Source organism: Amycolatopsis sp. NPDC004169, assembly GCF_040610315.1.
GTDB lineage: Bacteria > Actinomycetota > Actinomycetes > Mycobacteriales > Pseudonocardiaceae > Amycolatopsis.
In genome coordinates this window covers 164038-210189 of record NZ_JBEXMD010000015.1, presented here as the reverse complement: position 1 = coordinate 210189, position 46152 = coordinate 164038, and the positions used below count along the sequence as shown (strand labels likewise).

At 70.1% G+C, this 46152-nt stretch carries 35 protein-coding genes (1 of these 35 only partly in view); 16 read left to right on the top strand and 19 right to left on the bottom strand.

Annotated elements, in window-relative coordinates:
- Nucleotides 1-180: 180 nt before the first annotated feature.
- The 4 genes from ABZX11_RS22355 to fxsT (ABZX11_RS22340) all read left to right on the top strand — a co-directional run bounded on the left by ABZX11_RS22355 (nucleotide 181) and on the right by fxsT (ABZX11_RS22340) (nucleotide 8194).
- Nucleotides 181-1083: a hypothetical protein gene (locus ABZX11_RS22355; protein WP_354915790.1), complete on the top strand. Its 903-nt coding sequence runs from the start codon at nucleotides 181-183 to the stop codon at nucleotides 1081-1083.
- A 113-nt stretch (nucleotides 1084-1196) separates the two neighbouring features.
- Entirely contained in the window at nucleotides 1197-2687 is a 1491-nt protein-coding gene (locus ABZX11_RS22350; protein WP_354915787.1) for a hypothetical protein, read from the top strand.
- Entirely contained in the window at nucleotides 2671-3762 is a 1092-nt protein-coding gene (locus ABZX11_RS22345; protein ID WP_354915784.1) for an AAA family ATPase, read from the top strand. The genes ABZX11_RS22350 and ABZX11_RS22345 overlap by 17 nt, the downstream gene beginning before the upstream one ends.
- Before the next feature lies 1 nt (nucleotide 3763).
- Nucleotides 3764-8194, top strand: a complete 4431-nt coding sequence (gene fxsT / locus ABZX11_RS22340; protein ID WP_354915781.1) for an FxSxx-COOH system tetratricopeptide repeat protein — start codon at nucleotides 3764-3766, stop codon at nucleotides 8192-8194.
- 17 nt (nucleotides 8195-8211) lie between these two features.
- Here the strand turns inward: fxsT (ABZX11_RS22340) and ABZX11_RS22335 are convergent, their stop codons facing one another.
- Nucleotides 8212-10035: an HEXXH motif domain-containing protein gene (locus ABZX11_RS22335; protein ID WP_354915778.1), complete on the bottom strand. Its 1824-nt coding sequence runs from the start codon at nucleotides 10033-10035 to the stop codon at nucleotides 8212-8214.
- A gap of 2 nt (nucleotides 10036-10037) precedes the next feature.
- On the bottom strand, nucleotides 10038-10229 hold the full coding sequence (locus ABZX11_RS22330) for a hypothetical protein (RefSeq protein ID WP_354915775.1): 192 nt from the start codon (nucleotides 10227-10229) through the stop codon (nucleotides 10038-10040).
- A 294-nt stretch (nucleotides 10230-10523) separates the two neighbouring features.
- Here ABZX11_RS22330 and ABZX11_RS22325 point away from each other — a divergent pair, with 294 nt between their 5' ends.
- The 3 genes from ABZX11_RS22325 to fxsT (ABZX11_RS22315) are packed head-to-tail and all read left to right on the top strand — an operon-like array spanning nucleotide 10524 to nucleotide 17368.
- Nucleotides 10524-12053: a hypothetical protein gene (locus ABZX11_RS22325; RefSeq protein WP_354915772.1), complete on the top strand. Its 1530-nt coding sequence runs from the start codon at nucleotides 10524-10526 to the stop codon at nucleotides 12051-12053.
- Nucleotides 12031-13089, top strand: coding sequence for an AAA family ATPase (locus ABZX11_RS22320; protein ID WP_354915769.1), 1059 nt, complete (start codon nucleotides 12031-12033; stop codon nucleotides 13087-13089). The genes ABZX11_RS22325 and ABZX11_RS22320 overlap by 23 nt, the downstream gene beginning before the upstream one ends.
- 1 nt (nucleotide 13090) lies before the next feature.
- A complete protein-coding gene (fxsT, locus tag ABZX11_RS22315) occupies nucleotides 13091-17368 on the top strand; it encodes an FxSxx-COOH system tetratricopeptide repeat protein (RefSeq protein WP_354915766.1) in 4278 nt (1425 codons plus the stop codon).
- Here the strand turns inward: fxsT (ABZX11_RS22315) and ABZX11_RS22310 are convergent.
- Together ABZX11_RS22310 and ABZX11_RS22305 are read right to left on the bottom strand one after the other, a co-directional pair.
- Entirely contained in the window at nucleotides 17299-19167 is a 1869-nt protein-coding gene (locus ABZX11_RS22310; RefSeq protein ID WP_354915763.1) for an HEXXH motif domain-containing protein, read from the bottom strand. The two genes, fxsT (ABZX11_RS22315) and ABZX11_RS22310, sit on opposite strands and share 70 nt — an antisense overlap.
- 338 nt (nucleotides 19168-19505) lie before the next feature.
- Nucleotides 19506-20684, bottom strand: coding sequence for a TetR/AcrR family transcriptional regulator (locus tag ABZX11_RS22305; protein WP_354915760.1), 1179 nt, complete (start codon nucleotides 20682-20684; stop codon nucleotides 19506-19508).
- A gap of 149 nt (nucleotides 20685-20833) precedes the next feature.
- Between ABZX11_RS22305 and ABZX11_RS22300 the strand changes: the two genes are divergently transcribed.
- Together ABZX11_RS22300 and ABZX11_RS22295 are read left to right on the top strand one after the other, a co-directional pair.
- Nucleotides 20834-22045: an acetyl-CoA C-acetyltransferase gene (locus ABZX11_RS22300; protein WP_176175107.1), complete on the top strand. Its 1212-nt coding sequence runs from the start codon at nucleotides 20834-20836 to the stop codon at nucleotides 22043-22045.
- Nucleotides 22046-22053: 8 nt separating this feature from the next.
- Nucleotides 22054-24225 carry a 3-hydroxyacyl-CoA dehydrogenase NAD-binding domain-containing protein gene (locus ABZX11_RS22295; RefSeq protein WP_176175108.1) on the top strand — a complete coding sequence of 724 codons (2172 nt, stop codon included), beginning with the start codon at nucleotides 22054-22056 and terminating at the stop codon, nucleotides 24223-24225.
- A gap of 66 nt (nucleotides 24226-24291) precedes the next feature.
- Here ABZX11_RS22295 and ABZX11_RS22290 read toward each other — a convergent pair whose 3' ends face one another.
- The 3 genes from ABZX11_RS22290 to ABZX11_RS22280 all read right to left on the bottom strand — a co-directional run bounded on the left by ABZX11_RS22290 (nucleotide 24292) and on the right by ABZX11_RS22280 (nucleotide 28192).
- Nucleotides 24292-26337 (bottom strand): MMPL family transporter, encoded by a 2046-nt coding sequence (locus tag ABZX11_RS22290; RefSeq protein WP_354915756.1) that lies wholly within the window; start codon nucleotides 26335-26337, stop codon nucleotides 24292-24294.
- A 114-nt stretch (nucleotides 26338-26451) separates the two neighbouring features.
- Entirely contained in the window at nucleotides 26452-27117 is a 666-nt protein-coding gene (locus tag ABZX11_RS22285) for a response regulator transcription factor (protein WP_176175110.1), read from the bottom strand.
- A 7-nt stretch (nucleotides 27118-27124) separates the two neighbouring features.
- Nucleotides 27125-28192, bottom strand: a complete 1068-nt coding sequence (locus tag ABZX11_RS22280) for a sensor histidine kinase (protein ID WP_354915753.1) — start codon at nucleotides 28190-28192, stop codon at nucleotides 27125-27127.
- A 130-nt stretch (nucleotides 28193-28322) separates the two neighbouring features.
- On the opposite strand from ABZX11_RS22280, the gene ABZX11_RS22275 reads away from it, so the two are divergent.
- Complete coding sequence (locus ABZX11_RS22275) at nucleotides 28323-29726, top strand: MFS transporter (RefSeq protein ID WP_354915750.1); 1404 nt, start codon at nucleotides 28323-28325, stop codon at nucleotides 29724-29726.
- Here ABZX11_RS22275 and ABZX11_RS22270 read toward each other — a convergent pair.
- The 7 genes from ABZX11_RS22270 to ABZX11_RS22240 form a co-directional block, all read right to left on the bottom strand.
- Nucleotides 29723-30529, bottom strand: coding sequence for an SAM-dependent methyltransferase (locus ABZX11_RS22270; protein WP_176175113.1), 807 nt, complete (start codon nucleotides 30527-30529; stop codon nucleotides 29723-29725). The genes ABZX11_RS22275 and ABZX11_RS22270 overlap by 4 nt on opposite strands.
- A gap of 44 nt (nucleotides 30530-30573) precedes the next feature.
- Nucleotides 30574-31377 (bottom strand): SAM-dependent methyltransferase, encoded by an 804-nt coding sequence (locus ABZX11_RS22265; protein WP_354915746.1) that lies wholly within the window; start codon nucleotides 31375-31377, stop codon nucleotides 30574-30576.
- Nucleotides 31377-32180 carry an SAM-dependent methyltransferase gene (locus ABZX11_RS22260; protein ID WP_176175115.1) on the bottom strand — a complete coding sequence of 268 codons (804 nt, stop codon included), beginning with the start codon at nucleotides 32178-32180 and terminating at the stop codon, nucleotides 31377-31379. The genes ABZX11_RS22265 and ABZX11_RS22260 overlap by 1 nt, the downstream gene beginning before the upstream one ends.
- 43 nt (nucleotides 32181-32223) lie before the next feature.
- Nucleotides 32224-33786, bottom strand: a complete 1563-nt coding sequence (locus tag ABZX11_RS22255) for an acetolactate synthase large subunit (RefSeq protein ID WP_176175116.1) — start codon at nucleotides 33784-33786, stop codon at nucleotides 32224-32226.
- 73 nt (nucleotides 33787-33859) lie between these two features.
- Nucleotides 33860-35245, bottom strand: coding sequence for an FAD-binding oxidoreductase (locus ABZX11_RS22250; protein ID WP_176175117.1), 1386 nt, complete (start codon nucleotides 35243-35245; stop codon nucleotides 33860-33862).
- Nucleotides 35246-35353: 108 nt separating this feature from the next.
- Nucleotides 35354-35830: a roadblock/LC7 domain-containing protein gene (locus ABZX11_RS22245; protein ID WP_354915806.1), complete on the bottom strand. Its 477-nt coding sequence runs from the start codon at nucleotides 35828-35830 to the stop codon at nucleotides 35354-35356.
- 5 nt (nucleotides 35831-35835) lie between these two features.
- On the bottom strand, nucleotides 35836-36207 hold the full coding sequence (locus tag ABZX11_RS22240; RefSeq protein ID WP_176175119.1) for a hypothetical protein: 372 nt from the start codon (nucleotides 36205-36207) through the stop codon (nucleotides 35836-35838).
- 212 nt (nucleotides 36208-36419) lie between these two features.
- Here ABZX11_RS22240 and ABZX11_RS22235 point away from each other — a divergent pair, with 212 nt between their 5' ends.
- Complete coding sequence (locus ABZX11_RS22235) at nucleotides 36420-37241, top strand: aldo/keto reductase (protein ID WP_354915741.1); 822 nt, start codon at nucleotides 36420-36422, stop codon at nucleotides 37239-37241.
- Between the two features lie 537 nt (nucleotides 37242-37778).
- Here the strand turns inward: ABZX11_RS22235 and ABZX11_RS22230 are convergent.
- Together ABZX11_RS22230 and ABZX11_RS22225 are read right to left on the bottom strand one after the other, a co-directional pair.
- Complete coding sequence (locus ABZX11_RS22230; RefSeq protein WP_176175121.1) at nucleotides 37779-38276, bottom strand: DUF3830 family protein; 498 nt, start codon at nucleotides 38274-38276, stop codon at nucleotides 37779-37781.
- A 2-nt stretch (nucleotides 38277-38278) separates the two neighbouring features.
- Nucleotides 38279-39535: an aminotransferase class III-fold pyridoxal phosphate-dependent enzyme gene (locus tag ABZX11_RS22225; RefSeq protein WP_354915738.1), complete on the bottom strand. Its 1257-nt coding sequence runs from the start codon at nucleotides 39533-39535 to the stop codon at nucleotides 38279-38281.
- Between the two features lie 91 nt (nucleotides 39536-39626).
- On the opposite strand from ABZX11_RS22225, the gene ABZX11_RS22220 reads away from it, so the two are divergent.
- The 5 genes from ABZX11_RS22220 (at nucleotide 39627) to ABZX11_RS22200 (ending at nucleotide 44188) form a co-directional block, all read left to right on the top strand.
- The gene (locus ABZX11_RS22220) at nucleotides 39627-41090 is read left to right on the top strand and encodes an NAD-dependent succinate-semialdehyde dehydrogenase (RefSeq protein WP_354915735.1); all 1464 of its coding nucleotides are present in this window, start codon (nucleotides 39627-39629) and stop codon (nucleotides 41088-41090) included.
- Nucleotides 41087-42145: a tartrate dehydrogenase gene (locus tag ABZX11_RS22215; RefSeq protein ID WP_176175124.1), complete on the top strand. Its 1059-nt coding sequence runs from the start codon at nucleotides 41087-41089 to the stop codon at nucleotides 42143-42145. The genes ABZX11_RS22220 and ABZX11_RS22215 overlap by 4 nt, the downstream gene beginning before the upstream one ends.
- 62 nt (nucleotides 42146-42207) lie before the next feature.
- A complete protein-coding gene (locus tag ABZX11_RS22210; protein ID WP_176175125.1) occupies nucleotides 42208-42672 on the top strand; it encodes a DUF4262 domain-containing protein in 465 nt (154 codons plus the stop codon).
- Between the two features lie 344 nt (nucleotides 42673-43016).
- Nucleotides 43017-43307, top strand: a complete 291-nt coding sequence (locus ABZX11_RS22205; RefSeq protein WP_354915731.1) for a transposase — start codon at nucleotides 43017-43019, stop codon at nucleotides 43305-43307.
- Nucleotides 43304-44188 (top strand): IS3 family transposase, encoded by an 885-nt coding sequence (locus ABZX11_RS22200; RefSeq protein ID WP_354915728.1) that lies wholly within the window; start codon nucleotides 43304-43306, stop codon nucleotides 44186-44188. Before ABZX11_RS22205 ends, ABZX11_RS22200 begins: the two co-directional genes overlap by 4 nt.
- Before the next feature lie 70 nt (nucleotides 44189-44258).
- On the opposite strand, the gene ABZX11_RS22195 is transcribed toward ABZX11_RS22200, so the two are convergent.
- The 3 genes from ABZX11_RS22195 to ABZX11_RS22185 all read right to left on the bottom strand — a co-directional run.
- Nucleotides 44259-44978 (bottom strand): GntR family transcriptional regulator, encoded by a 720-nt coding sequence (locus ABZX11_RS22195; protein WP_176175126.1) that lies wholly within the window; start codon nucleotides 44976-44978, stop codon nucleotides 44259-44261.
- Nucleotide 44979: 1 nt separating this feature from the next.
- A complete protein-coding gene (locus ABZX11_RS22190) occupies nucleotides 44980-45726 on the bottom strand; it encodes a maleate cis-trans isomerase (protein ID WP_176175127.1) in 747 nt (248 codons plus the stop codon).
- A 61-nt stretch (nucleotides 45727-45787) separates the two neighbouring features.
- Nucleotides 45788-46152, bottom strand: partial view of an Asp/Glu/hydantoin racemase gene (locus tag ABZX11_RS22185; protein WP_354915725.1) — the 3' end only. Its footprint extends 376 nt past the window's final position; only the last 365 of its 741 coding nucleotides appear in the window; the start codon falls outside the window, past its right edge — the gene reads right to left on this strand; it ends in the stop codon at nucleotides 45788-45790.

Genomic DNA, 46152 nt, shown 5'->3' with positions numbered 1-46152 from the left:
TCGATGGTGGAGACGCGGTGGTCCTCATCCGCGCTCACCAGGTGCAGGCGTGTCGTGGGCACGCCGAATTATGGACGAAAACATGTCAACAGGCGCCGGATTTGTCGTAACGCCCTGCGCGAACATGGCCCAGCGTGCATGGGTCTGGGACAATGGTCCCGGGACGTGGGGAGGTGGGCCGTGCATTCCTATCCGGCCGCGCACCACAGGACGATCATGGCCGTCGACATCGCCGGCTACAACGACCCCCGGCGGACGACGGCGCACCGGCTGGTCATCCACGACGGGTTCTGGAGGATCATGCGCACGGCGTTCGCGGACGCCGGCATCCCGTGGGACGCGCTCTTCAGGGAGAACACCGGCGACGGCATGATGATCCACCTGCCGACGGAGGTGGCGAAGGCGGACCTGGTGGCCGAGCTGCCCGAACGGATGCTGGCCGAGCTGCGCCGCTACAACGAGGTCCACGCCGCCGAGGCGAACGTGCGGCTGCGGATGGCGCTGCACGCGGGCGAGGTCTACCAGGGGAGCAACGGAACGATCAGCGACGCGAACAGCCACGCGTTCCGCCTCCTGGATGCGGCAGAGGTCAAGGTCGCGTTGCGGGAGTCGGAAGCGGTGCTGGCCCTGGTCGTGTCGAACACGTTCTACCAGGACGTGGTCCGCGCCGACCCGGCGGCGGACGCACGCGCGTACCGCCGCATCCCGATCGAGAACAAGGAAACGAAGACGGAAGCCTGGCTCCGGCTGCTGGGCGCGGTCACCAACGGGTTCCCGGTGCAGGTGCCGGCGGCCCCGGACTTCCCGGCGCTCGTGGAGGCGTTGCTTGCGGTGCCCTGCGTGCGCAAGACGGAAAGCCGACAACTGCTGCTGGAATTGTTCCCCCGTCGGGAAATCGCCGACCTGGTGCCCCATCACGCCGAAGACCGTCTGCAGGTGATCGCACTCGCGCGCACGTGCCTGCGCTTCGACGGCGGCCTGGCGGCGCTGCTCACCGCGGTCCGGACCGTCGAACCGGAATCACCACAGGTGGTGGCGCTGGCGGCGGTCATCGGCCAGTGGCCAGGGCATCCGACGTGGTGAAGCGGCCGGTGCGCTTTGGGTGTTGGTGCGCGTGTCAGGTTTTTGCCCTTTTGTGATTACGCCGAACAGGTAAACTCACGATCTTCGGTGCGCTTCTCGGGGCGGAGGTGAGGGTGAAGCAGGGGCATCCCGGCCTGGGTATCGCAGTCCGCAAGGCTGTCGTGGACGTGCTCGTGGTGGCCGGCTTCGCCGATGACAAATCCATTCGCACCCTGATGGTGAGCGAACTGCGAGAGGCACTCGACCAGCCGTTCACCTTTTCGGACCAGTTGACCGGTCGCGATCAATTGATCGAGATCGTTTCCGCGTGCTGCCGGCTCGCGGAAGGGCTGAACGCGCTGGCGGACGTGATCGAATTCCTCCGTCCTGGCAGCAAGGAGTGCGCCGAGGTGCGCGCCCTCGTGGCGTCGGTCCGGATGCACGAAGTCGTCCCGGCGGCGGAACAGGAGAAACTGCGGGAGCGGTTGGCGGGTTTCTCGCCGCCGGGACTCGGGATGGCGGTGCGCCGCGCCGCCCGCTACGTCTCCCCGCCGCCCCGCTACGAAGACGCGTCCGCGGCGTTTTCCGGGCTCGCCGACTACAACGCGGGACCGGGCGAACTGCCGCCGCTGTTGCTCTTCGTCGAACTGATCGCCGCGGAATGCGACGACGACCTCGCGGCGGAACTGCGCGCTTGGTCCGACGGCCAGGTGCGGCGGCTCCGCCTCGGGGAAGCCCTCGCGCAGCTGCGCGAGGAACTGGCGGCGGTCCGGCCGGGGCCGGGCCGGCTCCACCTCCTGATCGTCGCGCGCCCGGACCCGATCGAAGAGGACCTCTACGAGCTTTCCTGCTGGCGGCAGGACGATCCGGACGACTGGGCACCCGCCAGGGGTGAGATCGCGCTGGTTCGCGAAAGCGAGCTGGAGTGCCACGTCGACGTGATGATCGCCGAAGCCGAACAGGCTTGGTCGCAGGTGTCCACCGACGTGGTGATCGAGTTCGTCCTGCCGCGTGCGTTGTTGAACCTACCGGTGCACTCCTGGGCTACCGAGCGTGCTTCCGGCGCACCGAAACCGCTTTACCTCGGGTATCAGACGGTCGTCCGGTCACTGGAACGGATGAGTTCTCCGCGGTGGCACCGCGTCTGGCGGCAACGGTGGGACTCTTGGATCAGTGACCCCTCGTTCGAACGGGTGTATTTCTGCCAGGTCGGTGACCGCCGTGATCCACTCCGGCTCGAGGCCGTATTGAGCAACGATCAATGGGCGATGACCGTGCTGACCGAATCACCGCCGGTCAGCGCGATTTCCGGGCAGGACGAGCTTTTGCCGGCGTTGCGGACGGGCATCCCAGTCATCGTCTGGCATCCGACAGCCCCTTCGGAAGTGGTTCGCGAAGTGGTAGCCTGGCTAGTCGAAAGCAGTGGCGGATTGGGAAATTTGCCCGCGCTGGTAAGGGAGTCTCGGCTGGACGCGCTTCGGAATCCGCCGTCGTCGGACGATGGCGGAGCACTCACGGAACTGGTTGTGCTATGGGACGATCCGAATCGATTGCTTCCCATCGGCGAAACCGGGATCGTGGGGCGCCCCGAAGGAGGTGCCGACCAACGTGACCGAGCTTCCTGATCACCACCTCGGCGGGCCGTCGCACCCGGACAGTCCGCCCGATTGGTGGATATACCGAGGGACCGGACGGCCCCTGCACGACGTCCGGCTGGCCGACCGGTTGCCGGATCCGCCGCCGTGGCGCACTTTCCGCGGGGCCACGCTGCCGGAGCGGGACGTCTTCCCGCCCGATGACGGCGAGATCGAGCGCAAGCTGGGGACGGAGCTGAGCTACTCCGCCCACGACGTCGACCCGCACGAAGTGGAGATGGTCAACGCGGCGCTCTACCTGCGGCGGCCGCTGCTGGTGACGGGGCGTCCGGGCAGCGGCAAGTCGTCACTGGCCTACCGGATCTCACGGGAACTGGGGCTGGGGCGCGTGCTCCGCTGGGCCATCACTTCGCAGACCACGCTCAAGTCGGGCCTGTACGACTACGACGCGATCGGCCGCGTGCAGGCCGCCGCGGCGTGGAAGGAACTCGCCGGGGCCGGTCCGGGAGTGCAGGGTGAGGTGCCGATCGGCGAGTTCGTCCGGCTGGGCGAGCTGGGCACGGCGTTCCTGCCGCGGAGGCAGCCACGCGTGCTCCTCGTCGACGAACTGGACAAGTCGGAATCCGACCTGCCGCACGATCTGCTGGGGCTGTTCGAGGACGGCGAGTTCGTGGTCCCCGAGCTGGCCCGGGACGCGCGCCGCGCGACGTCGGCGGAGGTGTTCACCGCAGATCCCGGCTACACGGCCGAGATCCAGCACGGCCGCGTCCGGTGCTCGGCCTTCCCGATCGTGGTGATCACCAGCAACGGCGAGCGGGAGTTCCCGCCCGCTTTCCTGCGGAGGTGCCTGCGGCTGGAGACCCGTGAGCCGGACGCGGGCCAGCTCGCGGCGATGGTCGCGGCGCACGCCCTGGACCCGGAGGGCAGCCGGGCGGGGTTGATCGAAGACTTCATCGCTCGCAGCGCGGCCGTCGGGGGACTGCCGGCGGACAAGCTGCTCGACGCGGTCTTCCTCGCCACCTCGGGTGCGTACCGGCCGGAGGACGGAGCGTGGCCGCGGCTCGTCGACTCGCTGTGGCGGCAGCTCAGCCAGCAGGTGCCGTGAAATGCCGCAGCGGCCGGACCCCACTGCGGGCGACCACGACCTGACGTGGACCGAACTCGGCGACGGCCTCTGGCTGATGGCGGCCATCGACGCGCTCCCTGCCCCCGCTGCACCACCCCCGGAAAGGCCGGCCGCCGAGCCTCCGGACAACGCGCGGAAACGCCGTCGGCCACCTCCGCGGGAAGACGGTGAACGCCCGCTCGCGCCTGCCGCCGGGGAGAGTGAACCGGATCGCCCACCGGCCTCGGCCGAACGGCCCCCGCTCCCCGCGCAGCACGCCGAGGCCGACGGCCCGTTCGCTCCACGGATCGGCGAACCGTCGCCCGACACGGAGCTGACCGGCGCGACGACCGCCCCTGCGTTGCCCGGCGCGGCCGACCTCGTCCGCGCACTCCGCCCGTTCAAGCGGAAGGTCTTCTCGAAGAGGGCGGACGACGTCGAACTCGACGAAGACCGCACCGCCGAAGAAGCCGCCCAGACGGGGGTGTGGCTGCCGGTCACCAAGCGGCGGCGCGGTCGCTGGCTGGACCTGACGCTCGTCGTCGACTCGTCCCCGTCGATGGCGTTGTGGACGCCCACGGTGAACGCGTTCGCCCGGCTGCTGGAACGGCTGGGGGCCTTCCGGTCCGTCCGGATCCGGCTGCTGGAAACCGGCAAGACGGGTGCGGCCGAAGGGGGCGAGGTCCTCGGCCCGACCCTGCGCGGCGGCACGGCCGACACCCCGGCACGCGGGGCGGGCGAGGTCATCTGCTCGTCGGACCGGAGCCTCCTGCTGCTGCTGACCGATGGAGTCAGCGACGCCTGGCACCGTGACCTGGTGTCGCCGATGCTGGCGCGGTGGGGTCGGTCGATGCCGGTCGCGATCGTGCACCTGCTGCCGCAGCGCCTCTGGCCCCGCGGCGGGATCGGGACTCACCAGGTGGTGCTCACCTCACCCGGTCCGTTGCGGCCCAACGGCGCTTACGACGTGCGGTCGGCCGACGTCCTCCTCGATCTGGCCGAGGCCGCCGAGCTCACCGCCGGTGCGGTTCCGGTGCCGGTGCTCGAACTGCAGGACCGGTGGCTCGGTTGGTGGGCGTCGATGGTCACCGGTGTGGGTGGCGTCGCGCGCAAAGCCGCCGTCGTGCTTACCCGCGACCAGCCGCGGCCCGGCGACGCCGGTGCGGGACAGCCGCCCGAGCAGTCCGCCCGGGAAAAAGTGAGGCACTTTCACAGTTTTGCGTCTCCGTCGGCGTTCCGGCTTGCGACGCTGCTGGCGGCGGTACCCGTGGACGTCGGCATCGCCCGCATCCTGCAGGCGGAGCTGGTACCCGGTTCAGGGCCCGGTCACCTCGCCGAGGTTTTCACCAGCGGGCTACTGGAACGGCTCCGGGACGGAACGCCGTGGGACCGGGCGCACTGGGAGTTCTCCGACCACGTCCGTCAGCTGCTCCTCAGAGGCGCCCGGCGTTCGGACACCGCGCACGCGGTGATCAGCGCGTCGCGGCGGTTCGGCGACCGGAATCCGGTGCTGGCGCGGTTGCAAGCGGCGCTGGCGGCTCCGGACGCGACGCCCGATCCGGTGGCGCCACAGGCGACGCCGGCGGAGATAGCCCTCGAACGTGACCTTATGCGTGCGCTATCGGGTCCGTATTTGTCCCGGGCGGACCGGTTGGAGAGTAGAATCGCCGGCATCGGCCAACCCGGTGATCGACCGACGACCATCCCACCCACTAGCATCCCGGCGGTGAGTGACACGATGTCGCAGGAACTCAAGCCGACGGGTTCCTCGAGCGAACCTGCAACCGTCGTCCATCCCGACACCAGGAATGTCGATATTCCGGCCTCGGTGAGCGAAGTGTCGCCGGTCGTGCGGACGAAGATCGTCCGGGAGATCGTCGATGTGACCAGTCGAAGCGAGCGCCGTTCCGGTGACGAGGCACCACCCGTCTGGGGTGCTGTTCCGCCCAAGAACCCCAATTTCACCGGAAGGCGTGAACTCCTCGATCAATTGAGCGAACGGCTTGGTGCCGGAACCACAGCCGTCCTGCCTGCGGCATTGCACGGAATGGGTGGTATCGGCAAGACGCAGATGGCGGTGGAATATATCTACCGGCATCTGAAGGACTACGACATAGTCTGGTGGATTCAGGCCACCCAAGACACCCAGATCCGCAAATCCCTCACCGAACTCGCCCAGCACCTGCGGCTGCCCGGCGCCGACGAAGCCATCACGGCGGTCCCGGCGGTCCGGGAGGCGCTGCGGCTGGGCCGTCCCTACCGGCGCTGGCTGCTGGTGTTCGACTCCGCCGAGGACCCGGCCATGGTGCGGCGGTTCTTCCCGGTGGACGGTCCCGGCCAGATCCTGGTGACCTCGCGCAACCCCAGCTGGGCCGGCATCGCGCGTCCCCTGGAAGTGGCCGTCTTCCAACGTGACGAGAGCAAGAAGCTGCTCGCCCTGCGCCGTTCCGAACTCGTCGACGCCGACGCGGACCTCATCGCCGACAAGCTCGGCGACCTGCCGCTGGCCATCGAGCAGGCCGCCGCCTGGCTGGCCGAGACCGGCATGCCCGCGCGGGACTACCTGGACCTGTTCGACGAGAAGGTCACCGAAATCCTCAGCACCTCGGCGCCGAACGACTACGAGGTGTCCGTCGCCGCGGCGTGGAACGTCTCGTTCGACGAACTCAGCACCCGCAACCCGGCGGCGCACCAGCTGCTGCAGGTCTGCGCCTTCTTCGCGCCCGAACCGATCTCGCGCAGCCTGTTCACCGGCGTGCGCGAGGTTTCCATCGCCCCGGAGCTCGACGCGGCCCTGCGCGACCCGATGCGGCTCGGCCGCGCGATCCGCGACGTCAACCGGTACAGCCTCGCGAAGATCGACCACCGGAGCAACACGCTGCTGCTGCACCGTTTGGTGCAGCTCGTCCTGCGTGAGCGGATGAGCGAACAGCACCGGCTGGAGATGCGCCACGGTGCACACCTGCTGCTGGCGAAGCTCGACCCGAACGACCCGGCGTCGCCGCAGACCTGGCCGCGCTACCAGGAAATCCTGCCGCACATCTACGACGCCGAACTGACCGACTGCGACGACCCGTGGGCGCGTCAGCTCGTCATCAACCTCTTCACCTTTCTCTACCACTGGGGTGACCACCAAGGCGCGCTTGCGCTGGCCGAGCGGGCGGTCAACGCCTGGGCAACCGATCGGGAACAGCGGATCGAACGGGGTGAGGCGCCCCGCGAGGATCCACCGCTGCTGGAACTGGGCGCGTCGGAGCGGCTGGCCTTCTTCTACTGGGTGGTCGGTCGTTACAGCCAAGCCGCCGACGTCGCGAAACAAACGCTCACGCGCTACACCGAGGCCCTCGGCGAGGAGCGCGAAGAAACGCTGAACGCGCAGCTCACCTACGCACTCATCCTGAAGGCCCGCGGCAGCTTCTCCGAGGCCCGGAGGCGCAACGAGGAGATCTACCTCAAGGCCCGCGGCCTGTTCGGCGGCGACGACCCGATCACGCTGGACGCCGCGCACGAGTTCGTCGTCGCCCTGCTCCTGACCGGTGAGTACTCGAAGGCCCGCGAGCTGGCCGAGGAAACCTACAGCCGCCGTGTCGAGACCTTCGGCTTCGACAACGACAACACGATCGGTACCCAGGTGCTCCTCGTGCTCGCGCGCCGCGAGCTGGGTGACTACCCGTGGGCCCGGATCGAGATGGAACGCATCGCGGAGCGGGCCGAGCAGCTGTACGGCGACGACAGTGTCGGCACCCTGCGGCGTCGCTACTACCAATCGGTGGCCTGCCGCAAGGACGGCGACCACGACGCGGCACTAGACCTGTCGAGGGACGCCCTGCGCCGGTTCCGCATCCGGTACGGCAACAACCACCCCAACGCGATGGCCTGTGCGCTCGGGCATTCCATCGATCTGCGGCACTCGCGGCGGTTCGCCGAAGCCCGGGCGCTCGGCGAAGAGGTGTTCGAGCTTTACCGGGAAAACCTCGGGGAGAACCACCCCCACACGCTGTCGGCGGCGCTCGACCTCGGCGTCACCCTGCGGCTCGGCGGCGACCCCGCGAGTGCCCGGGTGATCGACGAGAAGGCGCTGGCGGGGTTGCGCGAGAAGCTCGGCGAGGACCACCCGCACACGATCGTGTGCGCCATCGACGTCGCCAGCGACCTCTTCGCGATGGACCGCGTCGAAGAGGCCGCGGCACTGGACGCGGATCTGCTGGTCAGGGCTCGTGAGGTGATGGGCGAAGACCACCCGACGACGCTGGCCGTCCAGCTCAACCGCTCACTGGACCTGCGGACACTGGGTGAGGTTGCGGAAGCGGACGCGTTGTACGAGGACGTGGTGACGCGGTACCGCCTGGTGCTCGGGGAAAACCACCCCGGCACGGAAGCGGCGTCCCGCGGGGTCCGCGCCGACTGCGACATCGACCCGATGCCGCTCTAGCGCCCGCCTGGGCCGGTTCAGTGCGTGAACCGGCCCAGCCAGCCGGCGATCGCTTCGACGGACGGAGTCGATCCCGGCTCGTCGCGCAGCAGCCGGTGCACCGCCCGGACCAGTTCCGGGCGGTGCAGGATCGCCCTTGCCGCCGGTCCGGTGCTGTGTGCCGCTAGGGCGATCCCGAAGCCGGCCAGTGCCCCGGGATCGTCCGGGTTCGCCGCGAGCAGACGCCGGTAGCCCGCCGCCGCGGCGATCGGGCGTCCGGCCGCGAAATCCAGCTCCGGTTCGGTCACGCCAGGGACCGAAGCGCCGTGCTCGGCGAACTGCGCGGCGCCGTCCGGGCCGAGACGGAGCCGGATCAGGTCCGTCAGGGTGTCTTCCCAATCGCCGTCCGGCACCGGGGTCGGCTCCCGCGGTTCCAGCCGGCCGAGGACCGAACGCGGTCGCGAAAGCCCGTCTCGCCAAGCCGCGGCCAGCTCCGCCACCGTCCCGGGATCGGGGCGCAGGTGCCTGACCCGCCAGGCCGCGTAGTGGTTCTCGGCTGACGCCCTGGCCAGTGCCTTCGCGTGGGCGGACACCGGTTCGTCTTCCCACGGCCCGATCTCCGCCGCGACGTGGTCCAGGAACCGTTGGCCCGCCTCGGTGAGGCTTTCGTCGCCGTGCACCGCGTCGAGCGTTTGCCGGACCTGCCCCCGCCACAGCGCGAATTCGAACGCGGCCAGTTCGTTGCCCGGTTCCGCCGCGGTGAGTGCGCGCCAGAACGCCGTCACGCCGAAGAAAGCGTAGATGCCGTGCAGGACTCCGGCGATGGGCCGCGGATCCGAGCGCCACGGCGCGTACAGCCGCTCCCGCGGGTCGTCTTCGCTCAGCCGGACCAGGTGGAGCAACCCGCCCAGCCGGATGTGCTGGAACTCGTGGACCAGCGCTGCCGCCAGCGTCGCCGCGTCCTCGCCATAGCAGACGATCGCGCTGCCGAAGGCTTCTCCGGTGGACGCGCTCGGCAGCCGGAACGGAACAGCGGGGGCGGGCACGAGCGAGTACAGGCCGGTCGGCAGAACCGCCGCGGTCTCGGGAAGGTGTTCGACGAGCAGCTGCCACGCCCGGCCGAGCACCGATCGCCACGATTCGAGCTCGACCGGGCTCAACCGTGCCGGGAGGATCGGTTCGTACAGCTCGCGGTACGGGTCCAGGTCGTCCAGCTGCACCGCGAGCCGGTGTTCGCCCGACCAGCAGACGACTTGGCGGACCCCGAGCCAGCCCGGCACGTCCCCGGACGGGTGGCGGGGCAGCCGGACGGCCGAATGGCGGTTGCGGATCTCGACACGGCCGTTCGCGCCCCGGATGGTGGCGACGGAGAACGGCGCTTCGGCCCGCAACTGTGCGGTTCCCAGCGTCGGCAGGGAAACCTTCCCGCGCCAGGCCGGAAGTTCGATCTCGAAAGGGATTTCGGCGTGCACCGCGGCCGCGGCCGCGAGGCAGTGCAGGTGCCCGGCGTGCACCCAGAACGGGCAGACCCCGGTGACGTCCTGGCGGTAGAGCCGGGTGGTGTAGCCGGCCCACGTGCCGGTGTACGGGTGGGCGAGGATTCTCTCCAGTGCCGGTGGTGCCGCTCGTTCGACACGGGCCAGCAATTCCCACGCCGTTTCAGGAGACGGCAACGGGCGGTACAGATCTTCGGATTTGGTGACCACCTCGACGAGGCTGCGCATCAGCAGCAACCGGCGGCTCCGTTCGGCCGCTCGCAGTTTCCGCAGCGGACCCGGTCCGCCCCTGCCCGCCGCGATCGCGTCGAAATCCGTCCACGGCAGCTGGTGGCGCCCGAGATCCTCGACTTCCTCCACGGTCACGGTCAATCGACCCGCTTCGCGCCCTTGCTGCCACTCGCTGTCACCGGGATGTGCGAGACGCGTTCGACCGCATGGCTCAGCGCTTTGCGTATTTCGCCGCCGTCCAAGGTGCGCAACCTGGTGATCGACACGCCGCCGAGGTCGAGAAGTTCGGATTCGATTCCCGCATCCGCGCCGGAACGTGCTGCCTGCATCGCCCTTTTCTCCTCTCACCGGGAGAACGAGCCCCGTCGGCCCGCTTTCATTGTCCCGCATTCCGGGCGGTTGCGACAGGGACGGACGCAGTGCGCCGATCAGGTGACTGCAGGGGGCGGAAGCCGCTGGGCCGCCTGAGCTTTCCGGCTCGCTCGCCGGTGGTTTCGCCGCTGATCGCGGCCCTGCGTGCCGGTTTTTCGCCGGGGCATGTCCACGTTTTGCCCAGTACGGCTCCGGGATTCGGTGGGTAAAATCACGACTCGGGCTTCCGGGCCGGGGAGGTGGTTCGTCACGTGTCGGCCGGAGAACGTACCCACGGTGCGGGCCGCGAGCTGCACTTCCCGTCGGCGGTCCGCGTGGCGGTCCGGGAGGCGATCGTCAACGTGCTCGCCGGGATGGGGTTGGCGGGCGACCGGCCGACCCGGTCGCTGCTGGTGGATCTCATCCACGACAACCTCGGCTTCCCCTTGACGCTGTCCGATCACGCCACCGGGCGAGACCAGCTGATCGACATCGTCAACGCCTGCGCCAAGGCGGAGGGGGGCATGCAGGCGCTCGACCACGCCGTCCGCATGTTGCGGCCGAACTGCCCGGAATCAGAACTCCTGCACCGGCTCGTGCACGAACCGCGGATGCACGACCTGCTGCCGGAATCCGAACTGCCGTGGTTGCGTTCGGTGCTGACCGGGTTGACCCCGCCGGCGTTGAGCGTGCTCGTCCGGCGCGCCGCGGGCTGGGTCGCGGGGCCGGCCGGCGAACCGGGCGACGCGTGGGAGGCGTTCTGCCTGCTGACCGAGTTCAACACCCCCGCGCACGGGCTGCCGCCCGCACTCGCCTTCATCGAGTTCATCGCCGCCCGGTGCACCCGGGCCCTGGGCGACGAACTGCGGGAGTGGAACACCTGGCAGGCCAGGCGGGTGCAGGGCGAGGCCCGGTTGCGCGAACTGCGCGCGGAAGAGGAACCCCACGGCGGCGACGGGTTGCGGCTGCACCTGGTGATCATGGTCGAGCTGGACGGCATCGACCCCGACCGGCACGTGGTTTCCCACTGGCGGCAGGAGGATCCACGCGAATGGCCGCCGGCCCGCGGCGGGATGGCCACCATCCGCGGCACGGAACTCGAACACCACGTCGATCGGTTGATCGTCGACGCCGAACGCGCGTGGTCGGATTACCCGGAGGAGGTCGCGCTGGAGTTCGTGCTGCCGCGGGCGCTGGTGAACCTCCCGGTGCACCGGTGGTGCAAGGAACACGAGTCCGGAGATCCCCGGCCGTTGTTCCTCGACTACCCGATCGTCATCCGGTCGCTGGAGCGGATGTTCTCGCGTCAGTGGCACCGGGCGTGGCGGATCCGCTGGGCGGCAATGCTCGGCGACCCCTCCGCCGAGAGGGTGTACTACTGCCCGCCCCGTGACATCGCCGAGCGCCATCGGCTCGACGTGGTGCTCAGTGACGGGCGGTGGTTGGTGATGGTGCTGGCCGGGCCGCCGCCGGCCCGGCCGCGGCCGGGCGGCGACGAGCTGGCGACCGGGCTGCGGACGGGGATCCCGGTGGTGCTGTGGCACCCCGACGCATCCGCCGAGTTGTTGCGGGGCGCCGTCGCCTGGCTCATCGGCGGCGGCGGGCTCGGCGACCTACCCGCCCGCACGCGCGATTCCCGGCTTGCTGCGTACTCGAAGGAAACCCTTTCCGCCGATTTCCAAGCCGCACGCGATTTGGTGATCCTGTGGGACGACCCGAATCGGCTGATCTTTCTTGACGATGGCCCTTACCTGCCGAACGCGACACGGGAGATTGCGGATGAACGGGGAAAAGCGTCCTGAGTGGCCGAGCTGGTGGATCTACCGCGGCACCGGTCGTCCACTTCGCGACGCTTCGCTGGCCGATCTGCTCCCGCCCGCCCCGCCGTGGCGCGCGTTCACCGGTGGCCCGTTGCCCGAGGAGGACATCGTGGCGCCGGACGAAGGGGAAGCGGCCCGGCGCCTGGGCTCCGAGCACCGGCTGACCGCCCGGCACGTCGATCCGCACGAGATCGACATGGTCAACGCCGCCCTGTACCTGCGGCGTCCCCTGCTGGTCACGGGCCGCCCGGGCAGCGGGAAATCGAGCCTCGCCTACCGCGTCGCGCGCGAACTGGGGCTGGGCCGGGTGCTGCGGTGGCCGATCACGTCCCACACCACGCTCAAGAGCGGGCTGTACCACTACGACGCGATCGGCCGGGCGCAGGCGGCCGGTGCCCGGTCGGCCGCGGTGCCCGGCGGCGAGGTGGAGCCGCCGATCGGGGACTACCTGCGGCTCGGCGAACTCGGCACGGTCTTCCTGCCCCGGCGGCTGCCCCGAGTCCTGCTGATCGACGAGCTGGACAAGAGCGAGGCCGATCTGCCGAACGACCTGCTCAGCTTGTTCGAGGACGGCGAGTTCTCGATTCCGGAGCTGGTGCGGATGCGCAGCCGGACCCGGGAAGTCGAGGTCTTCACCGCTGACGCCGACGCGACGGCCACGGTGGTGGACGGACGGGTCCGGTGCGCGGCGTTCCCGTTCGTGGTGATCACCAGCAACGGCGATCGCGACTTCCCGCCGGCGTTCCTGCGGAGGTGCTTGCGCCTGGAGATCCAGGAGCCGAACATCGAACAGCTGGCGGCCATGGTGGCCGCGCACGCGCTCGATCCGGGTGACTCCCACCGATCGCGGATCATCGAGGAGTTCGTCAGCCGGAGCGAGGCGTACGGCGGTCTGCCGGTCGACAAGCTGTTGGAGGCGGTCTACCTGGCGACGTCGGGTGCCTACCACGAAGAAGGCGACTCCTGGCCGAGACTGGTGGATGCGTTGTGGCGGCAGCTGAACTCAGTGGTGCCGTGACATGAGCGACGAGCTGCCCGGCAACGGGCCCCTCTCGTGGCGGGAGGTCGCCGACGCGGTCTGGCTGACAGCGGTGCTGGGACAGCTGCCGGAGCGGCCGGCCGGGGAGCCGGACGCCCGGTCCCGCCCACGGGCGCCGGACCCGCCACCCGAGCCCCCGCCTCCGCCGCCTGAGCCGAAGACCCCGCCCGACCGGCCGGAACCCGGACCTGGGCGACCCGCCGAGCGGACCGAGCCGGTGACGCAGCGCCGTCCGCTGACCGAGGGGGTCGTGCACGCCGCCCGGGAAAGCGCTGCCCACGGCGAATCGTCCAACGGCCGGGGCCGGAAGCCTCCGACGATGCCGGGCGGGCTGGACATCCTGCGAGCCCTGCGGCCGTTGAAGCAGCTGCGTCCGTCGTCGAGCGAGGACGATCTCGAGCTGGACGAGGAACTGACCGCCGAACGAGCCGTGCAAACCGGTCTGTGGTTTCCGTTGCTGCGGCCCACGCCGACGACCCGCGTCCTCGACCTGACGGTGGTCGTCGATGCCGGGGCGTCGATGGCGTTGTGGCAGCACGAAGTCACGGCGTTCCTGCGGCTCGTGCAGCAGATCGGCGCGTTCCGCACGGTTCGGATCCGTTATCTGGAAACGGAAATCCGGGCGACGGACGGCTCACTCGCGCCCGTCCTGCGCGGTGGCACGCCGGACGCGCCCCAGCACAGCGTGGCCGAACTCCTGGACTGGTACGGGGGACGGCTGATGCTCGTGCTGACCGACGGCGTCGCCGAGGCGTGGCGTCAGGACCTCGTTTCGCCGTTGCTCGCCCAGTGGAGCCGCCGGATGCCGGTCGCGCTGGTCCACCTGCTGCCCCAGCACATGTGGCGGAAGAGCGGGATCGCGCTGCACCGCGCCCGGTTGACGTCACCAGGGCCCTTCCGCCCGAATCACCGCTACGGGTTCGACCTGCCGGATGCCTGGATGACCATGGCGGAACCGGAGAAGGCGATCGCCGGTGCGGTGCCGGTGCCGGTCCTCGAACTGGACGGCCGGTGGTTCAGCTGGTGGGTTGGGCTGATCGCCCGTTCGGTCGGCAAGGCGGTGCCTGCCACCGTCCTGCTCGCCCGCGACCAGCCGATGCCCGAGAGCGAAGACGACGAAGAGCCAGCGTCGTCGCTGACGGCCGAGGAACGGGCCCGGCGCTTCCTCGGCGCGGCGACCCCGCCTGCGTTCCGCCTGGCGACGTTGCTCGCCGCGGTGCCGGTCAACCTGCCGATCGCGCGGTTCGTGCGGGCGGAATTCGTACCCGAGGCCGACAGTTCGCACGTCGCCGAGGTGCTCACCAGCGGACTACTCGGCTTGCCTGCAGCCGGCAGCCCGGCCGGAGAGGACACGGTCTTCGCCTTCCCGATCCCGGTCCGCGAGGCCCTGCTCGCAGCCGCGAGGCGAGCGGAGACGGTGCAGGTGGTCGTGGCGACCGGCCGCCGGTTCGGGGACCGGCACCCGGTGCTGATCAGGATCATCGACGCGCTGGCCGACCCGGAGCGAGTGGCCCTGCCCGAGGAAGCCGCCGACGTCTCCCTCGAACGGGTCGTCATGCGGGCGCTTTCGGGGCCGTACGCGTGGCGAGCCGAACGACTGCGAGAACGGGAGCGCGAACTCGCCGCGGCGGAAGTGGAGGCGGAGGCCGCGATGGCCGCGGCGCACCAGGAGCTGCTCCCGCCGGTGACGGTGGGAGCCGGGGCACCGGAAGAGGCGCTGGTCGCGAACGTCCGCAACGAAGCGGCCACCTCCCGCCGCCGGGTCCGGCAGATCACCACCGACGCGCCGATGGTGTGGGGAGCGGTCCCCGCACGCAACCCGGAGTTCGTCGGCCGTCGCGAGCTGCTCGACCGGCTGGGTGCCGCACTGCGGTCGACCCGCTGTGCGGTGCTCCACGGAGCGGGTGGCCTCGGCAAGACGCAGCTGGCGGTCGAATACATCTACCGGCAGCTGCGCGACCACGATCTCGTGTGGTGGGTGAGCGCCCCTCAGGAGTCCCAGGTCCGGGCGTCCCTGACGGAGCTGGCCCGGCAGCTGCGCCTGCCCGGCGCGGAAGAGACGCTGACCGCGGTGCCCGCCGTGCTGGCGGCGCTCCGCGCGGGCAAGCCGTTCCGCCGCTGGCTGCTCGTCTTCGACGCGGCTGACCAGCCCGAGCTCCTGCGCCCGTTCCTGCCGCTCGAAGGACCGGGCCGGATCGTTGTCACCGCACTGGACGCGCCATCGGGTTCGTTACCGGCGGAGGCCATCGAAGTGGACCGGTTCGCCCGGGCGGAGAGCGTCGAACTCCTGCGTCGCCGTGATCCAGAGGCCGGCCCCGCGGACGCCGACGCACTGGCGGAGAAACTGGGTGACCTGCCGATCGCCCTCGCCCTGGCGGCGGCTTGGCGAGCCGAAACCGGCATCCCGGTGGCCGAGTACACGCGGCTGCTGGACGAGAAGGTGGCCGAGATCCTCGTGAACTCCCCGCCGGCGTCCGATTACGAGATCGCCATGACGGCGGCGTGGAACGTGTCCTTCGACGGGCTCGCCCTCCGCAACCCGGCCGCGCACCAACTGCTTCAGGTGTGCGCGTTCTTCGCTGCCGAACCGATCTCCCGGAGTCTGTTCACGGGGGTGCGCGGTGTTTCGATCGCTCCGGAACTGGACACCGCGATGCGCGATCCCGTGCTGCTGGACCACGCACTCAGGGAGATCAACCGGTACCGGCTGGGAAAGCTGGACCACCGCAGCGGAACCCTGCTCCTGCACCGGCTCGCGCAGCAGGTACTGCGGGCCCGGATGACCGACCGGACGCGCGGGGAGATGCGCCACGGTGCGCACATCCTGCTCGCCAACCTCGACCCGAACGATCCCGAGACGGCCTGGCAATGGCCGCAGTACCAGATCGTGCTGCCGCACCTCCGGCACGCCGAACTCATCGACTGCGACGATCCGTGGGTTCGCAGGCTGTTGCTCAACCTCATGAAGTTCCTGTACGTCACGGGCGACCACGCGGGTGCGGTCGCGCTGGCCCGGGACGTCGTCGCCGCCTGGACGGATCGTTACGGTGCCGAGGACGCCCAGACGCTGTCGGCGTCGGTCCAGCTCGGGTTCGTGCTCTGGGTGCTCGGCCGGTACGAGGAGTCTTCGGAGATCAGCAGGCAGACCTTGTGGCTGTACCAGCGCACGCTCGGCCCCGACTCCGAACAAGCCTTGCGAGCCGAGGTCCAGGTCGCGGTCGGGTTGAAAGCCAGTGGTGACTTCTACGCGGCCCGCGAGCTCAACCAGCGGACCTACGAGAAGGTCCGTTCACTCTACGGCGACGACGATCCGACCGCCCTGCGCGCTGCGCACGACTTGGTCGTTTCGCTGCTGCTGGCCGGCGAGTACCGGTCGGCTCGCAGGCTGAGCGAGGACACCTACGAACGCCGGTCGGAGGTTCTCGGGTACGACAACTGGGAAACCATCATGACCCTGAACATCATGATCATCTGCCGTCGGGAACTCGGTGACTATTCGTGGGCGCGCATCGAGCAGCAGCGGGTCGTCGAGCGGGTGCGCGGTTTGTTCGGTCTGGAAACCGACGGTGTGATCCGTCGCGACTACCACCTCGCGGTGGCACAGCGCAAAGACGGCTACCACGAAGCCGCGCTCGAACTGTCGGGCAGCGCGCTGCAGCGGTTCCGGCTCAAATACGGGTCGGGCCACCCCAGCGCGATGGCCTGTGTGCTCGCCCATTCGATCGACCAGCGCAATGCTGACGATCTGCCGGCGTCACTGGACCTGGGTGAGCAGGCGCTGTCGCTCTACCGGACTGGTCTGGGCGACCGGCATCCCCACACGCTGGCCGCCGAAGCCAACATCGGAGTGACCCTGCGAATGCTCGGTGATCCGGCGACTGCGTTGCACCGGGACGAACGCGCGCTGGCCGGGCTGCGCGACCGGCTGGGGCCGCTCCACCCCCACGTCCTCGCCTGTTCGATCAACACGGCGAACGACTGGTTCGCCCTCGGCGACGTGCAGCGTTCCCTCCGGATGAACACCGAGACGCTGGCGCGGTTGCGCCAGGCGTTGTCCGAAAGCCATCCCATCACCCTCGCGGCCCGGCTCAACCGGGCTCTGGACCTCGAACGGCTCGGCCGCGTCCGGGAAGCGGTCAGTCAGCACCAGGACGTGCTGGCCGCGGCCGACCGGGTCTACCGGCCCGGTCACCCCGCCGTCTCGGCCGCGGAGAAAGCGGTACGGGCAGAGTGCGATATCGATCCGATGCCGTTGTAACGGGGATCGTGCAGCGCTTCGCCGATCCAGCCGGCCAGTTCGCCGATCGCCGGTGCGGAGCCGGTGCGGCGCAGCTCCCGGTGCACGGCACGCACCACTTCCGGGACACCGAGCAGGGCGCGCGCTGCGTGCGCCGAGGGCAGGGCGAGGCCCAGGCCGATCATCGCCTCGGCCTGCTCCGGGTCTTGTTCGAGCACGGCCTGATAAGCCGAGCAGGCCTCAACGGTTCGTCCGGTGAGCAACAGGTGATCGCCCTCGAGTACTCCGGGCACCTGCGGCCACACCCGCGCCAGCACAGCGTCACCGTCCTCGGCGAAGCGAACACGAATCAGGTCTGCACGAGCGTTCGCCCACTCGCCGTCGGAAACGGTGTCGAGCCGGTCTGCCGGGAGTACCGGCGGGCACGGCTCGTGCTGCCGCCAGGCCCGGACCAGATCCAGAACCGTCTCGGGTTCGGGCCGGATGTGGCGGAGCCGCCAGCCGGCGTGGTGGTCCGCGGCCAGGGTTTCCGCCCAGTGCACCGCTTCCCGGGTGCTCGGTTCGGTTTGCCATGGTTCGAGGACGGTGGCGAGACCGGTGAGGAACCGGCGTCCTGCCTCGGTCAGCGCGGCATCGTCCCGGATCGCCTGCAGGGTTTGCCAGGTCAGGGTTCGCCAGTGGGCGAACTCGAAGCCGGCCAGCCGGTCGCCGGGATGTGCCCGTGAAAGCGCCCGCCAGAAGGCCGAGACGCCGAAGAACGCGTAGACCCCGTGCACGAGCCCACCCAGCGGTCGCGGGTCTTCGCGCCACGGGGCGTAGAGCCGCTCGGTGCGGTCGTCGTCGTGCAGCTGCACCAGCTGCAGCAAGCCGCCCAGCCGGACGTGTTGGAACTCGTGCACGAGCGCGGCGGCGAGCGTGGCCGGACCGCCCGTGCCGGGCTCGGCGATCACCGCGCTTCCGAAGGCTTCCCCGGTCGATGCGCTGGGGAGCCGGAACGGAACGGCAGGTTCGGGCACGATCGAGGTGAGGCCCGCGGGCAGGACTGCCGCGTATTCCGGCAGGTGCTCGACAATCAGGTGCCAGGCGTCGCCGAGCAGGTCCCGCCAGTGCGCCAGCTCGGCGTCGGCCAGCCGGGCGGGCGGGATCGGGTGGTAGAGGCCGCGGTGGGGGTCCAGGTCGTCGAGCCGGAGGGGCAGGATGCGGCCGCCGGCTTCGAACCGGAACTCCCGCAGCCGGCTCCAGTTCGCCGAGTCGGTCGTGACCTCCGAGTGGTCGCCGATGATCGTGAACGCACCGGCCGCACTCCGCACTTCGGCGGTCGTGAAGCCGCCGCCTTCGTCCAGCCGTCCGGCACCCAATGTCGGCAGCACGACGAAGTTGTCCCAGACAGGTACGCGCAGGGAAAAATCTAGGTTCGCGTGGATGGCCGCGGCGGCGGCGAGGGTGTGCAGGTAGCCGAAGTGGACCCACAGCGGGCACTCGCCCGTCAGTCCCTGCTCGATCAAGCGGGTCGTGTACCCGGCCCAGCTCCCGGTGTAGGGATGCGCGAGAACCCGCTCGAGCGCATCCGGCTCGGCCTGCTGCGCCCGCGCCAGCAGATCCCAGGCTCGTTCGGCGGGAGCGAGCGGTCCGGTCAGCCGGTCGTCGTTCGCGGCCGAGTCGACGAGGCGAAGCAGCAGGAGCAACCGGCGGCTGCGATCCGCGCCGCGCAACAGATTGACCGCCGCCGCGCCACCACCTCCGACGGCGAGCTGGTCGAAGGTATCCCAGCTGATCGAGTGCAGCTCGGACTCGGACGCCATGTGGTCCTTGGTGCGCACGGAACGCCCCTTCGCAATGGATTCAGTCGACGCGTTTGGCGCCGCCGCTGCTCCCGCTCGCGGTGACCGGAATGTGCGCGACACGGGTCACGGCGTGGCGAATCGAGCGGCTGAGCGCCGGGTTGTCGAGTTTCCGCAGTTCGGACAGGGAGACGGCGCTGAGATCTACGAGTTGGGACCTGATCCCCAGCGGTCCCGGGCCTTCCGGCTTTCGAGTAGCGATGTGGTGCTCCTGAGGCCGGAGGGGTTGATGGGGCAGATCTTGACATGAACCCCGCCCAGGTGGAAGGCGAAATACGCCGATCGAGTGTCGTTGAGGGCAAGGGCCCCTACGCTGATCAGGTGACGGTCACGCCTAACGTGGTGTAAATCAGTGTCGTCAGTTCGGCCCCGAAGTTCGGCCTCGACGCCACCCGGCGGGTGCGGGCCAGGTCGTTCGCGATCGTCAGCGCTGCGTGGACCGTGATCTTCGCTTCCCGTGCCGGCAGCTCCGGCCGCACCGCCGACAGCAGCGTCACCCACTGCGCCACGTAATCCCGCTGAACCCTCAGTAGATCCACCTTGTCGCGGTCCGGCATCGTCACCCGGTCCGCCGAGAACGACACCAGCAGCTCCGGCGTGTGCAGGATCGTGTGCACGTACGACGCCGCCAAGCGACGCAATGCCGTGCGCTCGTCCGGGGCGTGCAGTGCCTGCTCGGCCGCCAAAGCCAGCCGGTCCGCCGCCCGGTGGCCGATTGCCACCATCAGAGCCGCCTTGCTGGGGAAGTGGCGGTAGATGCTGGGCCCCGCTATGCCTGCCGCCGCTCCGATGTCCTCCATGCTCACCGCGTGGTAGCCCCTCTGGGCGAACAGGGCTGTGGCCTCCGCTAGGACCTGCTCGCGGCGGGAGGGGGTGCCCAGGCTCAGCGCCGAAGACGGTGGCGATGAAGACGGTGCGGGCAGTGTGGTGTTCAGCACATCGAGCGCCAGGTCGACCAGTAACTGAGCGAAGCGGCGGCGGGCCACCGACGTGTGGTGGACCGACACGCTCCCGAACACCGACAGCGCTGCCCAGCAGAGGAGCTCGGCGTCCTCCGCCGGCAGCTCCGGGCGGCTGGCCTGCAGGGCCTTCGACCACGCCGCCAGCGCCAACGTCGACCTGCGGGCTATCTCGCGCTGGTCCTCCTTCGGGAGGTGACGGCCTTCCCAGCGCCACAGCGCCGCGATCTCGCGGCGCTCGACCGCCTGGGTTGCCAACCGGCTCAACAGCGATGGCAGCTGGTCAGACGCCGGAACCGAGTCCGACAGGGCCTCCGCCGTCGCCGCCTCCATGTCCTCGAAGCCGCTCAGGACCACGTACGCCAGGATCGCCTGCTTGTCCGCGAAGTGCCGGTACAGCGCTGGCCCGGTGACGCCCGCCGCGTCCGCTATGTCCTTGATCGCCACCCCCGGGAAGCCTCGGGCGCGGAACAGCTCGGCCGCCACCGCGGCCAGCTGGGCCTTGCGGTCGCGAGGGCGGAGGCTGCGTTCGGTCATGGTGAGTGAACGATAGCGGCTCATGGCACACCTGCAACCCATTGACACCATGGGGTTATCCGGAGATATGTTAATGGCCATTAGCCCTACTGGCCGGTATCATCGGCCACGGTACGAAGACGTCCCACACGCTCGCGAGGAGTTGTTCAGTGAGTAGCGAGGCCTACATCTACGAGGCGATCCGCACGCCTCGCGGCAAGAACAAGGGCGGTGCCCTGCACGGCACCAAGCCGGTCGACCTGGTGGTCGGCCTGATCAACGAACTCAAGGTCCGCCACCCGAACCTCGACCCGCAGGCGATCGACGACATCGTGCTCGGCGTCGTCTCGCCCGTCGGCGAGCAGGGCGCCGTCATCGCGCGCACCGCCGCCCTCAACGCGGGCCTGCCCGAGACCGTCGCCGGCGTGCAGCTCAACCGCTTCTGCGCCTCCGGCCTCGAGGCCACCAACACCGCCGCGCAGAAGGTGCGCTCGGGCTGGGACAACCTGATCATCGCCGGCGGTGTCGAGTCGATGTCGCGCGTGCCGATGGGCTCCGACGGCGGCGCGCTGTTCATGGACCCGGCCACCGCCTACGACAACTACATCGTCCCGCAGGGCACCGGCGCCGACCTGATCGCGACCATCGAGGGCTTCTCTCGCGAGGACGTCGACCGCTGGGCCGTCCGCTCGCAGGACCGCGCCGAGGCCGCCTGGTCCGGCGGCTACTTCGCCAAGTCGGTCGTGCCGGTCAAGGACATCAACGGCGTCACGGTCCTGGACCACGACGAGCACCGCCGCCCCGGCTCCACCGTCGAGGGTCTCGGCAAGCTCAAGCCCGCCTTCGCCGGCATCGGCGAGCTGGGCGGCTTCGACGCCGTCGCGCTGCAGAAGTACCACTCGGTCGAGAAGATCAACCACGTCCACACCGGCGGCAACTCCTCCGGCATCGTCGACGGCGCCGCGCTGGTGCTCGTCGGCTCCGAGCAGGTCGGCAAGACCTTCGGGCTGACCCCGCGCGCCCGGATCGTGGCCACCGCGTCGATCGGCTCCGAGCCGACGATCATGCTGACCGGCCCCACCCCGGCCACCCAGAAGGTGCTGAAGGCCGCGGGTCTCAAGCCCGAGGACATCGACCTGTGGGAGCTCAACGAGGCGTTCGCCTCCGTCGTGCTCAAGTGGATCAAGGACCTGCACCTCGACGAGGAGAAGGTCAACGTCAACGGCGGCGCGATCGCCATGGGCCACCCGCTCGGCGCCACCGGCGCGATGCTGGTCGGCACCGTGGTCGACGAGCTGGAACGCCGCCAGGCGCGCCGCGCCCTGGTGACCCTGTGCATCGGCGGCGGCATGGGCGTCGCCACCATCATCGAGCGGGTGTGAGGAACCAAATGGCCGAGAGCAAGACCATCCGCTGGGAACAGGACGAAGACGGCATCGTCACCCTGACCCTGGACGACCCGAACCAGTCGGCGAACACGATGAACGCCGACTTCCGCGAGTCACTGGGTGTCACGGTCGACCGCCTGGAGGCCGAGAAGGACTCCATCACCGGCGTCGTCCTCACGTCCGCGAAGAAGACCTTCTTCGCCGGTGGCGACCTGAACGACCTCATCCAGGCCAAGCCCGAGCACGCGGTCGAGCTGACCGAGGGCAGCACCCTGATGAAGGGGCAGATGCGCCGCATCGAGCAGCTCGGCAAGCCGGTCGTCGCGGCGATCAACGGCGCCGCGCTCGGCGGTGGCCTCGAGATCGCGCTGGCGACGCACCACCGCATCGCCGCCGACGTCAAGGGCAGCCAGATCGGCCTGCCCGAGGTGACGCTGGGCCTGCTGCCCGGCGGCGGTGGCGTCGTGCGCACGGTGCGCCTGCTCGGCATCCAGAGCGCGCTGCTGAACGTCCTGCTCCAGGGCCAGCGGCACCGCCCGGCCAAGGCCCTCGAGCTCGGCCTGGTGCACGAGCTCGTCGGCTCGGTCGAGGAGCTCGTTCCCGCCGCGAAGGCGTGGATCAAGGCGAACCCCGAGGGCGGCGTGCAGCCGTGGGACGTCAAGGGCTACAAGATCCCCGGCGGCACCCCGTCGAACCCGAGCTTCGCGGCCAACCTCCCGGCGTTCCCGGCGAACCTGCGCAAGCAGATCAAGGGCGCGAACATGCCGGCGCCGCGGGCGATCCTGGCCGCCGCGATCGAGGGCGCGCAGGTCGACTTCGACACCGCGATCCAGATCGAGACGCGCTACTTCATCCACCTCGCCACCGGCCAGGTCTCGAAGAACATGACGAAGGCGTTCTTCTTCGACCTGCAGACCATCAACTCGGGCGGCTCGCGGCCGGACGGCTTCGAGAAGTACACCGCCAAGAAGGTCGGCGTCATCGGCGCGGGCATGATGGGCGCCGCGATCGCGTACGTCTCGGCGAAGGCCGGGATCGACGTCGTCCTCAAGGACGTCTCGCTGGAGGCGGCCGAGAAGGGCAAGGGCTACGCGGAGAAGCTCGAGCAGAAGGCGCTCTCGCGCGGCAAGACCACGCAGGAGAAGTCGGACGCGCTGCTGGCCAAGATCAAGCCGACCGCCGACCCGGCCGACTTCGCGGGCGTCGACTTCGTCATCGAGGCCGTGTTCGAGAGCGTCGAGCTCAAGCACAAGGTGTTCGGCGAGATCGAGAGCGTCGTCAACGCCGACGCGGTGCTGGGCTCCAACACCTCGACGTTGCCGATCACCACCCTCGCCGAGGGCGTGCAGCGCACCGAGGACTTCATCGGGATCCACTTCTTCTCGCCGGTCGACAAGATGCCGCTGGTCGAGATCATCTGCGGCGAGAAGACGTCCCCGGCGACGCTGGCCAAGGTCTTCGACTACACGCTGCAGATCAAGAAGACCCCGATCGTCGTCAACGACAGCCGCGGCTTCTTCACCTCGCGCGTGATCGGCACGTTCATCAACGAGGCCGTCGCCGCGCTGGGCGAGGGCGTCGAGCCGGCGTCGATCGAGCAGGCCGGTTCGCAGGCCGGCTACCCGGCGCCGCCGCTGCAGCTGATGGACGAGCTGACGCTGACCCTGCCGCGCAAGATCCGCAAGGAAACCCGCGAGGCGATCGAGGCCGCGGGCGGCACGTGGAAGGCGCACGCGTCGGAAGGCGTGATCGACCGGATGGTCGAGGAGTTCGACCGCAAGGGCCGTTCCACGGGCGCGGGCTTCTACGAGTACGACGCGGAGGGCAAGCGCACCGGGCTGTGGCCGGGGCTGCGCGACGCGTTCAAGTCCGGTTCGGCGGAGGTGCCGTTCGAGGACCTCAAGGAGCGGATGCTGTTCGCCGAGGCGCTCGAGACGGTGAAGTGCTTCGACGAGGGCGTGCTGACGTCGGTGGCCGACGCCAACATCGGCTCGATCTTCGGCATCGGCTTCCCGGCGTGGACCGGTGGCGTCATCCAGTACATCAACCAGTACCAGGGTGGCCTGCAGGGCTTCGTCGACCGGGCCCGTGAGCTGGCCGCCCGGTACGGCGACCACTTCGAGCCGCCGGCCTCGCTGGTGGAGAAGGCCGCGAAGGGCGAGATCTACGAATAACGGCTGACGTCCGAAGGCCGCCACCGGAATCCGGTGGCGGCCTTCGGCGTGTCCGGGCTTGCCACGTCACGGCTCCAGCGCGAAGTGCGGCAGCCGGCGGTCCAGCCACCGCGGCAGCCACCACGCCCGCGCCCCGAGCAGGCGCATGATCGCCGGGACGACCAGGCAGCGGATCACCAGTGCGTCCAGCAGCACCGCGACCGCCAGGCCCAGCCCGAACTGGGCCAGCATCCGGGACGGGTCCAGCAGGAACGCGCCGAACACCAGGACCATGATCGCGCCCGCCGCGGTGATCACCGCGCCCGTCGAGGCGAGGCCCTCGCGCACCGCCAGCCGGGCGTTGCCCGTGCGGCGCCACTCCTCGTGCATGCGGGACACCAGGAACACCTCGTAGTCCATCGACAGCCCGAAGACGATCGCGAAGATCATCACCGGCACGAACGCCTCGATCGGGCCCGGCTGGGCGCCGAACCAGCCGTCGCCGAACACCAGCGTCATCACGCCGAGGGAGGCGCCGATGCTCAGCAGGTTCAGCAGTGCCGCCTTGAGCGGGATCAGCACCGAGCGGAACACGACCATCAGCAGCAACGCCGACAACCCGACCACGACCAGCACGAACAGCGGCAGCCGGGCCGCGACGGCGTCCGCGAAGTCGGTCGCGGCCGCCACCGAGCCGCCCACCAGGTAGTGGCCCGGCAGTGTCGGGAGGACGTCGGTCCGCAGCCGCGTCACCAGCTCGGCGGTCGCCGCGTCCTGGGGTGACGTCGTCGGGAAAGCCAGCACGGTCCGGCCCATCGGCGGCAGGACCCGCGCGATGCCCGGCGTGGTTGTCAGCTTCTGCTGCAGCGCACCGGTGTCGCCGTCCTCGGTGACGATCGCGAGCGGGCCGGTGAAGCCCGGGCCGAAACCGTCGGCCAGCCAGTCGTAGGCCTGCCGCGTGGTGGAGCCGGCCGGGTCGGTGCCCGCGTCGGCGAACCCGAGCCGCATCCCCGCGGCCGGAATGGACAGTCCGATGAGGACGATCAGGCCGATCGCCAGCGGGGTCAGCGGACGACGTTGGACGCCGTCGGCGAGCCGCCGCCACGCCCTGCCGTGCTCCCGCCGGAGCGCCTGCCGCCGGATGCCGTGTTCGAGGCGCTTGCCGAACAGCGACAGCAACGCGGGCAGCAGCGTGACGGACGCGAGCATCGTCATCAGGACGGTGAGCGCGACCGACAGCGCCACCCCGCGCAGCCCGCCGAGCCCGAGCGCCAGCAGGCCGAGCAGCGCGATGATCACCGTCGTCCCGGCGAACAGCACCGAGCGGCCCGCCGTGTCGAGTGCCCGCCGGGCGGCCGCGTCGCGGTCGTGGCCGGCCAGGATTTCGCTGCGGTAGCGGGAAAAGATCAGCAGCGCGTAGTCGACGCCGACACCGAACCCGACCAGCATCATCAGAGGCGCGGTATAGCTCGCGATGTCGACGAAGTGCGAGACGACCGTGATCACGCCCAGCGTGCTGCCGACCGCGAACACCGCGGTGATCACCGGCAGACCGGCGGCGAGCAGCGAACGGAACAGGAAGACGAGGATGACCAGCGCGGCGAGCAGCCCGACGCCTTCCGCGGGACCACCGCCTCCGGAGATCCGCTCGACCGGGTCCCCGGCGAGCGCGACCTCGACGGGCCCGGCCCGCTTCGCGGTGTCGGCGAACTTCACGATGTCGTCGTACGGGAGGTCGGTCGACGCCGCGTCGAAAGTGACGGTGGCATAACCGATCCGCCCGTCGGGGGAGAGCGTCGGCTCGGTCGCCGAACGCACGTGCGGCAGCGACCGGACCTCCCCGAGCATGACGTCGATCGGCGCGCGGTTCGCGGCGAGCCCGCCGTCGGCCTTCAGCACGATCTGCGCGCTCGCGCCGGACTGCGCTGTCCGGTCGAGCAGGTCGACGACCTGCTGCGATTCGGTGCCGGGCAACGAGTTGTCGTCGTGGAACGCGCTGCCGGCCAGCTGCGAGGTGGCCGTGACGCCGATGAGGACCAGTGCCCAGAGCGCGACGGCGAGCCACCGGTGGCGCTGCGCCCAGCCGGCCAGCCGGGCCAGGCCGCCGCCGGTGGTACGAGTGATGGTGTCCATGGTGGACAAGGATTCGCGAGCGGGGCCCTACCGCGCGTCGCGCAGCGGAGGACACCTCGCCTGCTCCCGGCGGTGTCCCCTAAGGCCGGTCCCGTACACCCGGGGGAGTACGGGTCAGGGTGCCAGCCACCGCGGCGTCACCGCGCCGGATTCGTAGGCGAGGACGACGAGCTGCGCCCGGTCGTGCGTGCCGGTCTTGGTCATGATGCGGCTGACGTGCGTCTTCGCCGTCGCCGGGCTGAGGGTGAGCTCGCGGGCGATGTCGTCGTTCGACAGCCCGGCCGCGACCAGGGTCAGCACTTCGCGCTCGCGCTCGGTGAGCCGGTCCAGCGCCGGCGACGGCGCGGGACGCGTGCCGCGCGCGGCGAACTCCGCGATCAGCCGCCGGGTGATCGAGGGCGCCAGCAGCGCGTCGCCGCGGGCGACCACGCGCACGGCGTGGATCAGCTCCGCGGGCTCGGTGTCCTTGACCAGGAACCCGCTCGCGCCCGCCCGCAGCGCGCCGTAGACGTCTTCGTCGAGGTCGAACGTCGTGAGGATGACGACCTTGGTCCGGACGCCCGGGTCTTCGAGGAGGTGCCGGGTGGCGGCGAGGCCGTCGAGCACCGGCATCCGGATGTCCATCAGCACGACGTCGGGGTGGTGGTCGTGCGCCGCCTGCAGCGCCTCGCGCCCGTCGGCGGCCTCGGCCACGACGGTGATGTCGTCCTCGCCGTCCAAAATGGACCGGAAGCCGGCGCGGACGAGCCGCTGGTCGTCGACGAGCAGGACCCGGATCATCGGCCCATCATCGCACCGGCAGCCGGGCCCGCACGCGGTAACCGCCGTCTTCGCGCGGTGCCGCGGTCAGCTCACCGCCGAGCGCCCGCGCGCGTTCGGCCATCCCGCGGATGCCGTTGCCCGCCGGGGCCTCGCCGCCGCGGCCGTCGTCGTCGACCTGCACGGAAAGCTCGTCGGCGCCGTAGCCGAGCCGGACGACGACGGTCTTCGCACCGGCGTGCTTGGCGACGTTCGTCAGCGCCTCCTGGACCACCCGGAACGCGGCGTGCTCGACGTCCGGGGGGAGGTCCCGCGCGACGCCGTCGATCTCGGTGCGCACGGTCAGCCCGGACGCGCCGACCGATTCGGCCAGCTCCGCGACCCGCTGGAGGCTCGGCCCGCCGGCCTGGCGGAGCATGCCGAGCGTCGTGCGCAACTCCTGGAGTGCGGTCTTGCTGGCGTCCTTGATGGCGCCGAGCGCCTCCTCGGCCTGGCCGGGGTCACGCCGGTGCAGCGCGGCGCCGGCCTGGACGTTGATCAGCGCGAGGTGGTGGCCGAGGACGTCGTGCAGCTCGCGGGCGATGCGCAGGCGTTCGTCGGTGGCGCGCGCCCGCGCCTCGGCCTCCTTGGTGCGCTCGGCCTCGGCGCGGTAGTGCGCGACGGCCCCGCCGGCGACCAGCGCGACGAACCAGCCGGTCATCAGGAAGAACGCGAAGTTGTCGACGTGCCGGCCGGTCCGCGAGCTGATTTCCCCGGCGGTGACCCCGGCCATCGCGGCGACGACGAGCAGCGCGGCGCCGCGGATCCGCCCGGCCGCGGCGGCGTTGTAGAGGGCGTAGGCGAAGGCGAGCAGGACGAGGCCGTCGGGATCGGTGAGCGGGTAGTAGACGGCGCAGCAGACGAGCGTGAACGCGGCGACGGCCAGCGGGAAGCGGCGCCGGAAGAAGAGGGCGGCGCAGCCGAGGCCGGTGAGCACCCAGCCGAGAGCGGCGTGGTGCGCGGGCTCGGGACGGTCCCCCAGCACGGCGAAGAGCGAGCCGACGAGCACCGTCACGGTGACCGTGAGCTCCACCGTGAACCGGCGCAACCAGGACATGCAGGGAAGTCTAGGAGAACAGGGCTGCCGGTTTCTGGCTGTGACAAAACCACCACTCGTACGGAAATCCGTCACCCCGTGGGTACAGTGCATGAAGTTGCATGACGCGTACTAAGTACCCACTGGGGGTGTGGTGGTGTCCCGTTCCGGCCGGCCGATCGTCGTGGTGCTCGCTTCGTGCGGGCTCGTCGCGTCGTTCATGCAGACGCTGGTCGTGCCGCTGATCCCCGTCTTCCCGCGGCTGCTGCACGTCCCGGCGGCCGACGCCTCCTGGGTGGTCACCGTGACGCTGCTGGCCGCGTCCGTCATCACGCCGGTCAGCGGGCGGCTGGGCGACCTCTACGGCAAACGGCGGATGATCCTCGTCAGCCTCGGCCTGCTCATCGCCGGCTCGGTCGTGTCCGCGACGACCAGCGCCCTCGGGTTCCAGATCCTCGGGCGCGGGCTGCAGGGCTGCGCGATGGGCGTGATCCCGCTCGGCATCAGCATCATGCGCGACGAACTGCCGCCCGAACGCGTCGGCGGGGCCATCTCGCTGATGAGCGCGACCCTCGGGGTCGGCGGGGCCATCGGGCTGCCGGTCGCGGCCGTGGTCGCCGAGAACGCCGACTGGCACGTGCTCTTCTGGACCGCCGCCGGGCTCGGGCTGGCCTGCGCGCTGCTCATCGTCACCGTGGTGCCCGAATCGCCGCTGCGCACGCCCGCCCCCTTCGACTACTTCGGCGCCTTCGGCCTGGCCGCCGGGCTGCTCTGCCTGCTGCTGCCGGTGGTCAAGGGCGGCACCTGGGGCTGGACCAGCGTCTCGACGCTCGGGCTGGCCGCGGCCGCCGTCGTCGTGCTGCTCGGCTGGGGTGCCTACCAGCTGCGCCGCCGTGATCCGCTGGTCGACCTGCGGGTCTCCGCGCGCCGTCCGGTGCTGTTCACGAACCTCGCGTCGATCATGGTCGGCTTCGCGTTGTACGCCATGGCGCTGTCGTTCCCGCAGCTGCTGCAGGCGCCGGCGTCGACCGGCTACGGGCTGGGCCAGACGATGGTCGAGTCCGGGCTCACGCTGGCCCCGAACGGCCTGGTGATGATGCTGCTCTCGCCGGTTTCCGCGCGGCTCATCGCCCGGTTCGGCCCGCGCCCGACGCTGATCAGCGGCTCGCTGGTGATCGCCGCCGGGTACGGGTTCGCGATCGTGCTGATGGACAACGCGTTCGAGCTGATCACCGCGTCGGTGATCATCGGGGCCGGCGTCGGCATCGCGTACGCGGCGATGCCCGCGCTGATCATGGGCTCGGTGCCGGTCACCGAGACGGCGTCGGCGAACGGCCTGAACTCCCTGATGCGCTCGGTCGGCACGGCGATCTCCAGCGCGGTGATGGCGGCGATGCTGGCCCAGCTGACGATCAGCGTCGGCGGGCTGCCGGTGCCGTCGCTGTTCGGCTTCCGCGCGACGTTCGCGGTGGCCGCGTTCGCCGCGCTGGCCGGCGCCCTGCTCGCGGCGCTGGTCCCGCGGAAGCGGACCGCGCCGGAGCTGGTCGCCGTCTAGTTCTTGCGCGCCACCAGCGCCAGGCCGCCGCACTCGGCGGGGTCGGGCGGCATCTCCGTGGGGTCGTCCGGCCGCCACTCGGGGATGAACACGATGCCCGGGTCGACGATCTCGAAGCCGTCGACCAGCGCGCGGAGCTCGTCGGCCGAGCGCGGCGTCACCGGGTTCGCGCTCTTCCGGTACATCGCGACGGCGCGCGCGGTGTCGTCGCTCTGCTGCTCGTAGGTGGCGGACGACAACGCGAGGTAGCTGCCGGGCGCGAGCGCGTCGCGGTAGGCGGCGATCAGCCCGGCCGGGTTGCGCTCGTCCGGGATGAAGTGCACGAACAGCGCCATCACGACCATCACCGGCTGGTCCAGGTCAAGCATCATCTCGGTGGTGTCGTGCTCGAGGACGTCGTCGGGGAACTCGGCGTCGGCGTGCACCATGGCCGCGTTCTCGTTGTCCTCCAGCACGATCTCGCTGTGCGCGACCGCGACCGGCTCGTTGTCGACGTAGACCACGCGCGCATTGGCGTCGACGGCCTGGGCGACCTCGTGCACGTGCCCGACGGTCGGCATGCCGGAGCCGATGTCGAGGAACTGCCGGATGCCCTGGTCCATCCCGAACCGGATGGCCCGCCGCAGCCACTGGCGGTTGAGCCGCGCCCGCTCGCGCGCGTTCGGCTGCGCGGCCAGCACCTGCTCGGCGAACATCCGGTCGACGGCGTAGTTGAGCTGCCCGCCGAGGATGTAGTCGTACACCCGCGCGGCGTTGGGCTTGTCGAGGTCGATGCCCCGCCGCGCGTACTCGTCTTCGCTCATCCGCCGCTCCCGGAGTCAGGTCTGCCGCGAGGATAGCCGGAGACTCAGTTCTTGCGGGCCACCAGGGCGAGCTGGCTGGCCAGCTCCGGGTGGTCCCCGACCTCGGCCGGATCGTCCGGCCGCCACTGCGGGGTGAACACGATCCCCGGCGGCACGACCTCGAAGCCGTCCAGCAGCGCGCGCAGCTCGTCCGTCGACCGCGGGACGAAGTCCGTGACGCTGTTCCGGTACAGCTCGGCCGCGCGGCGGATCTCCTCGCTCTGCCCTTCCAGCGTGCCCGAGGACAACGCCAGGTAACTGCCGGGGACGAGCGCGTCGCGGTAGGCCGCGATCATCCCGGCCGGGTTGCGCGCGTCCGGGACGAAGTGGATGAACGCCGCCATGATCACCATCACCGGCTCGGTGAAGTCCAGCAGCCGCCTGGTCGTCGGGTGCTCGAGGACGTCGGCCGGCACCTCCGCGTCGGCCTGCACCATCTCCGCGTTGTCGTTGTCCTGCAGCACGATCTCGCTGTGGGCGACGGCGATCGGCTCGTGGTCGACGTAGACCACCCGGCACGCCGGGTCGATCGACTGGACGATCTCGTGCACGTGCCCCACGGTCGGCATGCCCGAGCCGATGTCCAGGAACTGCCGGATCCCCCGCGAAGCGCCGAAGCGCACGGCGCGGCGCAGCCACCGCCGGTTGAGCAGGGCCACCTCCCGGAACTCCGGGTGCATCCGGAGGATCCGCTCGGCGAACTCCCGGTCGATCGCGTAGTTGAGCTTGCCGCCGATGAAGTAGTCGTAGACGCGAGCCGCGTTCGGCTTGTCGACGTCGATGTCGCGGATCGCGTGCTCCTCGGTCATCAGCGCTCCTTGCGGGCCACCAGCGCGAGACCGCCCGACTGCTCCGGCGGGTCTTCGAGCGGTCCGTCCGGACGCCATTCCGGGGTGAACACGATGCCCGGCGGCAGGATTTCGAAGCCCTTGACCAGCGCGCGCAGTTCGTCGGGTGACCGCAGCGTCAGGGGCGTGCCGCTCTTCTCGTACAGCGCCACCGACCGCTGGGACTCCTCGCCCTGCCCCTCCCACGTGCCCGAAGACAACGCGAGGTGACTGCCCGGCGCGAGGACGTCGCGGTAGGTGCCGATCAGCCCGGCCGGGTTCCGCGAGTCCGGGATGAAGTGCACGAACGCGGCCATGATCACCATCACCGGCTCGCCGAAGTCCAGCAGTTCCCTGGTGACCGGGTGCTCCAGCACCTCGTCCGGGTACTCGGCGTCGGCCTGGACCATGGCCGCGTTCTCGTTGCCCTCCAGCACGATCTCGCTGTGCGCGACCGCGATCGGCTCGTTGTCGACGTACACCACCCGCGACGCCGGGTCGATCGACTGGACGACTTCGTGCACGTGACCGACCGTGGGCATGCCCGAGCCGATGTCGAGGAACTGCCGGATGCCCTGCTCGGCGCCGAACCGCACGGCCCGGCGCAGCCACGCCCGGTTCGTCAGCGCCATGTGCTGGGCGTTCGGCAGCACCCCCAGGATCCGGTCGGCGAACACCCGGTCGACGGCGTAGTTGAGCTTGCCGCCGATCATGTAGTCGTACACGCGCGCGGCGTTCGGTCTGTCGAGGTCGATGCCCCGCTTCGCGTGTTCGTCTTCGCTCATCCGCCGCTCCCGGGTCGAGGGTGTGCGGGGAGGATAGTCCGGTTCACAGCAGCGGCGGCACCGCCGCGTCGATGAGGTGCGGACCCGGTTCCGCGAAGGCCCGCTGGAGCTGCTCGGCGAGCTCTTCGGCGGTCGTCGCGCGCGACGCGGGTACGCCCATGCCCTCCGCGATCTTCACGAAGTCCATGTCGGGCCGGGAAAGATCGAGCAGGTCGTTCGCCTTCGGGCCGCCCGAGGCCGCCCCGACGCGCTGCAGTTCCAGCCGCAGGATCGCGTACGCGCGGTTGTTGAGCACCACCGTCGTGACGTTCAGGTTCTCCCGGGCCTGCGTCCAGAGCGCCGAAATCGTGTACAGCGCGCTGCCGTCGGACTGCAGGTTGAGCACCGGCCGGTCCGGCGCCGCGACGGCCGCGCCGGTCGCCACCGGCATGCCGTAGCCGATCGCGCCGCCGGTCAGCGTCAGGACGTCGTGCCGCGGCGCGCCGGCCGTCGCCATCGGCAGCATCAGGCCGGAGGTGTTGGCCTCGTCGGCGATGATCGCGTTGTCCGGCAGCAGCGCCCCGATCACCTCGACCCAGTTCTGCGGGGTCAGCGGCCCGCTCGGCAGTGCCGGCCGCGATTCCGGCGCCGGCACGGGCTCGGTGTCCGCGGCGACCAGCTCGGCGACCTCGTTCAACGCACGCGTGACGTCTTGCCCGACCGACGCCAGCGTGTGCACCTTGGCGCCTTCGGGCACCAGGTCGCTCGCCTTGCCCGGGTAGGCGAAGAACGACACCGGCGCCTTCGTGCCCGCGACGACGACGTGCTTGATCCCGTCGAGCTGGTAGGCGACCTGCTCGGCGAGGTAGCCGAGCCGCTCGATGGCCGGCAGCCCGGCACCGCGCTCCAGCCGCGCCGGGAACGTCTCGACGAACACCTTCGCGCCGGTCGCGGCGCCGATCCGGCTCGCGGCACGCAGCCCTTCTTCGCGGCACGCGCGGCCGCCGATGAGCAGGGCGACCGGCTCCCCGGTGCCGAACACCGCGGCGACGTCCTTGACGGTCGTCGCGTCCACGGCCTGCGGCACGCGCGGCGGGATCGGCGCGCAGGTCTCGCCGCCTTCGCCCCACGAAGCGTCGGCGGGCAGGATCAGCGTGGCGACGCGACCGGGCGCGTCCTGTGCGGCGGCGACCGCGGCCGCGGCGTCGGCCCCGACGTCCTTCGTGTGCTCCGAGCGGCGCACCCAGCCTTCCAGCGAGCCCGCGACGGCCTCGATGTCCGACTCCAGCGGCGCGTCGTACTGCTTGTGGTAGGTCGCGTGGTCGCCGACGACGTTGACGATCGGCGTGTTCGCGCGCCGCGCGTTGTGCAGGTTCGCCAGGCCGTTGCCCAGGCCGGGGCCGAGGTGCAGCAGCGTCGCGGCGGGCTTGTCCGCGATCCGCGCGTACCCGTCGGCCGCGCCGGTGACGACGCCTTCGAAGAGCGCCAGCACGCCCCGCATCTCGGGGACGGAATCGAGCGCGGCGACGAAGTGCATCTCCGACGTGCCGGGGTTGGCGAAGCACACCTCGACACCGGCGTCGACCAGCGTGCGGATCAGGGACTGGGCGCCGTTCTGCTCACTCATGCGCACACCTCGCTGACGCTCGGTGCGGCCTGAGCGGCAAACGCTGTGTTGAATGATTCGTTCGCAGGCTCACTCATGCGGTTCCTTCTGGGAAGAGAACGCCGGGGTTGAGGATCCCGGCGGGGTCGAAGCTCTGCTTGATCCGGCGCATCAGCTCGATCTTCGCCGGGTCTTCGAGTTCGGCGTGGTAGTGCGCCTTGGTGCGGCCGAGGCCGTGCTCGCCGGAGATCGCGCCGCCGAGCTCCATGGCGTAGGCGAAGATCTCGGTGAGCAGCTGCTTCCGCTTGGCGTCGTCCTTGCAGAAGATGCCTAGGTGGACGTTGCCGTCGCCGGCGTGCCCGCAGCCGAGCGCGCCGCCGCCGGCGGCCATCGCCAGTTCGCGGGCCTTGCCGATGAACTGCGGCATCGCCGTTCGCGGCACGACGACGTCGATCACGTCGTCGGCGCCGGCCGCCTTCGCGGTCCAGAAGGCCTTTTCGCGGGCTTCGATGAGCTTGCGGGCGGCGGGGCCTTCGAGGACGTAGACGTCGGTGGCGCCCAGCTCGCCGAGCAGCTCGCCGACGGTTTCGACGTCCTCCTCGAGGCGGCCGGCCTCGCGGTTTTCCAGCGCCACCACGAGGTACGCCTCGCTGGTCTCGCGGATCTTGTCCGGGACGCCCAGTTCGAGCTTCTCGTTGTAGACGATGGCCGCCATGGTCAGGTTGTCGATGTACTCGAGGATGTGCGGCGCGAGCCCGCTGGAGAGCACCTCCGGCACCGCGGCCATCACCTGGCCGAAGTTGCCGAAGGGAGCGAGCACCGTGGCGCCGTGAGCCAGCCGCGGGTGCAGCTTGACGGTGATCTCGGTGGCCAGCGCGAGCGTGCCCTCGGAGCCGATGATCAGCTGCGTGAGGTCGTAGCCGGTGGAGATCTTCGACGTCTTGCCGCCGGTCCGGATGATCTCGCCGGTCGGCAGCACGGCCTGCAGGCCGAGCACGTTGTTGCGGGTGACGCCGTACTTGACCGCCCGCATCCCGCCGGCGTTGGTCCCGACGTTCCCGCCGACGCTCGCGCTGAGCTCGCCGGGGTAGACGGTGTAGCCGAGCCCGGCTTCGGCGGTCTTCGCGTCGAGTTCCGCGAGGGTGACGCCGGGCTGGACGACGGCGACGTGGTTCCCGGTGTCGACTTCGAGCACCGCGTTCATCCGCTCGAAGGAGATCAGCAGGCCGTCCGCCTGCGGCCGGGCCGCTCCGGACAGCCCGCTGCCGGAGCCGCGGGCGGTCACGGGGACGTTGTGCTCCGAAGCGGCCTTCAGCAGCTCCGCGACTTCTTCGGCCGTTGCCGGCTTCGCGACGTACGCGGGCTTCTGCGGCTCCGCCGTCAGCGCTTCATCGTGCGCGTAGTCCTCCGAGATCGCCTCGCCCGTGAGCAGGTATCTCTCTCCGACGATCTCCGCCAGGCGTGTTGCCACGTCGCCCATCGGCCGTTTCTCCTCCGCGCCGTCGCTGTGGTTACCGCAGCGTAGTACGTACCGGCGGTACGCCGCCATGAAGGATTTTCATGTTCGTGCGCGGAGGAGTCGAGCCGGTCAATCCGCCTTGTTCAGGGCGTCCTGGAGCAGGGTCAGCGCCTGCCTGGCGACGACGTTGAACAGGCCCATGGTCGTGTCGGGCCGGGCGAACACCACCAGCAGGACCGGGCCCTGGACGGGGAAGACGCAGACGTGGCCGAGCGAGCCCTGGAACATCGCACCACGGGCCTCGCCGAGGCCGGCCTGCCCGATGAACCTCGCCGCCAGCCCGACCGCGGCGGCGGACATGGCCGCCACGCTGTCGTCTTCGATGTCCCGGGTGTCGCTGGCCAGCAGCAGGCCGTCCCGGCTGGCCACCAGCAGGCCGGTGATGTTGGCCCGGTCGACCTGGTCGCGGATCCGGTCGAGGGCCTCGGCCGTCGCCTTCGCTTCGGGGTGGGCTTCCCGGAGGACCTGCCCGGCCGGGAAGGCGCGGGCCGCGCCCTGGGTGCGCATCGGCAGCGGCAGGGGGGTGCCGGGGAGTTCGGCCGGCATCCCGGTCACACGACCAGCTCGGTTTCGATGTTCTTGAGGTAGTGCCGGGCCAGCGCGAGGTTGGCCCGCTCGCGGTCCAGGACGAGGTAGAGGAACAGCGAGGAGCCGTGCTTGCCCGGCTGCAGCAGGCGGATCAGGTGGTACTGGCGGTGCAGGGTGATGAGGATGTCCTCGATCTCGTCGTTGAGCCGCAGTGCGGAGATCACCCGGAGCTTGGAGCGGATGACTTCGGTGTTGCCGGCCGCCGCGGTCTCCAGGTCGAGCCAGTCGCCGCCACCCAGCGTGCCGAGGGCCATCCCGCTTTCGTAGTCGACCAGGGCGGCACCGACCGCGCCGGTGATAGAAAGCGCTTCCTTCAAGGCTGTTTCGATGTTCATGGGGCTGTCTTCTCCCTTGTCCCGACGCCTTGACGTGCCGACCCGGTGGCCAGGTGCGATCACCCTAGAGTTGCCTGAGGCGTCAGCATATCCCCAAACGGAGTAATCAAATGGCTCCGACGGCCCTATAGGATTACGCAGAGTGCAACTTGCAGATTTAGCTCAGGCTAAATCTCTGGTGGGTGACACGTGCGGCGGCGAAGCTTCCCGTCATGACCTCGACGTACACCTTCGAAGATGATCTTTCCGTGCAGCGCCTGGGTTTCGGTGCCATGCGGCTGACCGAGTGGGACCACGTGAAGGACGGCGCCAAAGTGGTCGCGCGCCGCGCGGCCGAGCTCGGCGTCACCTTCTTCGACACCGCTGACGCCTACGACCTGGGCCTGAACGAAGAGCTGCTCGCCGACGCCCTTCACCCGTACCGGGGACTGCTCATCGCGACGAAGTGCGGGCACGCGCGGCCGAGCCGCGGCGAGTGGGTCCCGCTCGGCCGGCCGGAATACCTGCGGCAGCAGGCGGAACTGTCGTTGCGACGGCTGCGCGTCGACCGCCTCGAACTGCTGCAGCTGCACCGGATCGACCCGCAGGTGCCGCTCGCCGACCAGATCGGCGCGCTCGCCCGGCTGCGGGACGAGGGCAAGGTCGCCCGGATCGGACTGTCCGAAGTGACCGTGGCGCAGCTGGCCGAAGCGCGGGCCATCGCGCCGATCGCGAGCGTGCAGAACCGCTACAACCTGACCGATCGCGCGTCCGACGACGTGCTCGGCTACTGCGAGCGCGAAGGGATCGCGTTCGTCCCGTGGCTCCCGATCGCCAACGGTGGCCACGCCACGGCTGGCGGCGTGCTCGCCAAGGTCGCGGCCGACGTCGGCGCGACACCCGCCCAGGTGTCCCTCGCCTGGTTGCTGCGCCGTTCACCGGTGGTGATCCCGATTCCGGGCACTTCGTCGATCGCGCATTTGGAAGAAAACTGCGCGGCCGCGGAAATCGGGCTTTCGGACGCCGAATTCGAACGGCTGTCCGCGCTCGGGTGAAGCGGCCCGGCCGCGGATTTCCCCGCGGCCGGGCTCCGGATTCCGGTCAGACCAGCCAACCGAGGAAGTGGGCCAGGTGCGCCAGCGCGCCGGTCAGGATGTCGTGGCAGTAGTGGGCGTGCTGCGCGAACGTCTGCATGGAATGGCTCCTCTTCGAACTGAAATGTGATTCCCTGGAGTGCGCCTCGCGAGGTGCCGCCGAAGATTTTCACCGTGCTGGCAAGTTGTCAAAAAGCCGATTCCCGCCGACGCCGGTGGCGCGGAATCTTCCCATGCTAAACGCGTAATCCCTTCGTGTTTTCCTGCGGGGTGCCCTGTTCGGGCGTCCACCACTGTGTGTAGCAGTCGACGGAATCGTGACTGTCGGTGATAGTTCGCTTGATCCGCCACCCTGGGCAGGCGGGTAACTCGATCTGGTGATCACCTGACACGAAAGGTGAAGTCGCCGATGATCACTCGTTCGGGTGGCAGGACCACGTGAAACGCCGACGCCGGGTGCGGTGGCGCACCCGGCGTCGGCGTTGGGGGAAAAGGGAATCAAGCGCGGGCGAAGGAGAGCGTCTCGCCTTCGACGCCCCGCAGCCACAGGTCCTGCGCGGCCGCCGCCATCTCGGCCAGGCCCTCCTCGATCGTGGCGAACACGTTGCCGGGCACCCAGCCCGCGTCGCCGTTGATCAGCAGGTTGTTGCGGCCGTAGAAGATCGCCAGATCGGTCGCGCCCTGGTCGCTGTGCGCTTCGCTGCCTTCGTCGTAGCCGTACGCCGGGTTGCCGATCTCCCAGGCCTCGAAGCCGAAGTAGACGACGTCACCCGGAATCGGCGTGATCGTCGGGTTCTCCCGCCCCGGCTTGGGCTCGGCGAACGGCGGCACGAGCGTGTAGACCTCGTTGCGCGCGTACTTCGCGTGGTAGGCGGATCCGCTCTGCGGCAAGGCGTCCCAGACCGCCCTGCACGTCCGCGGGGCCTCCTCGTCCAGCAGCCGGGCCCGGCAGGAGACACCGCGCTTGTCGAGGGTGATCGTGATGTACCGGGCCATGCTCAGCTCCCCGTGACCGAAGCGACGACGTCTCCCCAGATCCGCAGCGCGTCGTCCACCTGCTCGGCGGAGACGACCAGCGGCGGCACCATCCGGACGACGTTCATGTACGGCCCGCAGGTGAGCAGCAGCAGCCCGTTCTTCGCCGCGGCCTGCTGGGCGGCCTGCGCGGTGGCGGTGTCCGGCTCGCCGTCGGCGGTGGTGAACTCCGAGCCCACCAGCAGCCCGAGGCCGCGCACCTCACCGATGGACGGCGTCTTGTCCGCGATCACCCGCGCGCCTTCGAGCAGCTGGCGGCCGCGCTCGGCGGCGTTCTCCACCAGGTTCTCCTGCTCGATGACCTCGAGTGTCGCGATCGCCGCGGCGCACGAAACGGCGTTGCCGCCGTACGTCCCGCCCTGCGACCCCGGGAACGCCTTCGCCATCAGCTCCTGCGAAGCGGCGATGCCGGACAGGGGAAAGCCGCTCGCCAGGCCCTTGGCGATGAGGACGATGTCGGGCGAGACGTCGAAGTGGTCGTGGCCCCAGAACTTCCCGGTGCGGCCGAACCCGGTCTGGATCTCGTCGACGACGAGCAGGATGCCGTGCCGGTCGGCGCGTTCGCGCAGGCCCGCCATGAATTCCGTGTTCGCCGGGACGTACCCGCCTTCGCCGAGCACCGGCTCGACGAAGATCGCGGCGGTCTCGTTCGGCGCGCTGACCGTCTGGAAGAGGTAGTCCAGCTCCCGCAGCGCGAACTTCGTCGCGGTCTGCTCGTCCCAGCCGTAGTGGTAGGCGTAGGGGAACGGCGCCACGTGCACGCCCGCCATCAGCGGCCCGATGCCCGCGCTGAACCGCGTGCCCGACGTCGTCATGGACGCGGCGGCGACGGTCCGGCCGTGGAAGCCGCCCTGGAAGACGATGACGTTCGGGCGCTTCGTCGCCTGCCGCGAAAGCCGCAACGCCGCCTCGACGGCTTCGCTGCCCGAGTTCGCGTAGAAGAGGGAGTCGAGCCCGCTCGGCAGGACACCGCCGAGGCGCTCGGTCAGCTCGAGGAGCGGCTTGTGCATGACCGTCGTGTACTGGCCGTGGACGAGCTTGCCGATCTGCTCCTGAGCGGCCCGCACGACGTGGGGGTGGCAGTGCCCGGTGCTCGTGACGCCGATGCCGGCGGTGAAGTCCAGGTGGCGTCGGCCGTCGACGTCGTAGAGGTAAGCCCCTTCCCCGTGGTCGACCACGACGGGCGTTGCCTGCTTGAGCAGCGGAGAGAGCTGGGCCACAGCGTGCTCCTCGGTCGGTTCGAGCGGGTTGTCGATTGTTGACAATATCCATAGCATGGCTCTCGGGACAACACGTGAGGAGCAGGTCGGCATGAGCGCGAGCACCGAGACCGGCGTCGTCGAAGCGGTCGGCAAGGAACTGTTCATCGGCGGCAAGTGGGTGGCCGCCCAGGACGGGAAGACGTTCCCGGTGGTCGACCCGGCCACCGGCAAGGAGCTCTGCCACGTCGCCGACGCGTCGCCGTCGGACGGCGTCGCGGCACTGGACGCCGCGGTCGCCGCGCAGGCCGATTTCGCGAAGATGGCGCCCCGCGAACGCGGCGAGATCCTGCGTCGTGCCTACGAACTGCTGATGCGGCGCCAGGAGGAACTGGCGCTGCTGATGACCCTGGAGATGGGCAAGCCGCTCGCCGAGTCGAAGGGCGAGATCGCCTACGCCGCCGAGTTCTTCCGCTGGTTCGCCGAGGAAGCCGTCCGCATCGACGGCGGCTACGCGACCGCCCCGAACGGTGCCGGCCGGTTCCTCATCACCAAGCAGCCGGTCGGCCCGACGCTGCTGATCACGCCGTGGAACTTCCCGATGGCGATGGGGACGCGCAAGATCGGCCCGGCGATCGCCGCGGGCTGCACGTCGGTGATCAAGCCCGCCGCGCAGACGCCGCTGTCGATGCTCGCGCTGGCCGGCGTCCTCGCCGAGGCGGGCCTGCCCGAAGGCGTGCTGAACGTGGTCACGACCACCGACTCCGGCGGCGTGATGGAGCCGCTGATCCGCGACGGCCGCGCCCGCAAGCTGTCGTTCACCGGCTCGACCGGGGTCGGCCGCAAGCTGCTGGAGCAGTGCGCCGACAAGGTCCTGCGGACGTCGATGGAGCTGGGCGGCAACGCGCCCTTCCTGGTCTTCGAAGACGCGGACCTGGACGCCGCCATCGACGGCGCGATGCAGGCGAAGATGCGCAACATCGGCGAAGCGTGCACCGCGGCGAACCGGTTCTACGTGCAGCGCGGTGTCGTCGACGAGTTCGCGCGGCGGCTGACCGAGCGCATGCAGGCCCTGCCGATGGGCCGCGGCACCGAGAAGGACGTCGTGGTCGGCCCGCTGATCGACGAGAAGGCCGTCGAGAAGGTGACCGAGCTGGTCAAGGACGCCACCGAGCGCGGTGCTCGCATCCTCACGGGCGGTTCGGAGGTCGACGGGCCGGGGCACTTCTACCCGGCCACCGTGCTCACCGACGTCCCGCAGGAGGCGCGGCTGACGCACGAGGAGATCTTCGGGCCGGTCGCCCCGATCACGCCGTTCGACACCGAGGAAGAGGCGGTGGCCAAGGCGAACGACACCGAGTTCGGGCTGGTTTCCTACGTCTTCACCAGCGACCTCAAGCGCGCGCTGCGGGTCTCGGAAGCGCTGGAGGCCGGGATGATCGGGCTCAACCAGGGGATCGTGTCGAACCCGGCGGCGCCGTTCGGCGGGATCAAGCAGTCCGGGCTCGGCCGTGAGGGCGGCTCGGCCGGCATCGACGAGTTCCTGGAGACCAAGTACATCGCGGTGGCCCTGTGACGGCGTACCGCATCGCGAGCATCCCGGGCGACGGGATCGGCGTGGACGTCACGGTCGAGGCCCGCAAAGTCCTCGGCCGTTCTTCCGAGCTGTTCGGGTTTTCGCTGGAGTGGACGGAGTTCGACTGGAGCTGCGAGCGGTACGCCAGGGTCGGCGCGATGATGCCGGAGGACGGGGTCGCGCAGCTCTCGGCGTTCGACGGGATCCTGCTCGGCGCGGTCGGCTTCCCCGGCGTCCCGGACCACGTTTCCCTGTGGGGCCTGCTGATCCCGCTGCGGCGCGCGTTCCAGCAGTACGTCAACCTGCGCCCGGTGCGGCTGCTGCCGGGTACGGCGTCGGTGCTGGCCGGGCGGAAGGCCGAGGAGCTGGAGCTGGTCATCGTCCGGGAGAACTCCGAGGGGGAGTACTCGGCGATCGGCGGCCGGCACAACGCCGGCCGTCCGGACGAATTCGTCCTGCAGGAGTCGGTTTTCACGCGGGTCGGCGTCACGCGGATCATCCGGTACGCGTTCGAACTGGCCCGGACGCGGTCCCTGCGCGTCTGCTCGGCGACGAAGTCGAACGGCCTGATCCACTCGATGCCGTTCTGGGACGAGATCTTCGCCGAGGTCGCGGCGGAGTTCCCGGACGTGCACAGTGAACAGATGCACGTCGATGCGCTGGCCGCGCGGATGGTGCAGGCGCCGGACCGGCTCGACGTCGTGGTGGCGTCGAACCTCTTCGGCGACATCCTGAGCGATCTCGCGGCCGCCATCACCGGCGGGCTGGGCATGGCGCCGTCCGGAAACATCAACCCATCAGGTGAACATCCGTCGATGTTCGAGGCGGTCCACGGGAGTGCTCCGGACATCGCCGGGCAGGGGATCGCCAACCCGGTGGCGCAGATCCTGGCGGCCGCGATGCTGGTCGAACACCTGGGTGAAACCGTTGCGGCACAAGCGATCCGCGCCGCGGTGGACCGGGTGCTCGACGAGGGCCGCGTGCGCACGCCCGACCTCGGCGGCACGGATACCACAGAACGGCTCGGCACGGCGGTGGCCGAAGCGCTGGGCTGAGTTTTTGTCGGTGCCCTCCGGCACGGTGGTTCCCGAGCCCACCGAGGGGGAGGAAGACACCGATGTGCTTCGAGTGCGAGAACCGGGACAGACCCGGGTACCTGGAACGGCTTCGCCGCGGCATCGCCGGCCGGGGCTGGCTGGTGCAGGGCGTGGAGGGAGCCGGGCCGTACCCGCCGTGGGCCTACACGATCGGCCTGAGCGGGTACGGCCGTCCGGAACTGGTCGTGACGGGCCTGCCGCTGCTCGCGGCCGGCACCCTGCTGAACGAGCTGGCCGCCCACGCCCTGCACGGCCCGCCCCCGTCGGCGGGCGACCACCTCCCGCTGGTCGACGGCCGGCTCATCGAGGTCGTCGAGCTCGCCGAGCCCTCGGCCCACCTGGTCTTCGCGGTGGCGCTGTACGGCCCGGAAATCCGCGCGCTGCAACTGGTCCACGCGGACGCCGAGGGCCGCTTCCCCTGGTCACCCGACTACCGCGACGGCCAAGCGGGCCAGCCGGTCCTGGGACCCCGCCATGCCCACTGACCCCGCAATGCCCCTCCAGACACGCAAGATGCCCGCCCAATCACACGAGATGCCCGCCCAATCACGCGAGTTCCGCCTTCAAACACGCGAGTCTCGTCCCGGATCACGCGACTTCCGGCCCGGATCACGCGGTTTCCTTGGCCCGCAACGCGTGTCGTCCACCCAGGTACGCGTGTCGTCCGTCCAGGTACGAGAGTCGACCCTCCAGGTACGCCAGTCGACCCTCCAGGTACGTCGGCCGACCCTGCAGGTACGCGTGTCGACTCTCCGAACACGCGAGTGGAGTTGCCCCGTGGGGCCGGACACCTTGATTCCAGACAGTGGTCTGGAGGGAGGATGTCCTGGTGTCTCGCAGGTCGAAGTATCCGGAGCAGTTCCGTCGTGACGCGGTCGAGCTGGTCAACTCGAGTGACCGGCCGTTGCGGCAGGTCGCCCGCGAACTCGGGGTCAACCACGAGACGCTGCGCTCGTGGGTGAACACCGCCAAGCAGGCCGCCGAGGCCGGGCCGCCGGCAGAGGACCCGGCGGTAACCGATGAGGTGGCGCGGTTGCGGAAGCAGGTCGCTGAGCTGCAGAAAGAGAAGGAGATCCTGCGGAAAGCGGTCGCCTATTTTGCGCGCGAGATGGATCGATGATCTACCGCTACCGGTTCATCTCCGAACACCGCGCCACCTATGGCGTCAAGCGGTTGTGCCAGGTCCTCGGGCTGCGGCGGCAAGGCTTCCACGAGTGGATCGCCGCCGAAGTCACCCGAGCCGGGCGAGCTCAGGCTGAGCAAGAGCTGCTCAGGCTGATCACCGAGATCCACGCCGAGCACCGGGGCGCCTACGGGGTGCCGCGGGTGACCGCGGAGCTGCACCGCCGGGGTCACCTGGTGAATCACAAGCGGGTGGAGCTGCTGATGCGCGAACACGGCCTGGCCGGGATCACCCGCCGCAAACGCCGCACCTTGACCCGGCCCGCGGCCGGCCCGACCCCACCGGTGGCCGATCTGATCCGCCGGAACTTCACCGCCCTCGCGCCCGGCACCCGGTTCGTTGGGGACATCACCTGCCTGCCCACCTTCGAGGGCTGGCTCTACCTGGCCACCGTCATCGACCTGCACACCCGCGAAATCGTCGGCCACGCCATGGCTGAGCATATGCGCACCACCCTGGTCTGCGACGCGATCGACCTCGCGACTGCCTGCGGCCTCATCCAGCTCGATGCGGTGTTTCACTCCGACCGCGGCGTCCAGTACACCTCCGGCCAGTTCCGGGCCGCGCTGGCCGAGCACCGGATCCGGCCGTCGGTCGGGCGCGTCGGATCGTGCTACGACAACGCCGTCGCCGAAGCCTTCTTCGCCACGTTGAAGACCGAGATCGGCACCACGATCTGGCCCACCAGAGCAGCAGCCCGCCAGGACGTGTTCACCTGGCTGCGCTACTACAACCACAACCGACTGCACTCCACCAACGGCCAGAACACCCCAGCCGAAACCCGAACCAACCACTACGCTCAAGCCTCAGCTGCCTGAAAACCCCGTGTCCGCCCCACCGGGGCAACTCCACGAGTCGACCGCTCAATCACGCGTGTCGGCCCTTCGATCACGCGTTCCCCGGCACCGGTGGCGCTTGACCGTCCCGCAGGCTCGTGCCCGGCGCGAGCCGCTGCACCGCGTCCTCCATGTGGGCCTCGAGCAGCGTCAGCGCCGTCTCCTCGTCGCCGTCGCGCAGGGCCTGGATCAGCTTCGTGTGCTCCTCCACGCGTTCCTCGACCCGCTGGTACGTGCTCTGCAGCGCCGTCAGGCACATCCGCGTCTCGATCAGCAGCGTCCGGGCCATCCGCACCAGCCGCTTGCTGCCCGAGGCGTTGATGAGCGCCTCGTGGAACTTCAGGTCCGCGGTGGACAACGCGGTGGGGTCGTCCTCGCTCGCCGCGGTCGCCATCTCGGCGACAGTCTGTTCGAGCACGTCCGCGATCCGGTCGCGGTCGCCGCCGCGCAGGGCGCGCACCATGGCGGCCCGCTCGATCGCCGATCTGGCCGCGTAGATGTCGTAGACGTCGCCCGGCTCGAGGTCGATCACGAACAGCCCGCGGTGCCGTTCGCTGCGCAGCAGTCCTTCGGACACCAGGTGCTGCATGGCTTCCCGGAGCGGCCCCCGTGACACCTGGAACCGCGCGGCCAGCTCGGTCTCGCCGAGCTGGGTGCCGGGCGGGAGCGCGCCCGTCATGATCGCGTCACGCAGCTGGCGCGCGATGACGGCGGCCGTCGACTCGCGGCTCACCGGTTCGATCTCGGGCAGCATGCCCGGTGGCAGGGCCATCTCAGGCGCTCCCGTCCGGCAGGTGCCGGAAGAGCGCGCCGAGCGAGCGGACGAGCCGGTGCTGGCCGGTCAGGCGCAGGCCCTCCCAGACCGTCACCTGGTTGGCGGTCAGCACGGGCTTGCCGAGCGCGGCCTCCACGGCGTTGATCTCGCCGAGCGTGCGCATGGCGGTGTCCGGCACGAGCACCGCCTCGGCGTCCGGGTGGTCGTGGCTCACGGCGAGCTCGATGACGGCCTCGGAGCTCATCGCGCCGACTTCGGCGGCCGTGATGATGTCCGCGCTGGCCATCGAGACGACCTCGATGCCGCCGGCCCGGAGGAAGTCGACGAACAGCCGGGCGATGTCGTCCGGGTAGCTCGCGGCGACGGCGACCCGCCGGACGCCCAGCGCACGCGCCGCGTGCACGAACGCGAAGGAGGTGCTGGAGGCCGGGACCCCGGCGACCGCGGCGAGGCGGTCGGCCTGGTCGCGGGCGCCGTCCCAGCCGTAGACGAAGCTGCCGCTGGTGCACGCCCAGATGACCGCGGCGGGCTCGTGCTTGGCGAGGAGGGCGGCGCCGTCGGCGAGGCGGGCTTCGCTGCCGAGGTCCAGCAGCTCGGCCACCGCGTGCTTGTCGGTGCCGTAGATGTGCTCGACCGCCAGCCGGATGTCGCCCTCGTCGACGGCCGTGCCGCCGAGCAGCTGCTCGGCCAGCGGGTAGTCGTCTTCGGCCGCGTGGTCGGGGTAGATGAAACCGATGGTGGTCACGGAACCTCCGGAGGGGACGCAAATTGTCGACAATCCTAGAGGGGAGGTCAAGGAAAACCCTTCACGACACGTCACGGAGCCACCTTCCGGGTCCGACGATGGGGAGGTGCATCCGGCGCAGGCACGCCCACATGGTCAGCTGGTTGGCGGTGAGCACCGGTTTGCCGAGCGCGGTTTCGAGCGGTTCGATCAGGTCGTAGGTGGGGAGGTTGGTGCAGCTGACGAAGATCGCTTCGGCGTCGCCGTGGTCGGCGGCGAGGATCCGCTCGGCGATGGTGCGGTAGCTGACCTTCCAGATGCCGCCGCCCAGGCCGAGGTGGTCGCTGGCCACCGTGGTCACGTCCAGCTCGGCGAGGAAATCGTGCAAGGCGCGGGTCAGGTCGGCGTCGTACGGCGTGAGCACCGAGACGCGGTGGAGGTCGAGCT

Coding starts and splice junctions, on each gene's coding strand:
- ABZX11_RS22240 (WP_176175119.1), bottom strand. CDS start 36,207: ATGAACATCGAAACAGCCTTGAAGGAAGCGCTTTCTATCACCGGCGCG.
- fxsT (WP_354915766.1), top strand. CDS start 13,091: ATGAGCGACGAGCTGCCCGGCAACGGGCCCCTCTCGTGGCGGGAGGTC.
- ABZX11_RS22270 (WP_176175113.1), bottom strand. CDS start 30,529: ATGAGCGAAGACGAGTACGCGCGGCGGGGCATCGACCTCGACAAGCCC.
- ABZX11_RS22320 (WP_354915769.1), top strand. CDS start 12,031: ATGAACGGGGAAAAGCGTCCTGAGTGGCCGAGCTGGTGGATCTACCGC.
- ABZX11_RS22290 (WP_354915756.1), bottom strand. CDS start 26,337: ATGGACACCATCACTCGTACCACCGGCGGCGGCCTGGCCCGGCTGGCC.
- ABZX11_RS22280 (WP_354915753.1), bottom strand. CDS start 28,192: ATGTCCTGGTTGCGCCGGTTCACGGTGGAGCTCACGGTCACCGTGACG.
- ABZX11_RS22285 (WP_176175110.1), bottom strand. CDS start 27,117: ATGATCCGGGTCCTGCTCGTCGACGACCAGCGGCTCGTCCGCGCCGGC.
- ABZX11_RS22210 (WP_176175125.1), top strand. CDS start 42,208: ATGTGCTTCGAGTGCGAGAACCGGGACAGACCCGGGTACCTGGAACGG.
- fxsT (WP_354915781.1), top strand. CDS start 3,764: ATGCCGCAGCGGCCGGACCCCACTGCGGGCGACCACGACCTGACGTGG.
- ABZX11_RS22235 (WP_354915741.1), top strand. CDS start 36,420: ATGACCTCGACGTACACCTTCGAAGATGATCTTTCCGTGCAGCGCCTG.
- ABZX11_RS22230 (WP_176175121.1), bottom strand. CDS start 38,276: ATGGCCCGGTACATCACGATCACCCTCGACAAGCGCGGTGTCTCCTGC.
- ABZX11_RS22255 (WP_176175116.1), bottom strand. CDS start 33,786: ATGAGTGAGCAGAACGGCGCCCAGTCCCTGATCCGCACGCTGGTCGAC.
- ABZX11_RS22220 (WP_354915735.1), top strand. CDS start 39,627: ATGAGCGCGAGCACCGAGACCGGCGTCGTCGAAGCGGTCGGCAAGGAA.
- ABZX11_RS22195 (WP_176175126.1), bottom strand. CDS start 44,978: ATGGCCCTGCCACCGGGCATGCTGCCCGAGATCGAACCGGTGAGCCGC.
- ABZX11_RS22250 (WP_176175117.1), bottom strand. CDS start 35,245: ATGGGCGACGTGGCAACACGCCTGGCGGAGATCGTCGGAGAGAGATAC.
- ABZX11_RS22330 (WP_354915775.1), bottom strand. CDS start 10,229: ATGCAGGCAGCACGTTCCGGCGCGGATGCGGGAATCGAATCCGAACTT.
- ABZX11_RS22295 (WP_176175108.1), top strand. CDS start 22,054: ATGGCCGAGAGCAAGACCATCCGCTGGGAACAGGACGAAGACGGCATC.
- ABZX11_RS22260 (WP_176175115.1), bottom strand. CDS start 32,180: ATGAGCGAAGACGAACACGCGAAGCGGGGCATCGACCTCGACAGACCG.
- ABZX11_RS22200 (WP_354915728.1), top strand. CDS start 43,304: ATGATCTACCGCTACCGGTTCATCTCCGAACACCGCGCCACCTATGGC.
- ABZX11_RS22305 (WP_354915760.1), bottom strand. CDS start 20,684: ATGACCGAACGCAGCCTCCGCCCTCGCGACCGCAAGGCCCAGCTGGCC.
- ABZX11_RS22245 (WP_354915806.1), bottom strand. CDS start 35,830: ATGCCGGCCGAACTCCCCGGCACCCCCCTGCCGCTGCCGATGCGCACC.
- ABZX11_RS22265 (WP_354915746.1), bottom strand. CDS start 31,377: ATGACCGAGGAGCACGCGATCCGCGACATCGACGTCGACAAGCCGAAC.